The sequence below is a fragment of the Pasteurella oralis genome, from assembly GCF_002850605.1.
Classification (GTDB): domain Bacteria; phylum Pseudomonadota; class Gammaproteobacteria; order Enterobacterales; family Pasteurellaceae; genus Pasteurella; species Pasteurella oralis.
This window is the reverse complement of record NZ_NXGB01000002.1, coordinates 1-57,671: the sequence shown is the minus strand read 5'-3', so window position 1 is coordinate 57,671 and position 57,671 is coordinate 1. Positions and strand designations below refer to the sequence as shown.

The window sequence follows — 57,671 nt, the reverse complement described above, 5'->3', positions numbered from 1 at the left end:
TTGATTAATAGCCCAACAAATACGCTGGAAACAGATAAACCAATAAAAAAGAAATAGCTCACTGCCCAAGGTAACCAAGCAATTGCTTGTGGTTCAACGAGGATTTCACGAATGATCATAAATTTGCCTCCTTACCTTGCCATAACATGGGTTGCCCTTGTACTTGATGAACAAAAGCGTCGTCTAGACCTAAATAAAATACATGCGGAATCGTGCCTGAATCAGGTTTTAATACTTTCAACTCGCTTTTATGCTCTACGACCATTTTACTGATCATGCTATTGGGATCGTTTAAATCACCAATCACACGCGCTCCTCCTACACAACTTTCCACACAAGCAGGGAGCAGTCCAACTTCAAGACGATGAGTGCAGAATGTACATTTGTCCGCAGTTTTTGTTTCTTCATTAATAAAACGTGCATCATAAGGGCACGCCTGAACACAATAGGCACACCCAATACAACGTTCATTATTAATCACTACAATACCGTCTTTACGCTGATAAGTGGCTTGCACTGGGCAAACTGGCACACAAGGCGGGTTATCACAGTGATTACATAATCGAGGTAATAACACATTATTAACTACCTGATTTTCATCAACCACCTCATATTGACGTACTGTTGTTCTAAACTCACCTATCGGTGTTGCATTCTCTATCCCACAACTGACAGTACAGGATTGACAACCGATACAACGACGTAAATCCACCAACATTGCATAACGATGCGCGTCATTTCCTTCACGTCTAGCAGGTTGAAACTGACTTTCTGCCTGACTAAAAGGAATAAACGCCTGCCCCACACTTAACACAGATAAATTTTTTAGAAAAACTCGCTTACTCATTTCCATAGTGGCGTTCCTTTTAGTTATTATCATTCACTCAATTGAGTTATGATTTTTTTTAGCGTATTGTTAAGGAAGGTCAATGAAAAAACTATTGTGGTTTTCCACATAAAAAGTGAGTGAATTTGATTTCAATCAAGAAAAAGGAAGAAATGTGAAAAAGTGCGGTCAGTTTTTAAAAATTTTCATCTTACTCATCGGACTCTTCCCCTGTCTCGCGTTTTCGCAGCAATGGAAAATTGGTATTTTGGCACAACGTGGCGTCGCTCATACCCATGCGAAATGGCAACCTTGGATTGATTGGCTAAACCAACAATTTGAATCGCAACACCAATTCTCGTTAGTCACCTTAGATTTAAACGATTTAATTGAAGAACAAGCACAGGGGGTTGATTTCGTTTTAACTAACCAAGCACAATTTTTCTACCTCAATAATAATCAAGTCAGTTGGTTAGTTACCTTAAGATCTCCACGTCAAATTGAGCATGCCACAATGGGGCGTATTGGCAGTGCTATCTTAGTACGCCAAGATAGTCCATTTTATCAATTGGCCGATCTAAAAAATAAAACATTAAGCGCAGTTGGCAGCAATGCGTTTGGTGGATTCTTACTCGGATATAATGTCTTATACCAACATGGCTTAATTGAGAATAAAGATTTCCAATTAAAATATACTGGTTTTCCTGTAGACAATACGTTGCTTTTATTACAAGAGAAAAAAGTCGATGGTGCTATTGTACCAGCCTGTATTTTAGAAGATCTCGATCGTGAAGGTGTGATTAAACAAGAAGACTTTCGCTTACTCGCAGGCAAAGAAAATGCGTTGGGTTGCTTAGTCAGCACTGAATTATTACCTAATTGGTCACTAGCCGCATTACCACAAGTCCCCGTAGATTTAACTTCTAAATTAGTCAGGCTTTTACTTAGCGAAATCCCAGCACACTTGCCGCAATGGACACCGCCTTATTCCACATCACAAGCAGATACTCTCTTACGTAGCTTATACAAACATCCAAAACAAAACTTATGGCAAAATACCAAACATTGGTTTCAACAATATCGTGGTTGGATCATTTTTGGTAGTTTACTGCTGTTACTTAACTACCTTTGGATCAGCTTTCAAATTCACCGCAAAAGTAAAGCATTGCAAAAAGCCTATCAAGAAATGCGCCAATATGAACAACAATTAGCCCAAGCTGACCGATTAAGTATTTTAGGCGAAATGAGTACCGGCATTGCCCATGAAATTAATCAGCCCCTTTCCGCCATTCGTATGTATGTTGAAGGTGTTAAATATCAACTTAATCAACATCAAACACAACAAAATACGATTGAAATTCTCGATAAGGTCCTATTACAAGTCGATCGTAGCGCAGAAATCATTCGTAATTTAATGAACTGGGCAAAAGGCAAAACAGACGACAAAACAGAATGTGTACAACTGCAAAAATTGTTGCAACGTATTATGAGTTTTATGACATTACAACATCATAAACAACCTCACATTTATTTAACTTGCCCTTCTTCGCTACACATTGAAGTCAAAGCCACTATCCTAGAACAAGTGATTTGTAATTGCTTGCTTAATGCCTCACAAGCCAATGCCAGCGAAATTCAAATTGTAGTCAAACAGGAAGAGGCCTTTATTTACATTCATATTCTAGATAATGGCTCAGGCTTTACACCTACTGAATTGAAATTTCCTTTTGTCCCATTTAGAACCAGTAAAATAAATGGCTTGGGTTTGGGCTTAGTTTTATGTCAACGTTTAATTCGCTCAATTGAGGGCGAAATTTCTTTACACAACCGCACGACACAATCTGGTGCAGAAGTGATTTTAAAATTACCAAATAAAAAGGGGGAAATATGTTAATTCATCTGGTTGATGATGATTTAACAGTACTAGATGCGGCTTGTTTTTTATTAGAACAGGCTGGTTATCAAGTACAAAGCTGGTCAAATAGCCAAGAATTTGTCGATAACGTGCCATTATTTGAACAAGGCATTGTGCTATTAGATATGAAAATGCCACAGTTAGATGGTCATCAAGTCCATCAATTTTTGCAACAAAAATGCAGTACACTTGCGGTTGTAATTATGACAGCGCATGGTGATGTGCCAATGGCAGTGCAAGAATTAAAACAAGGTGCGGTGGATTTTTTACAAAAACCCGTGCAATTCAGTCAATTACAATCTGTATTAAAAATAGCTGCAGAAAAAACACAAGCAAGTTATGAACGCTATAAAATTCAAAGCTGCTATACCCTACTCAGTAGAAAAGAACTCGATATACTTGAATTATTAATTCAAGGTTGTATTAACCGGCAAATTGCAGAAACGTTAAATATTTCAGTACGTACAGTCGAAGTTCATCGTTCACACATTATGGAAAAAATGCAGGCGCAAACCATTGCAGAACTTATCTATAAAACGACACAACTTGAAAGTAAAAAATAAGGCAGCATTTACGCTGCCTTATCTCTCTATTTGATAAATTATAGATTATTTAAATCTAACACATCTGTCATATCAAATAATCCACTTTCTTTATTGGCAAGCCATGTAGCGGCGCGTACTGCGCCTTTTGCAAACGTCATGCGGCTAGTGGCTTTATGCGCAATTTCAACCCGTTCACCAATATCAGCAAACCAAACACTATGTTCACCAACAACATCACTCGCGCGAATAGTAGCAAAACCAATTTCATCACGTTTACGCTCACCTGTAATCCCTTCACGCGCAAACACGCCATGCGTTTTTAAATCACGTCCTAAGGTTTTTGCAATATGTTCTCCCATCGATAATGCCGTACCTGATGGTGCATCTACTTTGTGACGATGGTGTGCTTCGATAATTTCAATATCGCAATAATCGCCCATCACTTTGGCTGCTTTTTCTAAGAGTTTAAAGACTAAATTTACGCCTACACTAAAATTTGAAGCAAAAACAACTGCTGTTTTTTGTGCGGCTTGCCTAATCTGCGCCTTACCAGCCTCATCAAATCCTGTGGTTCCAATCACAATCTTCTTATGCTGTTCAACACAAAATTGCAGATGGTTTAATGTGCCTTCTGGACGTGTAAAATCAATTAATAAATCAAACTGATCTTTTTGACTGATAAGATCATCAGAAACCATAATGCCAAGCTGACCAATCCCCGCTAACTCGCCTGCATCTGTACCAATTAAAGACGAACCTCGACGTTCAAATGCCGCCCCTAAAGTTACGCTTTCCGCTTCTGACACTGCTTGAATTAGCTGACGTCCCATTCTGCCACCCGCACCTACTACGGCTATCTTTAATGTCATATTCTTTCCTTCCTATCCAAGTTTAGCTGTTATCAATCTCACTCGATTTTCACATAAAACTTTTCTTTTTTCCACCGCACTTTTTCTTCTTTTCTCAAGCAAGAACGTAGTAATAAAAGCGTCTAACAATTGATCATGATCAATTCATCATTTTTTATCTTATTTAAATGTTTAATAGATTCATTTCAATTAAACCGTTATAAACTAAATAAGCGCCAAAGAGTAGAAAAATGATTCCAGCCAGATTATCAATATAACGGCTATATGTGCTATAAAATTGCTTTGCTAAATTGCGTGAAAACAGAATTGAAACCATATAAAAATAAAGGAAAGTTTCAATCACAATGATAAAAAGTGCGGTCAAAATTTGCCAAATTTCAGTTAAATTAACCAACACTAACGACATGACGCTGGCAAAATAAATAATTGCTTTTGCATTAGACAGATTTATCAACAACCCTTTGATAATTTCTTTTGTAATCGTCGTATTTTTATTTAACTGTTGATCAGAAGGCTGCTCAAATACGACATTAGTCCGACTATTCACCATTAACCAACCTAAATAAGCTAAATAACCACCACCTAAGCACATGATTACCCCATGCAAAAGAGGGATAGTAGTAAATAAAAGCGCTAAACCGAGTATTGAAGCCAATGCCCAAAACAATACGCCTAACGTAATACCAATCACACCACAAACAACATTACGCCGTGAGTTACTAGCGGCTAATCGGCTCACATAAAAGAAATCAGGACCTGGGGTGATCAAACCAAAAAAATGTACGATCATTAAGTTAAGCATGGTATTTCCTAACAGAAAAGGCGTAAAAGAAAAATGACTAAAATTGCATATATTGCAGCAAGCACATCATCTAACATAATACCAAAGCCACTTTCTAATTTATGATCAAAATAACGGATAGGATAAGGTTTCAAAATATCAAAAAAACGGAAAAGACCAAATGCCACCAAACACCAAAAAGGCGATAATACTGGTATTGCCAGTAAAACGAAAAAGATACCAACAATTTCATCCCACACGATTGCACCATGATCATGCACCCCCATGTCATCTGCCGTCTTTTGACACAGATAACAGCCAAGCCAAAAGCAAAGTACACTCAAAATAAAGAAAAAACTGTGGTTTAAATACTGTAATAAAAACCAACCTAATAAAAGTCCAACCACACTGCCCCATGTACCAGGTGCTGGACGGATTAAGCCAGAACCGAAGCCAACAGCTAAAAAATGGATAGGATTACGGAGATTAATGTGCTGCAGAGGTGATGTCATTTTTATTCATCCGAGTCAAAATGATCGAAGCCAGATTTAATATCCAATTCAATGGGTACGCCATTACGTTCAAATTTAATCCGTTTTTTATTTTGTGGACTAATTGCACGCACTTGTCCAACGCAAGTATATTCCACGCCAATATAGGCTAAAGCGCGTTCTAATTTTGCTTTATTACTGTCAGGCACCGTAAAACATAACTCATAATCTTCACCACCTGTTAACGCAAATTCTTCTGCTTGTTGTAAGCCAACTATACTGACCAGGTGTGAGGAAAGTGGCAATTTATCCACATCAACTACCGCGCCACATTGGCTACGTTCAAGAATATGTCCCAAATCAGCAACAAAACCATCAGAAATATCAATTGCCGCATTAGCCAATGAAGAAACTGCTAATTCAAGCCCCAATAAAACGCGAGGTGTTGGACGAAGATGACGTCGGATTAAAAATTCTTGAGCAGAATTGACCGCACTTTTGCCCGATAATAACAATGACAAACCAGCAGCACTATCACCTAAAGTCCCTGATACATAAATCCAATCACCGACTTTTGCACTATGACGGCAAAGTGCTTTACCTTTCGCAATAATACCGTGGGCTGTTATGGCGATCGACAAAGGTCCTTTCGTTGTATCGCCGCCAATCAAATCGACATTGTAATGATCAAGCACATCAAAAAAACTCTGGCTAAATTCACTTAACCATTGTTCATTGACCTCAGGTAAGGTGAGTGCAAGCGAGAGCCAAGCTGGTTCTGCTCCCATAGCAGCAAGATCACTTAAATTAGTCGCCACAGCTTTATAGGCTAAATCTGCTGGACTGATTGTTGGCAAAAAGTGAGTGTTTTCTACCATTGTATCTGTTGTAATCACCAAACGCTGATTTTGTCGCAATTCAGTAATTGCACAATCATCGCCAATAGACACAATGACATCTTTACGGGCAGTTCGTTTTGATGAGGCAGTGAAATAACGTTGAATTAAATCAAATTCGCCATTACTCATAAATCACCTTAATAATACTTATTTACGAGATAATGCAGGCGCAACTTTATCCAAAACACCATTGACATACTTATGGCTATCTTCCGCACCAAACACTTTCGCCACTTCAATTGCTTCATTGATTACAACTTTATATGGCACATCTAATTCAAATTTCAATTCATATACCGCAAGACGCAAAATTGCTTTTTCAATGGGATCAAGCTCATTGACATCACGATCTAAATAAGGATTCATCGTTTCATCAATGATCTCTACATTTTTGACCGTTTGGCGGAATAACTGACGAAAATAAGGGACATCGACACCTTTTAAATCTTGATCTGCGACAAAAGCCAACTCAATTTCAGCAGGCGAATTTTGTGATATATACCAAGAATATAAAGCTTGTACAGCACATTCTCTCGCACGACGACGCGGAGATACTTTTTTTTCTACTTTTGGTTCTGTCATCTGAATTACGCCGCGTCAATTTGAGCTAGTAAATTTACCATTTCTAAAGCGACTAACGCTGCTTCAGCGCCTTTATTACCCGCTTTAGTACCTGCACGCTCAATAGCTTGTTCAATGTTTTCGGTGGTTAATACACCAAACGCAACAGGAATTTCCGCGCTCATCGCGACTTGTCCTAATCCGCTACTTGCTTCACCAGCCACATATTCAAAATGTGCTGTTCCACCACGAATAACCGTACCTAAAGCGACAATCGCATCATACTTTTTTGTTTCAGCTAAGCGACGAGCCACTAAAGGCAACTCATATGCACCCGGCGCACGAACTAAAGTAATATTCTCTTCTTTAACTTGACCAATGCGTTTTAATGCATCTAATGCACCTTCTAATAAGCTCTCATTAATAAAGCTATTAAAACGCGCAATCACGACTGCAATTTTCGCATTTGGTGCAGCTACTGTACCTTCTAACACTTTCATATTATTTCCTAATCTACAATTAATGGATAAAATCGGTTGCGAATTTTAACACAAAATTTTTATTCAATCAGTAGTTATATTTAGGCATTCATTAGCGAGTAATCAGCCTCTATCTGAACTAATCACTATTAATGTAAAAAAAATAGTGACATGACATTTTTTACGTTAGAATGATCGTTTCTTATTTATTCAAACATTGAGAGTTATTATGCAAAATAAAACCTTTGGAAGTGCGTTGTTAGTTGCGGGTACCACAATCGGTGCCGGTATGTTAGCTATGCCGCTGACATCAGCAGAAATGGGCTTTACCTATACATTAATTCTTTTATTTACCTTGTGGGGACTCCTTTCTTATAGTGCATTACTATTCGTTGAAGTCTATCAAAAAGCAGAAACCAAAAATGCTGGCATTGCCACATTAGCAGAACAATATTTCGGTTTACCGGGGCGCATTGTGGCAACTTTTGCACTTATTGTTTTTATGTACGCAATTTTATCTGCTTATGTCACAGGCGGAGGCTCATTACTAGCAGGAGTTCTACCTTTCTTAGGCGAACATGCGCAACCTATTTCAATTGTGTTATTTACGGTTGTACTAGGTGTATTTATTGTGATTAGTACTGGCGCAGTTGATATGCTAACTCGTTTATTATTTTCAGTAAAACTACTTGCTTTTGTCTTAGTCCTCATTATGATGCTGCCACTCGTTAGCAGTGATAATTTATTAGCGATGCCGCTTAAAGATTTCCTAATTATCTCGGCTAGTCCTGTTTTCTTTACCTCATTTGGCTTTCATGTGATTATTCCAAGTATTAATAGTTATCTAAATGGTGATATCCGACGCTTACGTATTGCTATTATTATGGGTACGGCAATTCCATTAGTGGCCTATATTATTTGGCAAATGGCAACACATGGTGTTTTCCCACAAGCACAATTTGTGGAGATTTTAAATACTGATCCAACCCTAAATGGTCTAATCACAGCAACTTATCAAGCGACTGAAAGTTCTTTAATTAGCTCTGCAATGCGTTTATTTTTTACCCTTGCATTAATTACTTCTTTCTTAGGTGTCGCACTTTCACTTTTTGATTGCTTATATGATTTACTCAAACGCGTAAACATCAAGACAAATCGTTTTTCATTGGGTCTGCTGACATTTTTACCACCACTTATCTTTGCGCTGTTCTATCCTGAAGGTTTCGTTATGGCATTAGGATATGCAGGTCAAATGTTTACATTTTATGGTTTAGTTTTGCCTGTTGGGATGGCGTGGCGGGCAAGAAAACGTTACCCTGAATTACCATATCGAGTCATAGGTGGTAATATCACGTTATTAGGTGCATTAATACTTGGTATTCTCATTATGAATGTCCCTTTCTTAATCAAAGCTGGTTATTTACCGGCGGTTATTGGTTAAACTATTTTTTATAAATTGATCCAGATTTTATTGGGTAAGCTTGTTTGGTTTGCCTCTTTTTTATTTGTTTATGCTAAGGAACTATTTTTAATGATATCACTAATAAACAAACGAGTTTTTTACTTGCAAAAACACATATTACGATCGCAGTAAATCCAACAGTTGACGGGCATAAAGAAAAGTGCGGTCAGTTTTTGTTGAGTTTTGTACAACTACCTAAGCAACTGACCGTGCGCTTTATTAAAATGTATGATTAATAATCAACGAATGGCAAGGTAATCAACAACACTGGTAATAATATGATATCCGTCGCCAAAGCCACTGGCGTTGCGGCAATTTTAGTTAATAATAATGAACCATCAATATTTGTTTCGGACTCCAATGTATTGATAGAAACAGGAAGTGTTGTTTCAAATTGATATTCGAGTTTAATATTTTCCGCTTTTTTATATATTTCACCCTCAAAATAGTACTCTTTTGCATAAATTTCAGGCTTACTTGTTTTTCTAAAACCTAACTCTCTGACAATTTTAATCTCTCGTTCCGTTTTAGGCTGGTAATGAAGCCACAAAGAATCTGTAGAAAATCCCTTAGCGCTCTTAGTTAAATTGATGCAAATAGGCTTATTTGCTTTGGTATTAAAGGCTTTTGGTAATTTGGTATTAAGTAACGTTTGCAGCTGCTCAGTTTGTTTTGGGGAAATAAAATACCAATAGCTGTCGCCTATCATGACAATCTGTTGCTTGTCTTTCGTTCTACCAAAGGCGCGAATAGTATCTTTAGCAATTTCTTTCGCTTTAATGTCAGTAGAGATAATATCGCTTGAACCAGGAATAAAACTGCTGTTTTGCCCCCCAGCCCATAGCCCTGCTGTACAACCTGAGAGCGTAAAAAAAAGAGAAAAGGCGAAAATACGTAAAATGTGTTTGAATTTCATAAATTTCTCCTTAGTGAATAAAAGTAGCTATATAAAAATGGTCAGTTGAGTTTAAATGATGGAACATATTAAACCATATCTGACCGTCTCCCTAAAATTTTTGCTATTCAATTGACTTCTGAACGCTATATGACTTACTAAGCCTATAACCAATAAAGTATGTTAAATCGTTCACTTTGGCACGCAACAATCAAATAAAAAACAAATTATTTAATAGCTATCATGTCATTCATTTTATCTTGTTCAAACAAGCCCTTTGTAGAAAATCAATAGAATAAACCTCTGGTTAAATTTGCAACGATGATAGCAAAATAGTTCTTAAAAAACTATGGGTTATTACATTATGATTCAACAGATAAATGAACAGACTATATACGTTAATTCACAAGCCGTTAGAAAACCACCCACAATAGGGCTTTACTTGAAGATGAATATTTGTTCAACGCTTGAAAGTATTTTATCTACAAATGAAAGATGTTACTCCAAGTTACTCTAGTAAAATTGATGAAACTTTGTGAAAAATGAAAAATTTATTACAAACTCGAACATTTTTTTATTTTCTTTGTCTTATGACTTACTTAAACTGCTCTGTGCAATTTTAGTGTGTTTTAACTTTATTGGAGAAAATGAACAATGAAAAAAAGAAATTTTCTATTAACCAGCATTGCTCTCGGATTAAGCATTTTATCAACCTCAACGATCAGCCAAGCATCATTACCTGCCTATGTTGAAGGTCAACAAGTCCCTAGCCTAGCACCAATGTTAGAAAAAGTACTGCCTGCGGTGGTTTCAATTTCAGTCGAAGGCAAAGCAAAATCAAATGCCCCATCACAATTTCATGGTATTCCAGAAGAATTTAGATTTTTCTTTGGACCTGACATTTTCAACGATCGCGCGCCCCGTAACTTTCGTGGTATTGGATCTGGTGTAATTATTAACGCTGAAAAAGGTTATGTATTAACCAATAATCACGTTATTGATAGTGCAGATAAAATTACGGTTCAATTACAAGATGGACGCGAACTGAGTGCCAAAGTAATCGGTGCTGATGAATTATCGGATGTCGCACTTATTCAAATTGAAAAACCAAAAAATTTAATCGCACTAAAAATTGCAGATTCAGATAAATTACGTGTAGGTGATTTTACTGTTGCTATTGGTAACCCATTTGGTTTAGGTCAGACTGTCACTTCTGGTATTGTTTCTGCATTAGGGCGTTCAACAGGATCTGATAGCGGTACCTATGAAAACTATATTCAAACAGATGCGGCAGTCAATCGCGGTAACTCTGGTGGTCCATTAGTCAATTTACAGGGTGAATTAATTGGTATTAATACTGCAATTATTTCGCCAAGCGGGGGCAACGCTGGTATTGCTTTCGCAATTCCAAGTAACATGGCAAATAACCTCGTCCAACAAATTCTTGAATTTGGTGAAGTCCGTCGTGGAATGCTAGGCATCAAAGGTGGTGAATTAAATGCTGATTTAGCGAAAGCATTTGATATTGAAGCCCAACAAGGTGCTTTTATAAGTGAAGTTTTACCAAATTCTGCGGCTGAAAAAGCAGGCTTAAAAGCTGGCGATGTGATTATTGCCATGAATGGGCAAAAAATTTCAAGCTTCGCCGAAATGCGCGCTAAAATTGCGACTTCTGGTGCGGGCAAAGAAATTGAGCTCACTTATTTACGTGACGGTAAAAAACAAACTAGTAAAGTGACTTTGCAATCGGATGATCAAACACAAGCAGATGCAAGTAGCTTACTCCCTGCACTAACAGGGGCTGAAATGAGTAACTATGATGAAAAAGGTCTGAAAGGTGTTGCGATTACGCGCGTTGCGCCAAAATCTATCGCTGAACAGCGTGGTCTGAAAAAGGATGACATCATTGTTGGCGTAAATCGTCAAAAAGTAGAGAATTTAGGTCAATTACGCAAAATTTTGGATACAAAACCATCTGCAATTGCATTAAATATTGTCCGTGGTGAAAATAATTTCTACTTACTGATTCAATAACAATTAACAAAATGGGGATATGATGATATCCCCATTTTTTATGTGCTTGTATTTTACTTAAAATTGACCGCACTTTTACCTTTAATAGCTCATACCTAGGAAAAACAATACTACTGTCATTAAAATTTGTTCTTCTGGAATTGGCTGTCCATTTAATTTTAACGCTTTGTTCTCAAGCAACAAGCCTAACTTCACTGAGCTTTCTGAATCAACCAATACACCTTGTTGGATTGCTTCTTCAAACATCGCATTAACAGCTTGTTCTGCTGCGACTATTGCATCTTCTTTTGTTACACCATTCGCTTCTTCAACCATTGCAAAAAGCTTAGTTAATGCATTTTTATTCAAATCAACATTCACCGCTAACTGCTTAAACAGATCTAAGATTTTCCCTTGTTCAAGCATATCAAAATTACCACTTGCCATTTCAATAACAAGATCTGCTTTAAGATCACCCTCATCTGTGGTTAATTTTAATGGATCAAGTTGTAACAATGGCTGGTTTTGCAAAATTGTTTTCGCTAACGCTTGAATTTGTTCTTCTGGTAGCGGCTCATAATCAGCATTGTTATCAACAAGCATTAACAATTCATTGGTTGCTTTACCATCTAGGTGTTCAAGTTTGACTTTGGCATCAAGATCGCCCACTGTTTTACCATTCACTAGCATTTCTGGCGCTTTAGCAACTAATTCATAGTTCACAAAAGTATTCTCTTTTTTAGTGCTCGCATCAAAAGACATATTTCTGTATTCTAAATTAAAATCTCGCATATCTCGTTCAGTAAGCGAAACACGGAAGCTATCAATCAATGCACTTTGTTTACCAACCGGAATTTGTTCCCATTCAGTACGTTGTAAATCGCTATCAATTTTAATCTTGTTTACTTCAATGATTGCTTTAGATGCATCTTCTGTATCATCAATCGCAAGTTTTAAGCCATCAATAATAGCTTGTGATTTACCAATCCCGTTCGCTGTTACTTTATCGAAATTTAATTCAATGCCTTTCCATACAATATCAGCATCACTCAGATCTAGTTTGATTGGTGCAATTCTTGCTTGTCCTGAGAAAGTAGAGTCATAACCAATTTTAATATGGCTTTCAAATGGATTTTTACCTTGTGCATAGTCAAACCATGCTTGTGTTTCTTCATTTTGAACAATACGATCATTACTTGACAATAAGGTTGGCAATAAATCGAATTTACTTACCCGATCTAAAGGGAATGGTCCATGATAAAGTGTGCCCTCAAATGGGATTGTAACTTGAGTATCAGGAAATGTTGCAACGAAATCATAAGTTACATTAGAACTAAAAATACCACGTTCAATTGCCAAATTAGTAAATTTGACCTCAGAACCAGCAGAAGCAAGCCCCGCAAATCCAGCATTAATTAAATCTAAACGCTCTTGCGCCTTTTCTTCAACAGCTTTACCTGTATACCATGCACTACCTGTCCAAACAGCGCCAAGCGCAACAATAACACCTAAAGCAACTAATGATTTTTTCATAAATAAATTTCCTAAATTAAAGGTGAGTCGAAAGTGGTTAATCTATCACAAATCATTATTGTATAGAATATATTCTTTATAGATTGTTCATTGATAAACTCTTTCGCATTTTTTTAGGCAAATAAAATAAATTTTACATCCTCCTCTTGAACTTTCACTTTTTAGCCTCATTTACTACAGTGCGAACAAACTCAACAAAATATGACCGCACTTTAAGTGAAACAATTAACATGAAAAATTTTTCTTTCCATCACTTGAAATGCAAAATTTCATCCTTATTTTGGAAGAGCAAATCGAATTAACGAATTTATTAGGAGAAACAAAATGGGAAAAATCATTGGTATTGACTTAGGTACAACAAACTCTTGTGTGGCGGTAATGGATGGTGGTACACCACGCGTTATTGAAAATGCAGAAGGTGATCGTACCACTCCGTCAATCATTGCATATACTCAAGATAATGAAACATTAGTAGGTCAACCAGCAAAACGTCAGGCTGTCACTAACCCGAAAAATACCGTATTTGCAATTAAACGTTTAATTGGTCGTCGCTTCCAAGATGAAGAAGTTCAACGCGATGTTAACATCATGCCATTTGAAATCGTAGCAGCTGATAACGGCGATGCTTGGGTTGGTGTAAAAGGCGAAAAAATGGCACCACCACAAATCTCTGCTGAAGTATTGAAAAAAATGAAGAAAACAGCAGAAGATTTCCTAGGTGAAACGGTCACTGAAGCTGTTATCACTGTACCTGCGTATTTTAATGATGCACAACGTCAAGCGACTAAAGATGCAGGTCGTATCGCTGGTTTAGAAGTAAAACGTATTATTAATGAACCAACGGCTGCGGCACTTGCCTATGGTTTAGATAAAGGTCAAGGTAATAAAACTATCGCCGTTTATGATTTAGGTGGTGGTACATTCGATTTATCTATCATCGAAATTGATGAAGTCGGTGGTGAGAAAACATTTGAAGTATTAGCAACTAACGGTGATACACACTTAGGTGGCGAAGATTTCGATAACCGCGTCATTAATTACTTAGTTGAAGAATTCAAAAAAGAACAAGGTGTTGACTTACGCAACGATCGATTAGCGATGCAACGTTTGAAAGAAGCAGGTGAAAAAGCCAAAATTGAACTTTCTTCTGCACAACAAACAGATGTTAATCTTCCATACATCACTGCAGATGCGACAGGTCCAAAACATTTAAACATTAAATTAACGCGTGCAAAATTAGAATCATTGGTTGAAGATTTAGTTGCTCGTTCATTAGAACCAGTCAAAGTTGCACTAGCAGACGCAGGTTTAAGCGTGTCACAAATTGATGATGTGATCCTTGTTGGTGGTCAAACTCGTATGCCACTAGTACAACAAAAAGTTGAAGCTTTCTTCGGTAAAGCACCACGTAAAGATGTGAACCCAGATGAGGCTGTTGCTATCGGTGCTGCAGTACAAGGTGGTGTATTAGCAGGTGATGTAAAAGACGTATTGTTATTAGATGTTACTCCACTTTCATTAGGTATCGAAACTATGGGCGGTGTGATGACCACTTTAATTGAGAAAAACACTACGATTCCAACTAAGAAATCGCAAGTATTCTCAACCGCAGAAGATAACCAAAGTGCGGTAACAATCCACGTCCTTCAAGGTGAACGTAAACGTGCGGCAGATAACAAATCTTTAGGTCAATTTAACCTAGAAGGTATCAATCCTGCACCACGTGGTATGCCACAAATTGAAGTCACTTTCGACATCGATGCAGATGGTATTATCCATGTATCAGCGAAAGATAAAGGGACCAACAAAGAGCAAAAAATCACAATCAAAGCTTCTTCTGGTTTAACAGATGAAGAAATTCAACAAATGGTTCGTGATGCAGAAGCAAACGCTGAAGCTGACCGTAAATTTGAAGAGTTAGTGCAAGCACGTAACCAAGCAGATCATTTAGTTCATAGCACTCGTAAGCAATTAAGCGAAGTGGGCGATAAATTATCTGCTGAGGATAAAGCACCAATCGAAAAAGCGGTAGCAGACTTAGAAGCTGCAGCGAAAGGTGAAGATAAAACGGAAATTGAAGCGAAAGTTCAAGTATTAATTCAAGTTTCTGAAAAGCTCATGCAAGCGGCTCAGCCACAGCCTGATGCGCAGCCGCAACAAGCACAAAGCGAAAAACCAAATGATGATGTGGTTGATGCTGAATTTGAAGAAGTGAAAGATAACAAATAATTTCACACTGATTAAAATCGAAGGGCGTAGCGATACGCCCTTTCGGTATATTAATTAATACGCTATTTTTCCTCACTTTATATTCGTAAAAGTAATGTGAGGAAAAATAAATGTGGAGAATGAATGTCCCTGATACTCTACCCTATCGCACAACAACGCCTTAATAACGAAATTGCGAATGATATTATTCCAATATCATGGCAAAACAATCTTGAATTATTACCACAAGATCAATACTGTTACGGTGTTTATTTTAATTATGCTGCGGATTATCAAGCTGACTATGATTTTGCGATTGCGACTGAAAAGGCAATAAAGACAAATTTCCCTGTTATTGAAATTGAAGATCTGAGTTTCTATGAAATATTTCGTTGCAAAGCAGATGAAGTTCATCAAACTTGGCAGCTCATTTGGAAAAAAGAACAGCAAGGTTTGCTTAAACGTGCTTATCATGTGGATTTTGAAAGGTATGCACCTAATGGTGCAGTAGAGATTCATATTTCCGTTGTACCACATTGTTAAGCAAATACAGTGTGATCAAAATTTTGTCAAAACTGACCGCACTTTACGCCTCGAAACAATAACATCACCCAAAAGGAACACACAATGGAATTTGCAACGAAATGTCTTCATGCTGGTTATACTCCTAAAAATGGCGAACCACGTGTGCATCCAATAGTACAAAGCACAACGTTTACTTATGATTCAGCAGAAGAAATTGGCAAGCTATTTGATTTAAAAGCATCGGGCTATTTCTATTCTCGTCTTTCCAATCCTACCACCAATGCAGCGGAAGAAAAATTAGCCGCATTAGAAGGTGGTGTTGCAGCGATGTGTACTGCTTCGGGGCAAGCAGCAATTTTTTATGCCATGTTAAATATTCTTGAAGCAGGCGATCATTTCATTTCCTCTACTTATGTGTATGGTGGTACTTATAATCTATTTGCTCATACGTTGAAAAAAATGGGGATTGAAGTCACTTTTGTCGATCAAGATCTACCGCTGGAAGACTTAAAAAAAGCTATTCGTCCCAATACGAAAGCAGTATTTGCAGAAACTATTGCAAATCCGGCATTGCGCGTATTGGATATTGACAAATTTGCAGCTTTAGCAAAAGCAGCAGAGGTGCCATTATTAGTAGACAATACTTTTGCCACACCTTATTTCTGTCGCCCAATTGAATTTGGCGCTAATGTGATTATTCATAGTACATCTAAATACCTAGATGGGCATGCTGTTGCACTCGGTGGTGCAATTATCGATTGTGGTAATTTTGATTGGGCTAATGGTAAGTTTCCACAATTAAGCACACCAGATCAAACTTATCATGGGTTAGTCTATACCGAAACTTTTGGTTCCACTGCTTATATAGTGAAAGCACGTGTACAATTAATGCGTGATTTAGGTGCCACACCAGCTCCACAAAATAGTTTTCTACTCAATATAGGGATGGAAACCTTAGCTGTGCGTATGCAACGTCATTATGAAAATGCACAAGCGGTGGCTGAGTTCTTAGAAAAACATCCACAAGTAGCTAAAGTAAGTTTCCCTGGTTTAATAAGTTCACAAGATTACACATTAAAACAAAAATATTTACCAAATGGTTTATGTGGTGTAATTTCTTTTGAAATTAAAGGTGGTAGAGAAACAGCAGCAAAATGGTTAAATGCATTGCAATTAGTTTCTCGTGAAGTCCATGTAGCAGATATTCGTACTTGTGCGTTACACCCAGCGACCTCAACACATCGCCAATTAGCAGAAACTGAATTAGAAAAAGTGGGTATTTCTGGCGGATTAATTCGTCTTTCATGTGGTATAGAAAGTATTAAAGATATTTTAGCCGATTTAGAACAAGCATTTGCGGTAACTAACTAATTAATATTAGGGCAGATTTTTTCTGCCCTCAATTAAAAGCAATAAGTTCATATTTTTTATCAAGAAATATTAGCTTATCTCTTTAAAAATCAGAAATAGCACATAAATTATTCCTGACAGATAACAAAATCCATTCGATTTAAAGTAGTAAAATAAACGGAAACAGTAAACATTATGGCAAAAAAAGATTATTACGAGGTTCTCGGTGTTGAACGTGGTGCAGATGAAAAAGAAATCAAGCGTGCCTATAAAAAATTGGCGATGAAGTACCATCCTGACCGTACGCAAGGCAACAAAGAACTCGAAGAAAAATTTAAAGAAATCCAAGAAGCTTATGAAGTATTAAGCGATAAGCAAAAACGCGCTAATTATGATCAATTCGGTCACGCTGCTTTTGAGCAAGGTGGCTTCGGTGGTGGTGGTTTTAGTGGTGCTGACTTCGGCGATATTTTCGGTGATATGTTTGGCGATATTTTTGGTGGTGGTCGTGGTCGCCAACGTGTCGTACGTGGTGATGATCTGCGCTATGATCTTGACATTAGCCTAGAAGAAGCCGTACGCGGTACCACTAAAGATATCCAAATTAATACACTTGCACATTGTGATAGTTGTGATGGTTCTGGTGCAGAAAAAGGCTCTAAAGTAGAAACTTGCCCAACTTGTCATGGTGCAGGTCGTATCCGTCGTCAACAAGGTTTCTTTGTTACAGAGCAATCTTGTCCGACTTGTCATGGCTCAGGGAAAAAAATCGAGAAGCCATGTAAATCTTGCCATGGCGATGGACGTGTTCATAAAAAGAAAAATCTTTCAGTCAAAATTCCAGCTGGGGTAGATACAGGTAACCAATTGCGTTTATCAGGTGAAGGCGCTGCAGGTGAAAATGGTGCACCAAATGGCGATTTATATGTGGTTATTCATGTACGCAATCACCATATTTTTGAACGCGATGGCAATAATTTATACTGTGAAGTACCCGTGAGTTTTACGATGGCAGCATTAGGTGGAGAAATTGAAGTACCAACCTTAAATGGTCGTGTAAAACTTAAAATTCCAGCAGAAACGCAAACAGGGAAATTATTCCGTATGCGTGGTAAAGGTGTGACTTCAACACGTAGCAACTATGCAGGCGATTTAATCTGCAAAATCATTGTGGAAACACCTGTTAAACTAAACGAAGAACAAAAAGAATTATTGCGTAAATTAGAAGAAAGCCTAGAAGGTTCCAATCACAAGCCTAAATCATCAAGCTTCTTTGATGGTGTAAAAAACTTCTTTGATAATTTAGGTAAGTAAATGTCTCTAAAACAGACCGCACTTTACTTTTTTAGCAATAAAGTGCGGTCTGTTTTTTATGAGTTTTTATTCTAAAGTAGCCGTAATACTCATATTATGTTAGCGAAAAGACCTCGAAATACCCTAAAGTAGAATCCCCTATTTACTTGTCTGGCTTTATGTTTTTGTTCAAACTACCGAAATCGCTTTTACTTGCGCAAATACGGTTTGTTCAAGCTGCAAGTCAAGTTCTTTAAATGCCCATTTACTAATCGTTGCCCAGATAATTTTATCGTCTAGTGCAATTTGCACATCCACTCGATTTTCACTTTGTACAATTTTACGCACTTTACCTTGCAAAATATTACGAATACTGGTTTTTTCTGGCATTAATAAACTGATCGAAACATCAGATCCTTTAATACAAATACGCATTTTTTCACTAATCGGACAGTCTTGGGCTTTAATCCAAATTTGCTGTTGTGCCAAAGCGAGTGCGGTCATTTGATAATCTGCATTATGCTGTGAAACGGGTAAAGAAAGTACCGCACTTTGCTCATCTTCTAATTTCCATGGTAAAAATAAAGGATTTTCCCAAATATTTTCTAATAAGTCATAAGCTCGAACTTTTCCTTCATCAAGTAACACTACTCGCTGCGCTAATCGTAATAATTCTTCTAGACTGTGTGTTACATATAAAATAGGGATTTGAATTTGTTTTGATAGCTTCTCAAGATAAGTCATTAATTCACGTTTACGAGGCAGATCTAACGCTGACAAAGGTTCATCCATCAACAAAATTTCAGGTTTGGTCAATAATGCACGTCCAATAGCAACACGCTGTTTTTCGCCACCAGATAAAGTGATCGGGTATCGTTTTAATAAATGCGCAATACCTAATAACTCAACAATATAATCAAACTCTTGCTGATCAAATTTTGCTACGCCATAAAGCAAATTACCCTTCACACTATAATGTGGAAATAAACGCGCATCTTGAAATACATAACCAATATGACGCTGATAAGCAGGTAAGCAAATATTGTTGACAGTATCCACTAATACACGCTGATTTAAAGAAATTTTTCCTTGATCAAGCTTAACTAAGCCGCTGACTAAATTAATTAAAGAAGATTTACCTGAACCAGATAAACCAAAGATAGCAGTAACGCCTTGCGCAGGAATAGCTAAATCAGCTTCAAGGACAAAATTACCCAATTGTTTTTTTACATTAATGTGTAACATTGCCTTGCCCCAATTTTTTCTGCATATTTTTCGCTAACCATTCAGATAAAAGTAGCGAAATTAACGATAAAACTATCGCGAAAATACATAATCTTGCTGCCTGTTCTTCGGCCCCTGGTGTTTGAATGAAAGTATACATCGCCAGTGGAATTGTCTGCGTCTCTCCTGCAATATTTGATACAAAAGCAATTGTTGCCCCAAACTCACCTAATGAACGTGCGAAACCAAGTACAACACCCGCTAATACACCGGGTAACGAAAGCGGTAACGTAATTGTAAAAAAAACACGCCACGCTGATGCGCCTAAAGTTTGTGCTGCTTGCTCTAGTTTCACATCAATACTTTCAAGCGATAAGCGGATTGCACGTACCACTAAAGGAAATGCCACAACCGCAGCAGCTAATACAGCGCCATTCCAACTAAATGCAAAAGAAAAGCCAAACCAACTATATAGATACTTACCAATGAAACCATTTCGCCCCATTGCTACTAGCAATAAGTAGCCAATCACAACTGGTGGTAAAACTAAAGGTAAATGAACCACCCCACTGATCATAGATTTACCATAGAAGTTTTTACGTGCAAGCAGCCAAGCGATTAAAATTGCAAGAGGTAAACTCCATAAAATCGCATTCACAGAAACACTCAAGCTCAATTTAACTGCTTGAATTTCCATCGTACTTAGACCAAGAGCCATGAGAAGTTGAGTAAACAAGACCAATCCTTTAACGTTATTATTATTGAAATTTGCTCAAAATAGACCGCACTTTATACAGGTAAAAGAAGAGGGACGCGTAATTAGCGTCCCTATTTATTGTATATGAAAAATTACTTCACGGCGAAACCATAATCTGCAAACACTTTTTTTGCTTCAGCAGATTCTAAGTATGTTAAGAAAGCACGACTGTCTGTATTATCATGGTCTTTCAACAAAGCAACTGGGTATTCAATCACTTTATAAGAATCAGCTGGAAATACACCTACAATTTTTACACCTTTACTCACTTTACCATCAGTACTATACACAATACCTAAAGGCGCCTCCGTACGCTCAACTAAAGCTAATGCCGCACGCACATCTTTACCCCGTGCTAATTTTGTTTCAACTTTGTCCCAGAGCTTTAAATGAGTTAATGCTTCTTTTGCATACTGTCCAGCAGGAACATGATCAGGATCTCCAACAGATAAGAAATTATCTTTTAATTCAGCAACCCACTCTCCTTTCGCTACATCAACATCATTTAGCTTACTTGATTGTGGTGCAATCAAGACTAACTCATTACCAACTAATACTTTTTCTGTTTCTTTGATTGTCAATTCTTTCTCTGACAAATGTTTCATCCATTTTGTATTTGCAGAAATAAAAATATCTGCTGGCGCCCCTTGTTCAATTTGTTTTGCCAATGTTGATGAAGATGCAAATGAAAAAACCAGCTCTTGTTCTGGCTTAATTTTTTTATAGTCTTCCGCAATTTGATTTAACGCATTTGTCATCGATGCAGCAGCAAAAACAGTCACTTTAGCTTGTGCAGAAACAGAAAATACGAAACATGCTAGCGCAAGTGAACTCGAGATTGTTTTTAATTTGAACATAGAAATCGCTCCATTTATTGATAAGAAAACATTATGTAAAAAATTATACAATGTTTTAACAAAGAAATACTATATAAAAAATAGACTTTCCTTTAAAATGTGAGAGATATCAAAGTTTGGCGCAGATACTGGAGAAAATGATGTTAAATACTGAAATTTTACTCACCATCAAATTACAACAACAACTTTTTGTTGATCCTAAACGAGTACGTTTATTAAAAGAGATTCAAAAATGCGGTTCAATTAATCAAGCCGCAAAAAATGCTAAAGTAAGTTATAAAAGTGCATGGGATCATTTAGCGGCAATGAACGATATTAGCCCTAAACCACTACTTGAGCGCAATGTTGGTGGTAAAAATGGTGGAGGAACAGAATTAACCGTCTACGCTCAACGTTTATTGCAACTTTATGATTTATTAGAAAAAACACAAGAAAAGGCTTTTCATATTTTACAAGATGAAAGTTTACCGTTAGACAGCGTATTACATGCAACAGCAAGATTTTCATTACAAAGTAGTGCGCGTAATCAGTTCTTTGGCAAAATAGCGAATTTACGTCATGAAAATATTCATTGTTTTGTGGATATTGAAATCCAAGGTCTTCCACAGCATTTAACTGTTTCTATCACTGAAAAAAGCGCGGTGCGTTTGAAACTCGTTTTGGGTAAAGAAGTCATGATGATGATTAAAGCGCCATGGGTTAAAATCCAACGTCATGCACCAGCTGAAAATATGCTCAATATATTTCCTGCACAGGTCAAAGAGATTACTGACAAAGGAGAAATGGAAGAAATTATTTTAACTGTAGGCAAAGAGGATATTGAATTTTGTGCAACTTCAACTCAAACAGATCAGGTAAAAGTTAATGAACAAGTTTGGCTTTACATCGATCCCGAACAAATTATCTTAGCGACACTTTACTAAAAAATATTCAGGGCAGATGAAATAATCTGCCCTTTCTTTATAAAGCAATTTCATCAATAGACTTCCCAAAACTTGGAATAAATACTTGCATAAAATAATCCATTTCCTGGCTATACCATTGATTCATTAATTTTTCTAACCGCACTTTTGCGGCTTTAAACTCTTGATTGCCATTTTCAAGTTCAAATTGTGCTTTTATATAGGCGCAAATCAAGTCAGCTTGTTTTACAATATGTTTTTCTTCTGCTGAAATTGCTTGCGAATTGAGATAAAGAGCAAATTCTGACTGTAATGCTTCTGGTAATAAAGAAAGCAGATGGAATTCAGCCGCATTTTCAATTTGTTTATAAGCTTGTGTGATTTCCGCATTAAAATATTTAATTGGTGTCGGCAAATCACCCGTAAAAATTTCCGAAGTATCATGATACATCGCAATGACAGCAATTTTTTCAGGATTGACATTGCCTTGGTAAAACTTATTTTTGACCAGTGCCAAAGTATGCGCCACAAAAGCCACCTGTAAGCTATGCTCGGCTAAATTTTCTTTTTCAAGATTACGCATTAAAGACCAACGTTGAATTAATCTCAATCGATCTAAACATGCAAAAAAGTGGCTAGTTTGAATTTTGATTTCTGACATAGTTAATTAATTGGATACTCTTCTATCACTACAGGTAGCTCAATTTGTTTACCTAAGCGTAAAATGACAACATTCAATTTTGTATTTGGACGGGTATTGCTAATAACGTGCATCATTTGTGCTGGTGAAATTGCTTCCACATCACCTACTTTCAAAATAATATCTCCTGCTTTCACACCTGCTTTGCCTGCTGGGCTATCTGGACTGACATTGGTAATCAATATCCCTTTTTCAATATTCACACCCTGCCCATTGCTAAAGAAAATATCACTTTGTACTCCAAAATAACCTCGAATAACCCGTCCATCACGAATAATTTTTTTCATCACATCATTAGCCAGCTCAATTGGAATCGCAAAGTTTAACCCTTCTGCAATCTCATTAGAAGTTTTACTAATACTCAAGGTATTAATCCCAATTAACTCACCTAATGAATTAATTAGTGCACCACCTGAATTACCGCGATTGACTGAAGCATCGGTTTGAATAAAGTTTTGACGCCCAACAGAATCACCCACAGCATTACGTCCAACCGCACTAATGATCCCCTGTGAAACACTTTGCCCTAAGTTATAAGGATTACCAATGGCTAAAGCAATATCACCAACATGTACTTGACGTTTGGGATTCTGCGGAATTGTGGATAAATTATCTGCCCGAATTTTTAATACAGCTAAATCAGTTAAACTATCTGAACCAATCAAACTTGCATCAAAAAGCTGCCCATTTTGCAGTGCTACAACAATTTGATCCGCATTTTGAATCACATGTTTATTTGTCAGGATATAACCATCTTTTGACATAATGACACCTGAACCTAAATTACCTACTTCAAGTTGATCCCGACTATTTGAGGAAAATGCACGATTATATACATTCACTACAGCTGGCGAAGCAATACGAACCGCCTCTTTAAAAGACATAGGTTCAGGTTGGAAAAAATTCAAATGATTCAAATTCGGCAGTGCAACTAAAATAAATAACGCACAGGCTAAACCAATTACTGCCGAACGAATAAGTTTTCTTAACATTTTGGCTCCATAACTATTGGATGATAAATGGATTTGATGTCATCACCAAGTCGCTCAATGGAATGTAATTTCCATAACGTCGCATCAGCAAGTTGAGTTAAATGTGGAAGTTTACACAACCCTCTTGCCTCATCACCAAGCAATTTGGGGGCAGTATAAATAATTAACTCATCCACTAAATTCTGTTCAATTAATGCCCCTGCCAAAGTCGCACCCGCTTCAATCCATACTGTATTTATTTGACGCTGACCTAATTCAAACATGAGATCTTGTAAATAATGTGATGTATCTGCTAGCAGAATCTGTTTACAGAAAACCGGATAATCTGCAAGATCTCGTGCTGTTTTGCTCACTAACCAAACTGGTGCATCAATCTTAAATAAACGTTTTGTCGATGTAACTTGGTGTTGTGAATCTAAAATCACACGTACTGGCTGACGTAAATTTTCTACTGAATAAGCTTGCTGAACTGGTTCAGGTAACTGTTCCCAGCGCACATTAAGCAAAGGATCGTCTGCAATCACTGTTTGGCTGGCAGATAAAATTGCCGATGCTTTAGCTCGCTCTACTTGTACATCAGCACGAGATAACGCGTTAGTAATCCACTTACTTTCGCCATTAGCTAGTGCCGTACGCCCGTCCAAGCTCATTGCCATTTTTAATTGCACAAAAGGTTTTCCTGTACGCATTCGCTTTAAAAAACCACGATTAAGCCATTCTGCTTTTTCTGCTAACAAACCGACCGCACTTTCAATGCCATTCTCAGCTAACATTTGCAAACCTTTGCCTGCAACCTGTGGATTTGGATCATACATAGCACTAATTACTTTAACAACACCCGCTTCAATTAGCCCTTTCGCACAAGGTGGAGTACGTCCAAAATGAGAACAAGGCTCTAAAGTCACATAAGCAGTCGCACCACGTGCATTTTCACCCGCTTCTCGCAACGCCATCACTTCCGCATGTGGCTCTCCAGCCCTAAAATGAAAACCCTTTCCAACAATGCGTCCAGCTTTGACAAGAACACACCCCACAGAAGGATTAGGTGTGGTCGTAAATTGTCCTTGCTGCGCAAGATCTAATGCCATTTGCATAAACGCAACATCTTGTACGCTGAATTCGCTCATCTTTAATCTCTTAAATTCTCAATTTCTTTACTAAATTGTTTAATATCATCAAAACTTAAATAGACTGACGCAAAACGAATATAAGCGACTTTATCTAGTTTTTTTAATTCTTCCATCGCTAAAGTACCTACTAATTTACTTGGCACTTCACGCTCACCCGTTGCTCTTAAACAGTGCATAATATGACTAATCGCTTGTTCAACATCATCTGCACTGACTGGTCGTTTTTCTAAAGCATGTTGGATACCACGCCGTAATTTATCTTCATTAAAAGGTTCGCGAGTACCATCATTTTTAATAATTTTTGGTACGATTAATTCTGCGGTTTCAAAAGTAGTGAAACGTTCATGGCAATTTCCACACTCACGACGACGACGGACTTGATAACCATCAGACACTAAACGACTGTCAATCACTTTAGTTTCTTCTGTAGAACAAAAAGGGCAATGCATAGTGTCTCCTTGCAAAATAATCAGTAAAAATGAAGTTTATCTTAACAAAGTTTAGATTTATTGACGATGAATTCTTTTTACTCTTTAGCTAAGATCCCAGTTAATTCAAAGAAATCGCGGTAGGCTTTTGTTTTATTTAGCAAACTCATTGGATAGGCTCTTGAGGTTGAAGGTAAACGGTACAAGTTTAGTTCACGTCCTGCATAATAAAAAGTAATAAATTGATTGGTTTTAGGTGGTATTATTTTTTCTGGTAACAAACTTAAAAGTGTTTCTGTTGCTTTACCACCAGTCGTAAATAGCCAGCGACAATTTGGGACTTGCGTTAAAGCCTGAGCCAGATCAACAGGCTCTACTACAGTTAAAAATTTATCAGACGCATTATCTTTTTCACGAATCGCAGTATGAATTGTGGAGCATAACCCAATCCCCCATTCGCGTAAAAAAGCTTCAATACGTATAGGATCAAATCGTTTTTCACCTTTCACTTGAAAGTGGGCAGCATCATTAAAGAATACTAAACCATAAATCCGCCACATATCATTTTGAAAATTAGGATAATGAAAATGCATACACCGCTTGTCTTCTTTCGGCGGAAACGTCCCCATCATCATTATTTTGGCATGCGGTGGAAAAATAGGCGGAAATGGGTGGATTTCAATAGTTTTCATCATATTTCACTTTCAATATTTTTATTCGATCGTTCTTATCATTTATTTTGCCATAAATAGATTTATACTCGACATTTAATGTGATGCCATTCGCTAAAATAGCTAGTACTTGTCTTTGGCAAATTTCTCTTTTCATATACAACGCGTGATAAACATTATCCTCAAAATTCAGCTCTTCCTCAGGTTTTAACTTTAACAGCATTCTGTTGTATGTCATTAGTATATCTTGATTATCCCATTCAGGATAAATAATCAATGGAATACTTTCTCCTGCGATAATTCCTTGATTCACAGAAATCATACCTTGTGGAAAAAATCGACAACCCTCATCAAAATTGAACCCATTATCACGAAAAATATTCCGTAATGTCATATATTCTTGTTGTGGAGAAAGATTATTTAACTCATATTCTTGTTTATGAGTAGAAATAGAAACTGACGTAATCAATGCGGGACCTAAACCTATATTTTTGACTAAGGCACCAAAATATAACTTGCCATCTGCATTAGGGAAAGCATATCTATCTGCAATGAATTTCAAATAAGGCTTTGCATTGGTTTCTTGTTGTTTCTGTAATGAATGACAAGAATATAGAGATATAATCATGGATAAAATAGCTATCCATGACGTTAAAGACAATGTTTTTAATTTTTTTATCATAACTTTCTCATAGATAAAAAAACCGCACTTCAAAAGTGCGGTCAATTTTCAGCAAATTTTTATAATGCTTTCAAAATATCGTCTACGCGATCTTTCGCATCACCAAACAACATTTGTGTATTGTCTTTAAAGAACAATGGATTTTGTACACCAGCATAACCCGTATTCATTGAGCGTTTAAATACAATCACATTTTGTGCTTTCCATACTTCAAGTACCGGCATACCTGCGATTGGGCTGTTTGGATCATCCATCGCAGCAGGATTTACAGTATCATTTGCACCGATCACTAATACGGTATCAGTATCAGCAAAATCGTCATTGATTTCATCCATTTCTAACACAATATCGTAAGGGACTTTCGCTTCTGCAAGTAACACATTCATATGACCCGGTAAGCGACCTGCTACAGGATGAATACCAAACCGCACATTCACACCACGCTCACGCAGTTTTTGCGTAATTTCTGCCACAGGATACTGTGCTTGTGCAACTGCCATACCATATCCCGGTGTAATAATCACAGAACTTGAGTTTTTGAGTAATTCAGCCACTTCTTCTGCGGTAGTTTCACGGTGTTCACCTTGTTCTTCATCACTACTTACCACAGGATCGTTACCAAAACCACCCGCAATTACACTAATGAAAGAACGGTTCATGGCTTTACACATGATGTAAGACAAAATCGCACCAGATGACCCAACTAAGGCGCCAGTTACAATTAATAAATCATTACTTAACATAAAACCTGCCGCTGCTGCTGCCCAGCCTGAATAGGAGTTAAGCATAGACACCACGACTGGCATATCTGCCCCACCTATTGAAGCAACTAAATGCCAACCAAAAGCAAGCGCAATTGCGGTCATCAATAACACAGGGAAAATATTTTCTGGGCTATTTAAGAATGATGCCATCAATAATGCTGAAATAACTAACGCAGCTAAATTTAATTTATGGCGATGTGGTAAAGCCAATGCTTTAGAATCAATAATGCCACGTAATTTACCAAATGCGACCACAGAACCTGTAAAAGTGACAGCGCCAATAAAAATCCCAAGAAATACTTCTACATTATGGATATTACTTAACACTTTTTGCTCTGCTAAAAATGCCGCTTGTGCTGCAGCATCTAAATTTGCTGGCATTGCTGCTTCATAGTGTAAGCCATAACTGTTAAAACCAACTAACACTGCGGCTAAGCCGACAAAGCTGTGTAAAATTGCGACAAGCTCTGGCATTTCAGTCATTTCTACTTTTAGCGCTCGCTTAATACCAATCACGGCACCAATTACCATCGCGATTAAAATCCAGATAGTCCCTTTTGATTCTGGACCAAAAATTGTTGCGACTAAAGCAATTGCCATACCGACAATACCATACCAACAACCTGCTTTTGCAGTTTCATGTTTAGAAAGACCTGCTAAGCTCATAATGAAAAGTAATGCTGCAACGATATAAGCAGCTTGTACTAAACCTTCAGACATTGCTTACTCCTTAATCTTTTCTAAACATCGCAAGCATACGTTGTGTGACTTTAAAGCCACCGAAAATATTGATACTTGCTACTAAAATCGCGATAAATGCCAAAATGCTAATAAAGAAATTGCCCTGTGCAATCTGCAATAATGCTCCTACAATAATAATGCCTGAAATTGCATTAGTGACTGCCATTAATGGTGTATGTAGCGCATGGCTAACATTCCATACAACATAGTAGCCAACAACACAAGCAAGTACAAATACAGTGAAGTGCGATAAAAATGCAGCTGGTGCAACTGAAGCTAATGCCATAAACAAGAATGCTGCCACAGCCATTGCACCATATTTGATACGAGGATCAGCAGGCTTCACTTCTTTTTTCTCAACAGGTGTCGCTTTCATTTGTTGTGCTTGTGCAGAAACTTGAATTGGCGGTGCAGGCCAAGTCACTTCACCATCACGAATAACTGTGACACCGCGTAACACAACATCTTCAAAATCAATATCAATGTTGCCATCTTTTTCTTTGCACAATAACTTCAATAAATTAACTAAGTTTGTCCCATAAAGCTGAGAAGACTGCGTTGGTAAGCGACTTGGTAAATCCGTGTAACCAATGATTTTCACTTGGTTCTCTGTCACCACCACTTCCCCCGCTTTCGACAGCTCACAGTTACCACCTGTAGCAGCTGCTAAATCCACAATCACTGATCCCGGCTTCATGGATGCTACCATTTCTTTGGTAATCAAACGAGGAGCTGGCTTACCTGGAATTAATGCCGTAGTAATAATAATATCAACTTCTTTGGCTTGTTCTGCATAAAGCGCCAGAGCACGACGATTAAATTCTTCTGACATGACTTTCGCATAGCCATCACCGCTACCACCTTCTTCTTGGAAATCAATTTCAAGGAAACTGGCGCCCATACTTTCCACTTGCTCTTTCACTTCAGGACGAGAGTCAAACGCACGCACAATTGCACCTAAACTATTTGCTGCACCGATAGCCGCTAAGCCCGCTACACCTGCACCAATCACAAGTACTTTTGCAGGGGGTACTTTACCTGCCGCTGTAATCTGACCAGTAAAGAAACTACCAAATTCATGCGCAGCTTCCACCACAGCACGATAACCTGCAATATTTGCCATTGAACTTAATGCATCTAAAGATTGTGCGCGAGAAATACGTGGCACCGCATCCATTGCTAATACATTAATTTTCTTGGCAGACAATTTTTCCATCAGTTCTGGATTTTGCGCAGGCCAAATAAAGCTGACTAATGTCGCACCTTCTTTAAGTAACGCAATTTCTGCATCCGTTGGCGCATTCACTTTAAAAACAATATCTGACTGCCAAACTTCTTCTACTGAACCAATTTTTGCGCCAGCTTCTGCAAATGCTTGATCTTCAAAACTCGCTTTAAAACCGGCATTATGCTCAACAATCACTTCAAAGCCGAGCTTTAAAATTTGCTGCACAGTTTTCGGCGTTGCCGCCACACGACTTTCATTATCAAGCAGTTCTCTAGGTACACCAATTAACATAATGTTTCCTTCAAATTGATTGATGATAAGTTCGAGTAAACACGTTACTCCCCTAAAAGATGACAAAAAGTCAAAACTGCTTCAATGTACCATTTATTGTTTTAAAGTTACAAAAGTTTTTATCAATTTCATATATGATTTAAAGTTATTTATTTAATCCCTCATAAAAATAGAAATTTTCTAAAATTATTTACTGACAATTTACTCATTTATACGGCAATTTTAAAATACTTAATTTATTCACAAAACGTTTATAAAACCCAGCGTACGTTTATTTGCTGATGATAAAAGCCTTCTTCGTTTTAAACCCATTTTTGCTTGCCAGAAAGTATAAAATTCCGCAATATAACAACACATTTTTCAATTAACATACAAGGATTTCTATGCAACTCCCTCCACTCCAATCAGCAATACTCATTCGTCGTTACAAACGTTTTCTTGCCGATGTACAACTGGATAATGGCGAGATACTCACGATCCATTGTGCAAATACTGGGGCGATGACTGGTTGCGGTGAAGCTGGTGATATTGTGTGGTACTCTCATTCTGATAGCCAAACCCGCAAATATCCACATTCATGGGAAATTACTCAGCTTAAAAATGGTAAAATGGTATGCATTAATACACATCGCTCTAATCAACTTACCTTTGAAGCATTACAAAATAAACAAATTAAAGAATTAGCTATGTATAACCAAATTTTGTCTGAAGTGAAATATGGTGAAGAAAATAGTCGCATTGATTTTTTATTAAAAGGTGACAATTTGCCTGATTGTTATGTTGAAGTGAAATCAGTCACATTAGTAAAAAATACAATAGGTATGTTTCCTGATGCCGTGACAACTCGTGGGCAAAAACATCTACGTGAATTAATGGCAATGAAAAAACAAGGACACCGTGCTGTTGTCTTTTTTGCCGGGCTGCATAATGGCTTTGATTGCTTTAAAGTGGCAGAACATATCGATCCTGAATATGACAAATTATTACATGAAGCTATTCATGAAGGTGTTGAAGTCTATGCTTATGCGGGGGAATTTAGTTTTGCAAAAGCACAACCAATAACACTTTCTCTTATAAATTCAGTGAGTTACATTGGCGACAAAAAATAATTTCAAATTTGAGAATAATTTTCATTAAAATCTATTGACTTTATTTTTGATAACAATTATCATTTACACCATTCAAACAACAATAGATAATCACTCCAACATTTGAACGCCTCCTCCCCCACAAAGAGGCGTTTTTTTTATCTTCAAATTTCAAAAAACAGACCGCACTTTTCAAAGTAAATCGCTTTTCATTTGTTGAATAATCACTATAATGTAGTGTTTTAGCTCAAATAAAACAGGATACAGCAATGACGGATATCAATACAGCTCTCGCAGAACTGAAACGCGGTGTAGATGAAATTCTTTCAGAAACAGATTTAATTGAAAAATTAAAAGAGAATCGCCCTTTGCGCATCAAGTTAGGTGCAGATCCAACAGCACCAGATATTCATCTTGGTCACACTGTAGTACTAAACAAATTACGTCAATTCCAGCAATTTGGGCATGAAGTTATCTTCTTAATCGGTGATTTTACTGGCATGGTTGGCGATCCTTCAGGTAAAAATAGTACTCGCCCACCATTAAGCCGTGAAGATGTGTTACGTAACGCAGAAACCTACAAGCAACAAATTTATAAAATTCTTGATCCTCAAAAAACGCGTATCGTATTTAATTCGAGTTGGTTAGGTGAACTTGGCACAGAAGGCATGATCCGTTTAGCTTCTAATTATACCGTCGCTCGCATGCTAGAACGTGATGATTTCAAAAAACGTTTTAGTCATAATCAACCTATCGCAATTCATGAATTCATTTATCCATTACTACAAGGTTATGACTCTGTCGCCTTAGAAGCTGATGTGGAATTAGGTGGAACAGATCAGAAATTCAATTTACTTGTAGGACGCGAGCTACAAAAATCTGCAGGTCAAAAACCTCAAGTGGCAATCACTCTACCATTATTAGTGGGTTTAGATGGTGAGAAAAAAATGTCTAAATCACTTGGTAACTATATCGGTGTCACAGAAGCACCAAACGAAATGTTTGGTAAAGTGATGTCAATTTCGGATGATTTAATGTGGGATTGGTACGACTTACTCTCTTTCCGCCCACTAACTGAAATTGTACAATTAAAAACAGAAGTCAAAAATGGTCGTAATCCTCGTGATGTCAAAGTGTTACTTGCTAAAGAAATCATTGCTCGTTTCCATTCAGAAGCTGACGCGCAAGCCGCAGAGCAAGAATTTATTAACCGTTTCCAAAAAGGTGTAATGCCAGACAAAATGCCAGAGTTTACTTTCGAAGGTGAAATTGGTCTAGCGAATTTATTGAAAGAAGCAGGCTTAGTTGCCTCAACCTCAGAAGCAAATCGTATGGTTCAACAAGGTGGCGTTAAAATTGATGGTGAAAAAGTAGAAGATGCAAAATTAGTGATCACATCAAGTAGCGCAGTATATCAGGTGGGTAAACGCAAATTTGCACGAGTTACGGTTAAATAGCGTCTACGAAACTTTCAGAAAAGTGACCGCACTTTTCAAATCCGTTAAAACCAATAAAGACAGCCTTTCGCTGTCTTTATTATTTTGTGAGATGAAAGAAATGAGTGCACTATTAAATCCTATCAAGAAGAAAAGCAGAATCTGCTTACTGTGTAATGCTTTTAAATTTTAAAGCTGAGATTTAACTTTGACTAATTAACCGCTGGGGATGAATTACATTATTTTCATCTACAACAGCAACACCTAAGAATTGCTTTTGCTCTGACAATAAGCGCACTTGTCCGTAAATTTGCTCTACATTATCAAATTTTACTCGTTGCCCGAAACGAATTGATTGAGTTTGTTCTTTATTCAGCGCTAATGCAACTAGTTTTGAAACAGCACTATCTACTGGTAATAAATATTGGTCAAGTAACGCAAGATCTTGCTTTTCAGCTAATTCTTGTAAAGTCGCCCAATCCACCATCGCCGCAATAGGATAATCAGCAACAGCAGTACGACGTAATACCGTAACGTGCGCACCACAACCCAAATACTCGCCTAGATCATCGACTAAAGTACGAATGTAAGTCCCTTTAGAGCAATGCACTTCTAAAGTTAAATAAGGTGCATGATACTCAATAAAAGTCAATGCGAAGATAGTAATTGGACGCGCATCTCGTTCAACGGTAATCCCCGCTCGTGCATATTCATATAGCGGTTTTCCTTGATACTTTAATGCAGAAAACATTGTGGGTACTTGCATTAAATTGCCTCGAAAATGTGGTAAAGCTGCAAGAATATCTTGCTCTGTGACATTCACAGAACGCGTTTGAACTACTTGTCCTTCCGCATCAGAAGTATCTGTACGCTCACCTAACTTTGCAGTTACTTGATAGCGTTTATCTGCATCAAGTAAAAATTGAGAAAACTTTGTTGCCTCCCCCAAACAAATTGGCAACATACCTGTTGCCAATGGATCTAATGCTCCTGTATGTCCAGCTTTATTCGCTTGGAATAGACGCTTCACTTTTTGCATAATGTCATTTGAGCTCATTCCTTGCGGCTTATCAAGCAAAAATACACCATCAATATCACGCCCACGTTTACGAGGTCTCGACATTATTTTTCCTCTGATATTACATCATCATCAATATGACGTTCTTGATCTTGGCGCACTACATTTGTCACTAAATTTGACATACGCATACCTTCAATTAAAGAGCGGTCATAAATAAAACGAATTTCAGGCACAATACGTAAGCGCATAGCTTTACCAAGCAAGCTACGAATATAAGGCGAGGCTTTTTCTAGCACTTTCATACCTGATTCAATTGCCGACTCATCATGATCAAATAAAAATGTCACAAACACTTTCGCATATGCAAGGTCACTTGATACTTCAACATCAGAAACAGTTACCATACCAATACGAGGATCTTTCACCTCACGTTGTAAAATAATTGCAATTTCTTTTTGAATTTCTTGTGCAACCCGATCACTACGCTTAAATTCTCTTGCCATTTCTTTTCCTTATTCTTTTTCTTTAAGGGCTGTATTTTGGCACAAATCATGTATTTTTAATACATATAACTGACTGTTCAAGGCAACTTTATTCGATTTTTTTATCAACTTTTTATCTCTTCATATAAGGATTGTTTATTTTCTTTAAAATGTTTATGGTGTTAGTGATTTGATCAATTAGGAGGTGTTATGCATTTTTTCAAAAATTATTTTCTACTTTTATTATCTGGTTTGTTGTTGGCTGGGTGTAAAGGAGGCTTCACGGAAGCATTATATGACAGTGATGAGAAATCTGAGACAGTACACATTGATGTAGAAAAAGATAATATTTACTTTTTTGGTTTAACACCAAATAAAAAAATTGCGGTATTTGGTGAAAAATATCATTATCTTTTAGAAGAACATAAGTCGAAAGATCACCAGTTGATCGCCAAAATAGTGAAGCTACCTTTCAGACAGCATATTTACTCACAAATGGGCATAGTAAATAGTACAAAAGAAAAGCCTGACGAAATCACTACCGAACTTTATTTAGCATTAGATACCAGTAAGCTGAGTAAAAAACATCTGAAAACTGCTGCTGATCTAGGCTTTAAAAACCTTTCCTATAAAACGGCATTCTATAACATGACGAAACAATATAAATACAAAATTGATTTAGAAAAATTAAATCGAGAAAAGAAAATTTGGTATCGTAAAATTGATCTGGTTGGTCATCGTTATTTACCCAAAGCAGGGGCTCATTACGTAGCGAAAAATCACTATCCATTCTCTGAAACCATAGAAATATATACTAACATTGAACATTTACCAGCCGAAAAAGGAGCAAATGTAAGCACAATATTGCTCACGCCATTTGCTGCAGTAGCTGATGTAGCTGTTGGTATTTTAGCCGTTCCAGCTTATATAGGCATAAAAGCGGCTTGTATTGGTCAAAACGATGGACTCATTTGTCAATAAAGCGAAAAAGCAGGTTAGTACTTAGTACACCTGCTTTTTTCATCAGTTAGGTAAAAAAGTGCGGTGATTTTTAGAAAAGTTTTGGCTCCATCCTCTCAATTACCGTACTAGCATAAACAAAAAGCGGACAGCTTCATGCTCTCCGCTTCTTCTTTAGTTATCAGTGAGAAGTTAGATCGTACGTTTGATCTCAACAACTTCAAAGACTTCGATTTGATCGCCGACTTTCACGTCATTGTAGTTTTTCACGCCAATACCACATTCCATTCCGTTACGTACTTCTGCCACGTCATCTTTAAAGCGGCGTAGTGATTCAAGTTCACCTTCAAAGATCACTACATTATCACGTAATACACGGATTGGATTGTTGCGTTTCACAATACCTTCAGTGACCATACAACCTGCGATTGCACCAAATTTTGGATGACGGAACACATCACGTACTTCCGCAAGACCAATGATTTCTTGTTTAAATTCAGGTTGTAACATACCGCTCATTGCTGCTTTGATTTCATTCAATAGCTCATAAATAATTGAGTAATAACGTAAATCAATGCTTTCCGATTCAATAATACGACGCGCTGAAGCATCGGCACGTACGTTGAAACCAACAACGATTGCGTTTGAGGCTGCGGCTAAAGTCGCATCTGTTTCTGTAATACCACCAACACCAGAACCAACAACTTTCACTTTTACTTCGTCAGTTGAAAGCTCGTGTAAGGATTGAACAATAGCCTCCACCGAACCCTGTACGTCAGCTTTCACAATCACATTCAATTCTGCTACATCGCCTTCTGCCATATTGGTAAACATGTTTTCCAATTTCGCTTTTTGCTGACGCGCTAATTTTACTTCACGGAATTTGCCTTGACGATATAATGCCACTTCACGTGCTTTTTTCTCATCACGAACCACTGTTGCTTCATCACCCGCCGCAGGTACCCCTGAAAGCCCTAACACTTCCACTGGAATTGATGGACCTGCACTAGCAACTTCTTTACCGTTTTCATTACGCATCGCACGAACACGACCATATTCGAAGCCACAAAGTACAATATCACCACGATGTAAAGTGCCTGATTGAACAAGAATAGTAGCTACTGGACCACGACCTTTATCAAGATAAGATTCGATCACAACGCCTGTTGCCATTCCTTCTTTCACGGCTGTTAATTCAAGTACTTCTGATTGTAATAAGATCGCTTCAAGTAGCTCATCAACACCTGTCCCTTTTTTCGCTGAGACATAAACAAATTGTGTATCACCACCAAATTTCTCTGCCACAACCTCATGTTGTAATAATTCTGTTTCAACACGATCTGGATTAGCTTCTGGCTTATCAATCTTATTCACCGCAACAACAATTGGTACGCCAGCTGCTTTTGCATGTTGAATTGCTTCGATAGTTTGTGGCATCACACCATCATCTGCTGCAACAACAAGGACTACAATATCCGTTGCCTTTGCACCACGTGCACGCATAGAAGTAAATGCAGCGTGTCCCGGTGTATCTAAGAAGGTAATCATTTTACCGTCAGTTTCTACATGGTATGCGCCGATATGCTGTGTAATACCGCCCGCTTCACCTGAAGCCACTTTGGCTTTACGAATATAATCAAGTAACGAGGTTTTACCATGGTCAACGTGCCCCATAATAGTGACCACTGGTGCACGAGTAACTAATTCTGCATCCAAATCACGATCACTCATTACTGATTCTTCAAGTTCATTTTCCTTACGAATAATAACCTTATGTCCCATTTCCTCTGCAACAAGTTGTGCAGTTTCTTGGTCAATCACTTGGTTAATCGTTGCCATCGCCCCCATTTTCATCATTGTTTTAATGACTTCTGTTGCTTTTACAGCCATTTTATTCGCAAGTTCTGCAACAGTGATAGTTTCACCAATCACAACATCGCGGTTAACAGCTTGAGCTGGCTTAGTAAATGCTTGTTGTAATGCACTACCTTTTTTCGCATTTTTACCTTTACCGCCTTTACCCTCTTTTTGATTACGACGATTTGACTCACGTTCAGTTTTTGAGTTTTCTTCTTCACGACCGCCTTTTTTCGCTTTTGCAACTTTGTTTTTACCACCGCGATTACGGCTTTCTTTGCGACGTTCCTCTTCGTCTTCCGCTTCACGTGCATAACTAGACGTTAAGTTATAATCCGCATAATCTTCCGAACTCGTTGATTCAAACTCATCGTCACTTAACTCAGCATAACGTTTTGCTTCTTCTGCTGCTTTACGTGCCTGTTCTTCTGCTTTTTGACGCGCTAATTCATCTGCCTTACGACGTAATTCTGCTTCTTCAGCGCGACGCTTTTCTTTTTCCGTATCAACAGGTTTAGTTATAGTTTGCTGGGCTTTTTTAGTTTCTTCAGCTTTAACTTGTTTCGCTTTTTCAGCCTCTAAACGCGCTTTTTCTTCAGCTTCTTTCTTCGCTTTTTCTGCTGCAAGTCTTTCTGCCTCTTGAATCGCCTTTAACTTAGCTTCTTCTGCTTTTTTCGCTGCATCTGTTGGCACAGTGCGTTTTTTACGAACTTCAACCTGCACTTCTTTTGCCTTACCACCTGCGGTAGTACTCACCGTGGTTTTCGTTCTGCGCTGTAAGCTCAATTTCTTTGGGGCTGTCCCATCAGCTTTTTTAACATCTTCTGTCATATCTTCACTCCTCCCATTACTCACTGAACCAACAGATATTACGTGCAGCCATAATGAAATCTGCTGCCTGTTCCGCTGTTAAATCTTCAATATCAGCTAAATCATCAACACCTTGTTCTGCAAGTTCTTCTAGAGTAGTAATATTTTTCTCTGCTAATTTTAATGCGATATGACGACTCATCCCTTCTAAGTTAAGTAGACGCTCTTCAATATGAGCTTGCTTCAATGCTTCTTCTTCCGCTAATGCAGCAGCAGTAATTGCATCTTTTGCACGCGTTTGTAACTCTTCTACGAGATCTTCATCTTCTAAACCATCAATCGCGGTTAACTCACTTACGGAAATGTAAGCTAATTCTTCTAAAGTTGAGAAGCCTTCTTCAATCAAAATATGTGCAAATTCTTCATCAATTTCTAAGGCATTCATGAACAGTTTCAATACTTTATTATCTTCTGCTTGATGCTTCTCATCTAATTCATCTGTTGTCATCACGTTTAACGTCCAGCCAGTTAATTGAGTAGCTAAACGGACATTTTGACCATTACGCCCAATTGCTTGAGCAAGATTTGCTGATTCAACGGCAATATCCATTGAGTGTGAATCTTCATCAACAACAATTGAACTGACATCAGCTGGTGCCATTGCGTTAATCACAAATTGTGCAGGATTATCATCCCAAAGCACGATATCTACACGCTCCCCCCCTAATTCATTCGTAATTGCTTGTACGCGTGCACCACGCATACCAACACAAGCACCGACTGGATCAATACGTTTGTCATTACTCTTCACTGCAATCTTAGCGCGAGAACCAGGATCACGTGCGGCATTTTTAATTTCAATTAATTCCTCACCAATTTCTGGTACTTCAATGCGAAATAATTCAATCAACATTTCAGGTTTGGCACGAGTCACAAATAATTGTGCCCCTTTACTTTCTGGGCTTACTTTATAAAGCACACCACGGACACGGTCACCTGGGCGGAAGTTTTCACGTGGTAGCATGTCTTCACGTAAAATTACAGCTTCAGCTTGTTGACCTAAATCCAACACAATATTGTCACGGTTCACTTTCTTTACAGTTCCAGTCACAATTTCGCCTTCCTGTGAACGGAACTGCTCAACAATTTTATTACGTTCCGCTTCACGAATCTTAGTACTAATCACTTGGCGAGCAGTTTGCATGGTAATACGATCAAATGCCACAGATTCAATTTGATCTTCAATGTAATCACCTAACTGGATTGTTGGATCTTCAAACTGTGCAGCTTCTAACGTAATTTCTTTCGTTGGATTGGCGACTTCTTCTACCACTAACCAACGACGAAAAGTATCAAATTCACCCGTTTTAGGATTGATCACGACACGAACATCAATTTCTTGTTCATATTTTTTCTTGGTTGAAAGGGCTAATGCGCTTTCTAATGCTTCAAAAATTTTCTCACGTGGTAATAATTTTTCATTTGACACGGCTTCAGCAGCCAATAAAAGTTCTTTACTCATTGCTCTGTTCGCTCCCTTTAAAATTTAGGAATAATATTGGCTTTTTGAATATTGCCAAACACTAAAACTTGTTCCTGACCATCTACGATCATAGTTAACATATCGTTCTCAATTTTTGCTAATTTACCTTGCCATTTACGGCGATCTAACACTGGAATACGTAAATGTACAACAATATCTTGACCAATATAACGCTGATATTGTGCTAAGGTAAACAATACGCGATCTAATCCTGGTGACGATACTTCCAAGTTATACTTATCGCTGATTGGATCTTCTACATCAAGAATCGCACTCACTTGACGGCTGACGTTTGCACAATCTTCAACGGTTACGCCGCCTTCTTTATCAATATATAAACGCACTGTTAAATATTTACCAGAACGTTGGCATTCAATGCCCCAAAGTTCACAGCCTAAATCTTCAACCGACTCTTGTAATAATTCTTGTAACTTTTGTTCTAAACTTGCCAAAACAAAACCCTCATTAACTGTTAATGAAATTAAAACAATAGAATATTGTCTTTTTCCTGTTGTTAATCTCAAATTTTAGACGTAAAAAAAGGACTCGTTTGTCCAGTCCTTACATCAAAAAATCCTCATTCAGATACGAAAAAACCCCATCATTTTGGGGCTTCTTTACTGAACTGTCTGTAAAGTGGTTGCGGGGGCCGGATTTGAACCGACGACCTTCGGGTTATGAGCCCGACGAGCTACCAAGCTGCTCCACCCCGCGTCCGAAATATGGGCGTATTATAGAGATTTCAGCCAAAATAGCAAGTTTTAATTGTTAATTTTTTTGTATTTTTTCAAAAAATAGCACAAAATCGACCGCTCTTTTCGCTAAAAACGGGCACCTGTACCAATACCGACACCAATACCTACCCCGCTATTTCCGCCACCGGCACTCACACTGCCACCAACAGCACAACCAGACATAACAAGACTGATTACGATCATCATAATACATTTTTTCATACTACTTTCCTTCTTTAAGTTGAGTGGACATATTTTCAAATAAGCGATAAATAGCAATTAAATCCGTTTTTGCAATTGGTTTAAATAGTAGCAAAAGATAATAAATAAAGCGATATTTTCGTAATGTTTCACACACTAAATGCCATACACTCACATTACCTAATTCAATGTAAAGTTGAATAATTTGCTGTACTTCTTGATTTGAAATCGTTTTCGAACGGCATACTCCATGTAAAAAAATTAATATATCACGTGCTTTATCCCAAGTAAGCTTCTGTTTACGATATACATGTGCTTCAAAATCGAGAAACTTCACTTTACCATCTCGCCATGTCATATCTCTCAATGCAGGGCGCCCATGAATTAAATCCTTTTGGTGTAAGGCGATCAATGCTTTTATGCAATCAGATAAAATTGTATGTTTTAAACTATCTAATACAGTAAGATCCTCTATCCAAGCAATTGCACTTCGACCTGCATCGTTTAGGACTAAAAAGTCCTTATCGTATAATATTAATTTAGGGACTGGCGCATTAACAGAAGCAAAATACTGTAAAGTTTGAATCTCTTTCTGAAAAGACATTTTCGGATGAGGCTTTAATAATTTCCAAATTCCATGAAGCTGTTCTGGCTGCTTTAACCAAAAATACTGCCCTTGATACTCAAACCGATAAATTCTTGTTCCTTTATGGTTTATGAGTAACTGTTTAACATGTTCTTCAAAAGCAGTATCTGCCGCTGCCATTTTAATATTTTCCTTCTCTCAAACAAGAAAGTGCGGTCCTAATGAACCGCACTTTACATTGTAATAAACTACTTATTTTTTCATTAAACTCAATTTACTAATTTTATCGCCAGATAACTGACAATCCATCGTATAGTATTGCGTACCATTTAAACGTACTGTTGCTTTAATATTAGTTGCTGTGACAACTGCATTTTCAGGACTACGAAAAACACGATTAGTTTGTGCAACTTGTTGAATCTTGGCGATACATAAGTAATTTACTTTCGCATCAATTCCAGTGTTAATACGCCCTGCACTAACGTCAGCTTTATTATTCCCTAAAATTTTGAATAATTTTTTACTTTGCGTTAAGAGTGCACTTTGTTTCTCTGGACTTACATCAATTTTTTGACCTTTTACATTAACCGCTTTAATTAACTTCCCTGTATTATCAAATTGATAAACACCTGTTGTGTCTTGCGCAACCATTAACTTACCCGCTTGATAGAAAAATTTACTCACATTGCCATCTTTCTGGACGCGAATAAATTCTGGTTGGGAGCTTAAATAAGCGACATAACGTTCGTTATTATGTACATATTCAAATGTGCGCAATGTCGTTGCTTTTTGTTCCAAACTGACTAAATCAATGCCTAATGTTTGTATTGCTGCTTGTGCAGAAACAATACTTACATCGTGCGTACCTGTTTCTGATAAATGACTACAAGCAGATAACACTAATACAGAAGAGAATAAAACAGCTTTAGTAACATATTGACGCATAAAGTTTCCTTAACATATTCAGAAGAATGTTCTATTCTAACGAACTTTAATCAGTTTTTGAATAAAATTTCTACTTTTGCAAAATAAGATAAGTTTAAATAGAAGGAATATAAAAAATAACGAGGTATCATACCTCGTTATTTTTCTGCTATCACTCAGTTAAGATTTAGTTAAGAATAAAGCAGCAGCACCTCGCACACCACCAGAATCACCATATTTGGCCTTTTTAATTAATGGCACTTTGGCACTACGCAATAAATGAGCAGGTAATGCTTTTGGTAATGCTTCATAAAGGTAATCAAAATTAGACAATCCACCTCCAAATACAATCACATCAGGATCTAACATTGTAATAATGTTCGCAATAGATACTGCACAAAGCTCAACAAAAAGTGCTACAAATTTGACCGCACTTTCATCACCAGCATAGAAACGTTGAATGATCTCTTTTGCACTCAGCGCTTGACCTTGTAAATCACGATAAAGCATTTCAAAACCGCGCCCAGATAAATAAGTATCTAAACAAGCACGATTACCACAACCACAATCATAAATAGGCGCGTTATCCCAGTCTAACAGCTGTAATGCATGATAGTTTAATTGTGTATGCCCTACCTCACCCGCCATGCCAGTTTGTCCTGAATGGACTTTGCCATTAAAAATTAAACCACCACCAAAGCCAGTACCTAAAATCAAACCGAGCACACAAGGATATTGGGTATTCTCGTCATCCCATGCCTCAGAAAGCGCAAAACAATTCGCATCATTTTCAGCACGTACCTCACGACCAAGTCGCATAGACAGATCTTGTACGATTGGTTTATGATCTGCTGCACGAATATTGACAATTTCGGCGATACCCGTCGTTGGGTTAACAAACCCCGGAATACCTAATCCGACTGTACCTTTACAATTAAACATTTCATCTGCTTTCTGTACCAGAGAAACGATTGTATTTAACCACGCGTCATAACTTTCTTTTGGAGTTTCTACCCGTTCACTATGAAGTTTTTCTAGCTTTTCATTAAATACAGCAAGCTCTATTTTTGTACCGCCAATATCAAATCCGTATAACATTTTCACCTCACTATAAGAAATAATTTTAATTTTAACTATTCTTTATACTTTTATTTATTGATAAAAATCGCCTTTCTATGTAAAAACGTAAAAATTCCCCAGTGAACTAAAAAAGCAATTAATGTACTGACTAGTAAGTCTATTGGGTAGTGCATGCCAAAACGTAATCGACTAAATAGCATAAAAACAGCCCAAGTTGCTGTGGTTGCAATCAGTAATTTCGCACTCAAAGAGCGAACGCCTAATAACTGTACAAATCCAACAGCAAGCATTAACCAAGTAGCAGCAAAAATAGTATGACCAGAAGGAAATGCATAACCTACTTCTTTTTCATAGTGCCCTTTCAGCCAAATAGGAATATCTGATTTAGATTGATAGAATTGATCGACAAATTGAGCACGCATTTCACGGTCTTGAGCATAAAAATGCTCAACTGTAATGCCTGTTTCTTCTGCCACATAAACGACATAAGGACGCGGTTCTGAAAATAATGTTTTCAATCCACTTTTTATCCCCTGAGTTGAAATAACGGCAAATGCCATTACAACCACACCAAGTATCCATTGTTTTTTATTGTGAAATAAAGGAACAAATAATAATGCAAATACAGCACAAGTCATAATCGCGTAAGGCACGCTGCCTGTTTCGGTCAAAAAATAAAGCGGATAATCATATTCAGTCATTAAATCATTGTTATTCCATTGCCATGCAAAAATCCAAGCAAAAAAAGGGACAATACAAAGCAATAAGGTATATAATGACAATCTTTTTAACATATTAACGACCATAAAATTGAGAATCTGGAAGAACAATATTCTATCAGATAAAGTGTGAAAGAATAAGGATTGATTATGGCAAAAATTCAACGAGTTACCGAAGCCAATTTGCCAACAGAATTTGGCATATTTAAAATCGTCGGTTTTGAATTTCCAGACACCAAAAAGGAGCATGTTGCCCTCGTATTAGGTGATGTAGAGAACAGCAATGAGCCTGTCCTTGCACGTATTCATTCAGAATGTTTAACTGGTGATGCATTGCATAGTTTGAAATGTGATTGTGGCTTTCAATTAGCAGCGGCATTACGTCAAATCAGCCAAGAAGGACGCGGTGTTTTAATCTATCATCGTGAAGAAGGTCGTGGTATCGGGTTAATTAATAAAATCCGTGCTTATTCATTACAAGACAAAGGAATGGATACTATCGAAGCAAATCTCGCCCTTGGCTTTGCTGCGGATGAACGCAACTTTGACGTTTGTGCAGATATGTTTGATTTACTGGGTGTAAAAAAAGTACGTTTGTTAACTAATAACCCTAATAAAATCGAAACAATGAAAAAAGCGGGGATCAATATTGTTGAACGAGTAGCCTTGAATGTAGGAGAAAACCGCTATAATACGGAATATCTTGATACTAAAGCGAAAAAAATGGGGCATTTTATTGTCCATAACCAACAGAAACATTTACTAGAATGTCCGTATTGTTCGGAAGAAATTCCTACTAAACAAGATTAGAATGCTTTCGCCCACCTCAATAAGGTGGGCGAAACTTTCACAAAACTGACCGCACTTTCACTGGCTAATTACTACTCACTTTTCGATACAAATCTTTGCTATAAATCACACCGGTTGGGTTGTCTGCATGATAACCGACTATCGTCGAATGCATAAACATTGGTCGTGTATATTGAAAGATAGGTAATACCACATAATCCTGCTGTAACTGCTGGGCAATTTGCCCATACAACATTTGTCTTTCTGCTGTAGTTTGCGGTAGTAATGTTGCTTCTAATAACTTATCTACATCTGCATTACGATAAGCAATCTTATTGTCAGGAGAATGGGAATAGAACTGATGTAAAAATGCAGAAGGCTCATTATAATCAGCACACCAACCAGAACGAATTAACTGAAAATCCCCTTTCGCTCGTTTTTCTAAAAGTTGCTGCCAAGATACTGGTTCAGAACTCACCCGAATCATATCCGATTGTGACCACATTCTAACCAAACGTTGTGCAATATTGCTGTGTAAGCTTTCTTGATCATAGGTTAATTTTAACTGTAACGGGGATTTCTCTGTGATCCCATTTTGCTCAAGTAATTGTTCAACTACGACTGGCTCCCATGCTAAAGTGGATTCTAATTGCATAGAATGAGGTAAAAAATGTGTTGCTACCTGCATTTGCGGTAAAACATCTTGCACAATACGTCTGCTGGAAATCATTGAAACTAACGCTTTACGTACCGCACTTTTTTGTAAAAGTGGGTCATTTAAGTTGAATTCATAATAATAAGTACAAAGCTGAGGAAAATACTGTGTTCCCACTGGTACTTGTTTAGGTTCAAACACAATATCCAAAGCAGAAACTGATTCAGAATACTCTAATTTTTGATAATCAACGAATTTAAATGATACTTTCTCGCTCGCCCAATAATAGGGATTTTTTTCTAAGTGAATCAAATTATCCTGCTGACTCACTAAACGATAAGCGCCATTACTAATAAATTGCGTTGCTTCATTTTGATAGCTTGGCAGTAATGCCACATGAGCCAGCATGGCAGGAAGATGTGGCGTTGCCTTATCAAGTTGAATACGTAGGATATTTTCGGCAATCGCCTCAACCCCCAGTTGTTGTACTGGCATGTTACCTGCAATAACCGCTTGGCTATTTGCTAAATTCAAAAAATTTAAATAGGATTTTAGCTGACTATGAGATTGCGCTAATGCTTGCCAACTTACCACAAAATCTTGCGCACTTAATACTTCTCCATTTGACCAACGAATATTATCACGCAACAGGAAAAACCAAGTTTTGTAATCCTCTGTTTGCCAACTTTGTGCCACAGCAGGTATAACATTCCCCATCACATCATAAGCCGTTAAGCCTTCCAATAAATCCTGTACAAATAAGCTTTGTTCCGCGTTACTGATCAAATGAGGATTGAGTAGTAAATCACTATACACACCGCGCGTTAATAATTCTCGCGTTGGCACTTTTTCAATAGATGTCAGCGAAGTTGTTGTTTTATGTTCAGATAAACCTGAAGGCGCAGGATCACAAGCGGATAGGCAAAAAATAAGTGAAAATAAGACCGCACTTTTTAAGCAGAAAGTGCGGCTTATATGTGAAACAAAAGATAAACAAGAATCGCTAAACATTAACTCAATTCCAATAAAATAATGTGCATTATACAAACAATGCTTAGCGAATACCAATTATTGCTTAGCTGTTTTGATCCAAAAGAAAAAGAACCAATATTTAGTCAGTAAAACGAATACAATAATCGTGCGTCCAATTGTACTTGGTGTAAAATAAAAACCAATTGATAACATCACAGTTGCAAATAATAAAATCCAAAATTTGGATTTTTGGCTTAATGAACGATCTTCTTTAAATGATTTAAGATGATTATTATACAGTTTAGTTTGTACAAACCAGTTATGTAAGCGATCTGAACCTTTTGCGAAAAAGAATAATGTCAGTAACAAAAATGGGGTCGCAGGTAGCAATGGTAAAATAATCCCTAACACACCTAAACCGAGAAAAATAAAGCCTAATAAAATGTAAATTGGTTTCATAACTATCCTTTTGAATAAAAACGATTCTCAATTATCTACAATTTTTTCGCTTTTTCAAGCTAGATATTATAAAATTTTGCCCCATATAATAAAAATCACTTTTATTTGAAAGGAATATCATGACAAATCCATTACTCACTTTTGACGGCTTACCGCCATTTTCACAAATCAAACCAGAACATATCCAACCCGCAGTTGAAAAGCTTATCCAAAACTGTCGCGAAAGTATTGAACAATTAGTCCAGCAACAACATTTCACTTGGGATAATTTTATTTTGCCATTAACTGAAATAAGTGATCTCTTTAGCAAAGCATGGTCACCTATTTCTCATCTCAACTCAGTAAAAAATAGTCCTGAATTACGTGAAGCTTATCAAGCTTGCTTACCATTATTATCAGAATATAGTACTTGGGTAGGACAACATAAAGGCTTATACCAAGCTTATCAGCAATTAAAAAACAGCCCTGAATTTGTGAATTATGAATTGGCACAAAAAAAAGCAATTGACAATGCATTACGTGATTTCAAACTTTCCGGTATTTCGTTACCCGCAGAAAAACAAAAACGTTATGGTGAAATATCTGCTCGCTTATCTGAATTAAGCTCGCAGTTTAGTAACAATGTACTTGATGCCACAATGGGTTGGGATAAAGTCATTGAAGATGTTGAACAATTAAAAGGCTTACCAGAATCTGCATTACAAGCCGCTCAACAATCGGCAGAAAATAAAGGCTTAACTGGCTACCGCTTTACATTAGAAATACCAAGTTATTTACCTGTCATGACGTATTGTGAGAATCGCGAATTACGTGAAGAAATGTACCATGCATTTGTTACTCGCGCTTCTGAACAAGGTCCAAATGCAGGAAAATGGGATAACAGCGCGATCATGGAAGAAATCTTAAACCTACGTGTCGAGCTAGCGAAGTTACTAGATTTCAATACCTATACAGAATTGTCTTTAGCGACAAAAATGGCTGAAAACCCACAGCAAGTTCTCAATTTTCTAGACAGTTTAGCGACTCGTTCTAAAGCACAAGGTGAGAAAGAATTAGCGGAGCTAGAAGCATTTTGTCGTACAGCATTTCATGTTGATACACTTGAAGCTTGGGATATTGCTTTTTACAGTGAAAAGCAAAAACAACATTTGTATTCAATTAATGATGAAGAACTCCGTCCTTATTTTCCTGAAAATCGAGTGATTAGTGGGTTATTTGAATTAATTAAACGTATTTTCAATATTCGCGCAGTTGAACGTTTTGATGTTGATACTTGGCATGAAGATGTACGCTTCTTTGATTTAATTGATGAAAAAGATCAACTGAGAGGCAGCTTCTACTTAGATTTATATGCACGTGAACATAAACGTGGTGGCGCATGGATGGATGACTGTATTGGTCGTCGTAAAAAAGCAGATGGGACAATTCAAACACCAGTTGCATATTTAACATGCAACTTTAATGCACCAGTTGGTGATAAACCTGCTTTATTCACTCACGACGAAGTCACCACACTGTTCCATGAATTTGGACATGGCATTCACCATATGCTCACACAAATTGATGTCGCAGATGTTGCAGGTATTAATGGTGTGCCTTGGGATGCAGTAGAGTTACCAAGTCAATTCTTAGAAAATTGGTGTTGGGAACCTGAAGCGCTTGATTTTATTTCTGGTCATTATGAAAGTGGTGAACCTTTACCAAAAGAAAAATTAGCTCAGTTATTAAAAGCGAAAAACTTCCAAGCTGCGATGTTTGTATTACGTCAATTAGAGTTTGGTTTATTTGATTTCCGCTTACATCATCATTTCGAACCGACTAAGCAAAATCAAATATTAGAAACATTAAAAGCAGTAAAAGAGAAAGTTGCTGTGATTAAAGGAGTTGATTGGGCACGTGCACCACATAGTTTCAGCCATATTTTTGCTGGCGGTTATGCTGCGGGCTATTATAGCTATTTATGGGCTGAAGTACTGTCAGCAGATGCATTTTCTCGTTTTGAAGAAGAAGGGATTTTTAATGCTGAAACAGGTCGCTCCTTCTTAAACGAAATTCTCAGTCGTGGGGGGACGGAAGAACCAATGATCTTATTTAAACGTTTCCGTGGACGTGAACCACAATTAGATGCATTATTAAGACACAAAGGCATTGCTAACTAGCTTTGTTGAAAATAAACAAAAAAGTAACCGCACTTCAATCACTCAAAGTGCGGTTACTCTTATAAAATCTTATATTAGCTAATTTAACCAACCAGCTTGCTGAGCAATAAATAACAACGTAAATGAAGTGAGATACATTAACCCGATCAAAGATAACCAGAATAACCCACCTTTGACTTTATGCTCACCTTTTAATACAAGAGATAAATTTAAATAAGCAAACACTGGCGTTGAAACAAAAGAAGCAATCATCGCAAACTTCAACATCGGTCCAACTGCATTATTAAAATAGAAAATGATGGCTAAACCTGAAACGGCTGCTAATGTAATTGCAATATTCAAAAAGCTCGGACGGCTTTCTTGTTTACCTAAGATTAAACGTAAACTTTCAACATTAGTACGGGAATAACCATCGATTACTGTAATTGTCGTACCAAACATACACATAAAGGCAATAAATGCGATTAAGCCTCTCGCCCATTCACCAATAGTTAACGCATACATATTGATTAACTGAGCAATATATTTACCGCCAACCATTTGTACTGTTTCGCTTGAACCATGTTGCACTAACGCTCCTAAAGCTAAAAAGACTAATGCTAACAATGCGGTACCAATATAACCTACATTAAAATCCCAAATACCATCTTGATAAGAGACTTTAGACATACGACGTTTTGCAATCACCCACATCGAGTTAATCGCCGAAATTTCAATTGGTGCAGGCATCCAACCCATTAAAGCAACAATAAAACCTAATGCAGCTAAATTCCATGGACTTGCGCTTACATAGTCTTCTGGTGCAATACCTTGAATGCCATTACGACTTAGTGCAATAACAACAGCTACCACCGTTGTAATCGTTAAGGCAATCATAATTAACTTAGATAAGCCATCTAATAAGCGATATTTACCCAATAATAAAATCAAAGTGCTCACACTAATCACAATTAAGCTTAATTTTGGCAGTGCTATCATTCCAGCAGGCAAAACAAACGTTAAAATAGCAGCACATAAAAGACCTACAGCGGCAGTATTAATGACTGTAGCAAACACATTCATTAAAAAGAAGATCCATAAATAAACTTTTCCTTTTTTCAAATAGCCTTGTAATAAAGTTTCACCCGTATCTAAAGTATATTGCACGCCAAAGCGGAAAAAAGGGTATTTAAAAAGATTAGCTAAAATAATAATAATCGCAAGTTGCCAACCATAAATAGCACCAGATTGAGTTGAGGCAATAAGATGAGAACCACCTACTGCAGCAGAAGCCATTAAAATACCGGGACCTAAAGCGGCTAATTTAGAATGCCAAGTTGATCTTTCTAATTGTTGAGTTGTTTCTGTCATAATAAGTTCCAAAAATAATCTTTCTTATTGATATAAACATTGTATATAACAATGTTTTAACAATATCTTATATTTATAATCAAGAGTCAACTGCACACAAATCAACCGCATATAGAATTTAAATCTAAATTCAATCAGCCTAGCAGAATAAAAAACCAATTTCAAAACTAGTAAGCCAGAAAGATATCATTGGATAAAATATCAGCTGATATAAAATAAATTTGAAAAAGTAACAAAATAATTTAAAAAATTAAATAAAAATGCATTTTTAATAGAAAAAATAGTGGACAGTGATGATGGCTGGGGTACTAGGATTCGAACCTAGGGATGCCGAGATCAAAACCCGGTGCCTTACCGCTTGGCGATACCCCAATTGAAATATCTTTGATTTGAATATTTAGAAGATTACCTTGATAGTATGGCTGGGGTACTAGGATTCGAACCTAGGAATGCCGAGATCAAAACCCGGTGCCTTACCGCTTGGCGATACCCCAACAACTATATTTGACTTGCAAGCTAATGAATGGTGCGGGACGAGGGACTTGAACCCACACACCTCGCGGCGCCAGAACCTAAATCTGGTGCGTCTACCAATTTCGCCAGTCCCGCAAATATGGTGGCTATGACGGGATTCGAACCTGTGACCCCAACATTATGAGTGTTGTGCTCTAACCAACTGAGCTACATAGCCATTTTCCTATTTGCATTCACCTCATCGGCTTTGCGGGGCTAATTATGCTGATATCGCCCTCACTCGTCAACTCTTTTTTTTATAAAAATGAAAATTTTAACTTATTCGCATAGAGTTTGAACAAATCGTTCTAAAAACCGACCGCACTTTATTCAGATAACAATCGACGCAATAAGCTACCATCTAACAAAGCACGCTTAATTAAGGCAAATGCGCCTATCACATCTTCATGTTTTAGCTCAGAAGCAACCAATGGTGTATTTTTCACAAATGCAGGTAAAGCATGACTATCCAACGAACGTTGAATTGCTGCAAACAAAATATTTTTCGCTTGTGTAATTTCTCCTGAAATCACTATTTTTTCAGGATTAAACATGTTAACACTCATAGCAAGTACACGCCCAATTTGTACACCAACATGTTCAATTAACTCGATAGCAGCAGCATCTTGTTTATTACTGGCTTTACAGATGGCTTCAATATCATGAGTATCTAAAGAAAGCCATTTACTTTGATAACCATCCTGTAATAGCTCATGCATTTTTTTCTCAATCGCTGTATTACTCACCACTGTTTCTAAACAACCAACGTTACCGCATAAGCAACGTTTACCTAACGGATCAACTTGAATATGACCTATTTCACCCACGTTATTTTTATAGCCTAGAAAAACTTCATGATTAATCACAATACCTGCACCGACTCCACGATGAATGCGCAATAAAAGCGAATCATAACAATCCTGAGTCACACCAAAATAGTGCTCCGCTAAAGCTAAACTACGCACATCATGCCCAATAAACGTAGGTAAATTGAAATGTTGAGTCATTTTATTTGCTAAATCCCACGGCGCATTTAACTGTAAATGTGGCATGTATTCAATCATATTCGTTTTCACATCAACAAAACCAGGAACAGTAATCCCAATGGCGATAAATTCACTACCACGCTTTTGATTTTCTTCGATAAATGCTGTTAATTGTTGCAAAAGAAAAGCTTCTATACTTTCCACACTTTGATTCTCTGGCAAATCAAAAATATCTTTTTTCAAAAGTTTAGTGGAAAGATCCATAATAGCGAAGGTAGTATGCTTGCGTCCTAAACGAATTAAAATTGAACGAAATGCTTTATATTCAGCTACTATAGATGTTGCTCTACGTCCCCCTGTTGACTCTTGTTGTTCAACTTCTTTAATCAGGCCTCGAGCTAAAAGATGACGAGTAATTTTGGTTACACTTGCTGGCGCAAGTTGACTTAATTCAGAAATTTGAATACGAGAAATCGGTCCTTGTTGATCAATCAGTTTATAAACTACTGCACTATTCATTTGTTTCACTAAATCAACATTTGCTATTTGGTGATTTTCTCGCATGTTTTACCCCAATAAAAAAATAATCGACTTATTTTAGTGTGGATTAAGATAATTAGAAATAATTTTTGCAATACAATTTATTTTTGCTCAATTTTTAAAGTAGAAGAAAATAATGCTAATCCATTTGCGTTGCCAGTTTTGACCATAGAACTCATCACCTGAGTAGGTGAATGTAACAATTTATTTGTTAGCTTATGGCTAAGTTCTTGTAATACAGCTTCTGCATCTTCACCTTGTGCTAAAGCAGTTAACGACTTTTCTAATAACTGTTGGCGAATATCTTCAGCATTATCACGATATGAACGAATCAGATTCGAAAATTGATGCACTTTTAACCACTCAAAAAAATCTTCGCATTCTTGTTGAATAATTGACTTAGCCTGTTCTGCTGCTTTTTGTCTTTCAGTAAGATTACGCTGAATGATATGCTGTAAATCATCAACAGTATAATGATAAATACTTTCAAGTTGACCTACACTTTCTTCAATATCTCGTGGCACAGCAATATCTACTAATAACATCGGCAAATAACAACGCGCTTTTTGTGCTAATTTAACCATTTCTTGATTAATCAAAATATTAGGACTACCTGTTGAACTAATCACAATATCAGCTTGATTCAAACCATCTTGTAACTCAGAAAGTGAGAGAATCTGAATATTGTCAGTTGAGTCTAATTTTTCAACTAATTGCTGCGCGCGCGCCAAAGTGCGGTTCGCAATCATAATATTTTTCACACCATGACGTAGCAAATGACGACAAGCTAATTCTATCGTTTCTCCTGCACCGACTAAAAGCACATTCAATTGTCTTAATGACTCAAAAATTTGACGTGCTAAATTACAAGCGGCATAAGCAACAGAAACCGCACTCCCGCCAATATTAGTTTCCGTTCTAACTCGTTTAGCTGTTGAAAAAGTTTTCTGAAACAAGCGAGAAAGCTCGCTTGAAAGAGGCTGTGCTAGCTGTTGATAATATTGCTCACTTATTTGATAGGCTTGCTTCACTTGCCCTAAAATTTGTGGTTCACCTAAAATCAAAGAATCTAAACCACAAGCCACATGCATTAAATGTAAGGCGGCTTGTTGGTTCTGTTGTGAATAAATACAATTTGCTAACTCATTTAGTGGTAATTGATGTATATCAGCAAACCATTGTATACAATTATGAGTCCAATTTTGCGCTTGTTGTGGTGCAATGTGTTTATTATGTAAATAAACTTCAGTGCGGTTACAAGTTGATAAAATCACTGCACTATTCGCCAATTTATGTCGCTGAATCAGCTGTAATGCGTCAACACGCTTTTCATCAGAAAAAGCGACTTTTTCGCGCACAGCGACTGAAGCCGTTTTATGATTAACACCAAGAACGAGAATTGTCATAAATTACTTAAAAATGAACCGCACTAATAAAATGTGACGATAGGATGAACCCACAGAACAAATAAAATAAAACATTCATTTTAATCAATTGTTATCTGATGAGCAAACTTAACTACAACAATTTTGTTTGAATACTATATTTAAGTTAACTAAAACACATCTTTTGCTTGCCGCAAAGCAATAAATGAAGCTAAATCAGTAGTAATTAAAAATGGATTTATTTGTTTCTCTAATGCCAATGTTGTCGGCACACTTGGCAGGTTATCTCTTCTAAGCTGTTCAACTTTTTTAAGGTGATTGTGTAACATGAGCTTATCTTCTAGCACCGTTTCCGCAAAATACAAATTAGATAACGTATATTCATGCGCAGGGCAAACAATAGTCTGATCTGGTAGGCATTTTAAACGTTGTAACCCTTCAAACATCTGTTGATAATTACCTGTAAATACTCGACCACACCCTGCTGAAAATAAACTGTCCCCACAGAACAAATGTCCATCCACAAGATAACTCACATGCTGCTCAGTATGTCCTCCTGTATCAAACACTTGAATTTGATAATGTTTTGTTTCAATCAGATTATTAACAATAATTCGCGTGGCACCTTTTGAACCTGTTTCTTCAGGTCCCCAAATTTCAATATCAGGGTAGTGTTGTTTAAATTCCGCGGCTCCCGCAGTATGATCAGCATGGTGATGAGTTAATAAAACGGCTTCAACTTGTAATTGGTTACTTGTTAAAAATGATAATAAATTTTTTGTTTCTGGAATATCGATCACAATTACAGGTAAATCTTCTCGTCCATAAAGCCAAATATAGTTATCATTCAATGCAGGAATTGGCACTAACATAAATTATCCTCAAAGGTTTGATAATGCTGTGGAACGCAAAACATCCCAAAGCGATGACATTGCCATATAGCTGGCAACAACTTAATAATGGTGAACAATATTGTAATGTACTTACACAATATTTCTCTGCATGGTTTCCTAAAATTTTAGGCTATCAGTTGCTAAAATTAGGTGGCTTAAGCGCGGAAATCACATGTGATCTTTTTTTACCGCACCAAATTATTGTATCCCCACAAATGACAAATACACTAAAAAAACTTTCACAACAACAAAAGACCTCGTTAATTCAAGCAGAATTAACTGCGCTCCCATTTATAGAAAACTCAATTGATGCTTGTCTTTTAGCTAACATACTAAACTTTAGCCAAGATCCTCACCAAATTTTACGTGAAGTTAATCGTGTACTAGCTGATGATGGCTATCTTTTTTTATCCCTCTTTAATCCAATAAGCCCATTATTATTCAAACATTACTTGAATAAAAAAGCACATGACAAGCTTCTTGCTCGTCATTACTTACCTTGGCGTATCATAGATTGGTTAGCATTATTAAATTTTGATATTTTAGAATATCAATCTCTTATTCATAATGAAAAAACAAGTTGTTTCTCACACCTCATTACAATTATTGCACGCAAACGGGTTTATCCTCTCACTCTAAATCCTCAAAGAATGCGTTTTAATAAGCAACAGCTTTTTGAACCAGTAAATGTGTTTAAAGAAACAGCATTGCGTAAATAAATGCAATTTGGCTTGCAGCACCAAACAAACTCCCCTATCATGCCGAACTTTTGAAATAATAAAAAATATTGAGATAACGATGTCCGAACAAACTTTTATTCTTGGCAAAGATGCCGCACTTGAAGACAGTATTAATAAATTTCAACAAAAATTGACCGCACTTGGCTTTAATATTGAAGCAGTTTCTTGGTTAAATCCAGTACCAAATGTTTGGTCAGTACACATCCGAGATAAAGACTGCCCACAATGCTTCACAAATGGTAAAGGTGCAAGCAAAAAAGCAGCACTTGCCTCTGCATTAGGCGAATATTTTGAACGTCTTTCAACCAACTATTTCTTTGCCGATTTTTACTTAGGTCAGGAAATCGCCAATGGTGATTTTGTGCATTATCCAAATGAAAAATGGTTTCCTATTGAAGATGAAGCATTATTACCAGCAGGTATTCTGAACAAAGATCTATTAGATTACTATGATCCCAATCAAGAATTAACACCAGAATTATTAGTTGATTTACAATCAAGTAATTACCAACGAGGTATTGTCACAATGCCTTATGTACGCCAATCAGATCAATCAACTGTCTATATCCCACAGAGTATTATTGCTAACTTATACGTATCTAATGGTATGTCTGCCGGCAACAGCAAGTTTGAAGCTCGAGTACAAGGTTTATCAGAAGTTTTTGAACGCTATATTAAAAATAAAATTATTGCTGAAGCAATTAGCCTACCGTTAATTCCCTCAGAAATCATAGCTAGTTTCCCATCAATCCAAGCTTCTATTCAAAAATTAGAACAAGAAGGCTTTCCAATTCTAGTTTATGATGCTTCGTTAGGCGGTAAATATCCTGTCATTTGCGTCATTTTATTAAATCCTAATAATGGTACTTGCTTCGCTTCATTTGGCGCACACCCTAACTTCCAAGTTGCTTTAGAACGTACAGTGACTGAGCTATTACAAGGGCGTAGCTTAAAAGATCTTGATGTATTTACTCCGCCTTCGTTTAACAATGAGGATGTTGCCGAACATGCCAACTTAGAAACACACTTCATCGATTCAAGTGGCTTAATTTCTTGGGATTTATTTAAACAAGACGCAGATTATTCATTTGTACATTGGGATTTCTCTGGTACGACAGAACAAGAATATAATAATTTGATGTCAATTTTCCAAGTTGAACAAAAAGAAGTTTATATTATGGACTACAATCACTTGGATATTTACGCTTGCCGTATTATTGTGCCTGGCATCTCTGACATTTATCCAGTTGATGACTTAATTTATGCTAACAATAATATGGGTATGAATTGGCGTGAGATCTTATTAGATCTACCTCATTTCCATCATCAACAAGATACTTATCAAGAGCTTTTAGCACAACTTGATGAACAAGGTATCGATGATGCAATCCGTGTACGTGAATTTATTGGTATCGTTGCACCAGTAAAATCAGGCTGGACAACATTACGTATTGGTGAGCTTAAATCAATGCTTCATTTAGCTACTGGTAATTTAGACGCTGCTCTCGACTGGGCAAATTGGACACTGAATATGAACAGTTCTGTCTTTACCATTGAACGCGCAAATTATTATCGTTGTTTAATTCATAGTATTGAATTGTTCCTTGATAATAACCGTGCACCAGAGCAATATCGCATGGTCTTTGAAAAAATGTACGGTCAAAATGCTGTTAATTTCGCTTGGATAGCAATCCAAGGAGGTAATCCTTTCTATGATTTACTTACCGACGATGAAAATCTAAAACAATTTCAAGCACATCAAAAACTATTACAAGCATACGAAAAACTACAAAAAGCAAAACGTGAAAACTGGCAATAATTTCCTCTTTAAAGGGCATCATTTGATGTCCTTTCTCATTGTTGTGATCCAGTGCAAAGAAATATTTTCTATTTAGTGATAATATACTAGCGTTATTTCATTCAACTATAAGGAGTAATCTTATGCAAAACTGGACACCAGAAATGTGGCAAACTGCTGGTATTGGTTTAATCATTGGTTTAGTAATTGGTTACTTATTTCTCCGTTTCACGAAAGACTCAGTGAAAAAGCAAGTAAAAACAGAAGCAGAATTACAAAAAGTCAAAAATCAGCTAGATAGCCAAAAGCAACAACTTGAAAAACATTTTGCAGAAAGTGCTGAACTACTAAAAAATATTGCACAAGATTACCAAAAATTATATAAACATCTAGCAACATCTTCAACGCAATTATTACCAGAACTCACAAACAAGCAGCTTTTCTCACAAGAACTTATTACGAACACAACGACTGAAAAAGTTGATAATACAGATACAGATGAGCCACCTAGAGATTATTCTGAAGGCTCATCTGGCTTGTTAAAAAATGAAAAAGATAATAATTAATCTATATAAAATAATATGTAGTTTCCTAAAAATTAGAGCAAAGATTGACTGATTTGATCTGCCGCCAAAAAAATTAGACTGTTATATTTTAAGGACTGTTTCCGATATTTTCTCGGACCCAGTCCTTTTAATTGTACTCTCTCCTCATTGTAATAGCGAATATAATCGTGCTGATTCGCCAATCATCCCAAAGATTCGTGTGTAATAACTCTAACCTTTAACCGTCTGAAAAAACTTTCTATTGCACTATTATCTAAGCAATTTCCTTTTCTCGACATATTTTGCCGTATTCTATTTTCTGCCCAAATACGTCGATAACCCAGTATTTGCTGCTCCCAATTTTACATCTTTAGACAGTTTTTTAACCTCCTGTCGGAGCATTTCTTAAACTTGTTACAGTTCGGGGTTCTCTA

55 protein-coding genes and 5 tRNA genes (1 of these 60 running past the window's edge) are annotated in these 57,671 nt (G+C 37.1%); 17 read left to right on the top strand and 43 right to left on the bottom strand.

The genetic code is table 11. From position 1 onward, the window contains the following. Both nrfD and ttrB read right to left on the bottom strand, forming a co-directional pair. Positions 1-119, bottom strand: partial view of an NrfD/PsrC family molybdoenzyme membrane anchor subunit gene (nrfD, locus tag C0975_RS02715; protein WP_101774869.1) — the start only. Its footprint begins 931 nt before the window's first position; the window shows 119 of its 1,050 coding nt (coding positions 1-119); it begins with the start codon at positions 117-119; its stop codon lies off the left edge, out of view. Beyond that, positions 116-853 (bottom strand): tetrathionate reductase subunit TtrB, encoded by a 738-nt coding sequence (gene ttrB / locus C0975_RS02710; RefSeq protein ID WP_101774868.1) that lies wholly within the window; start codon positions 851-853, stop codon positions 116-118. Before ttrB ends, nrfD begins: the two co-directional genes overlap by 4 nt. A 148-nt stretch (positions 854-1,001) precedes the next feature. On the opposite strand from ttrB, the gene C0975_RS02705 reads away from it, so the two are divergent. Together C0975_RS02705 and C0975_RS02700 are read left to right on the top strand one after the other, a co-directional pair. Continuing rightward, entirely contained in the window at positions 1,002-2,720 is a 1,719-nt protein-coding gene (locus C0975_RS02705; RefSeq protein WP_101774867.1) for a sensor histidine kinase, read from the top strand. Further along, a complete protein-coding gene (locus C0975_RS02700) occupies positions 2,714-3,304 on the top strand; it encodes a response regulator (protein ID WP_101774866.1) in 591 nt (196 codons plus the stop codon). Before C0975_RS02705 ends, C0975_RS02700 begins: the two co-directional genes overlap by 7 nt. A 38-nt stretch (positions 3,305-3,342) precedes the next feature. Here the strand turns inward: C0975_RS02700 and dapB are convergent, their stop codons facing one another. The 6 genes from dapB to ribH all read right to left on the bottom strand — a co-directional run bounded on the left by dapB (position 3,343) and on the right by ribH (position 7,387). Continuing rightward, the gene (gene dapB / locus C0975_RS02695; RefSeq protein WP_101774865.1) at positions 3,343-4,155 is read right to left on the bottom strand and encodes a 4-hydroxy-tetrahydrodipicolinate reductase; all 813 of its coding nucleotides are present in this window, start codon (positions 4,153-4,155) and stop codon (positions 3,343-3,345) included. A 163-nt stretch (positions 4,156-4,318) separates the two neighbouring features. Next, the gene (locus C0975_RS02690) at positions 4,319-4,957 is read right to left on the bottom strand and encodes a homoserine/threonine efflux transporter (protein WP_101774864.1); all 639 of its coding nucleotides are present in this window, start codon (positions 4,955-4,957) and stop codon (positions 4,319-4,321) included. An 8-nt stretch (positions 4,958-4,965) separates the two neighbouring features. Then, positions 4,966-5,448 (bottom strand): phosphatidylglycerophosphatase A family protein, encoded by a 483-nt coding sequence (locus C0975_RS02685; protein WP_101774863.1) that lies wholly within the window; start codon positions 5,446-5,448, stop codon positions 4,966-4,968. 2 nt (positions 5,449-5,450) lie between these two features. Next, positions 5,451-6,455, bottom strand: coding sequence for a thiamine-phosphate kinase (thiL, locus tag C0975_RS02680; protein ID WP_101774862.1), 1,005 nt, complete (start codon positions 6,453-6,455; stop codon positions 5,451-5,453). An 18-nt stretch (positions 6,456-6,473) separates the two neighbouring features. Next, entirely contained in the window at positions 6,474-6,908 is a 435-nt protein-coding gene (gene nusB, locus C0975_RS02675) for a transcription antitermination factor NusB (protein WP_101774861.1), read from the bottom strand. Between the two features lie 5 nt (positions 6,909-6,913). Next, the gene (gene ribH / locus C0975_RS02670; protein ID WP_101774860.1) at positions 6,914-7,387 is read right to left on the bottom strand and encodes a 6,7-dimethyl-8-ribityllumazine synthase; all 474 of its coding nucleotides are present in this window, start codon (positions 7,385-7,387) and stop codon (positions 6,914-6,916) included. A 208-nt stretch (positions 7,388-7,595) separates the two neighbouring features. Here ribH and C0975_RS02665 point away from each other — a divergent pair, with 208 nt between their 5' ends. Next, complete coding sequence (locus C0975_RS02665; protein WP_101774859.1) at positions 7,596-8,807, top strand: aromatic amino acid transport family protein; 1,212 nt, start codon at positions 7,596-7,598, stop codon at positions 8,805-8,807. A gap of 253 nt (positions 8,808-9,060) precedes the next feature. Here the strand turns inward: C0975_RS02665 and C0975_RS02660 are convergent, their stop codons facing one another. Next, positions 9,061-9,744, bottom strand: coding sequence for a YidX family protein (locus tag C0975_RS02660; protein WP_101774858.1), 684 nt, complete (start codon positions 9,742-9,744; stop codon positions 9,061-9,063). A gap of 633 nt (positions 9,745-10,377) precedes the next feature. Between C0975_RS02660 and C0975_RS02655 the strand changes: the two genes are divergently transcribed. Continuing rightward, on the top strand, positions 10,378-11,757 hold the full coding sequence (locus tag C0975_RS02655; RefSeq protein WP_101774857.1) for a Do family serine endopeptidase: 1,380 nt from the start codon (positions 10,378-10,380) through the stop codon (positions 11,755-11,757). A gap of 81 nt (positions 11,758-11,838) precedes the next feature. Here C0975_RS02655 and C0975_RS02650 read toward each other — a convergent pair whose 3' ends face one another. Beyond that, complete coding sequence (locus C0975_RS02650) at positions 11,839-13,269, bottom strand: YdgA family protein (RefSeq protein WP_101774856.1); 1,431 nt, start codon at positions 13,267-13,269, stop codon at positions 11,839-11,841. 324 nt (positions 13,270-13,593) lie between these two features. Here C0975_RS02650 and dnaK point away from each other — a divergent pair, with 324 nt between their 5' ends. From dnaK to dnaJ, 4 genes are all read left to right on the top strand, one after another. Then, positions 13,594-15,498 carry a molecular chaperone DnaK gene (gene dnaK, locus C0975_RS02645; RefSeq protein WP_101774855.1) on the top strand — a complete coding sequence of 635 codons (1,905 nt, stop codon included), beginning with the start codon at positions 13,594-13,596 and terminating at the stop codon, positions 15,496-15,498. A 123-nt stretch (positions 15,499-15,621) separates the two neighbouring features. After that, the gene (locus C0975_RS02640) at positions 15,622-16,020 is read left to right on the top strand and encodes a GyrI-like domain-containing protein (protein ID WP_101774854.1); all 399 of its coding nucleotides are present in this window, start codon (positions 15,622-15,624) and stop codon (positions 16,018-16,020) included. 84 nt (positions 16,021-16,104) lie between these two features. Next, on the top strand, positions 16,105-17,373 hold the full coding sequence (locus C0975_RS02635; protein WP_101774853.1) for an O-acetylhomoserine aminocarboxypropyltransferase/cysteine synthase family protein: 1,269 nt from the start codon (positions 16,105-16,107) through the stop codon (positions 17,371-17,373). A 174-nt stretch (positions 17,374-17,547) separates the two neighbouring features. Beyond that, positions 17,548-18,666, top strand: coding sequence for a molecular chaperone DnaJ (gene dnaJ / locus C0975_RS02630; RefSeq protein WP_101774852.1), 1,119 nt, complete (start codon positions 17,548-17,550; stop codon positions 18,664-18,666). A gap of 168 nt (positions 18,667-18,834) precedes the next feature. On the opposite strand, the gene modC is transcribed toward dnaJ, so the two are convergent. The 3 genes from modC to modA form a co-directional block, all read right to left on the bottom strand. Continuing rightward, positions 18,835-19,890: a molybdenum ABC transporter ATP-binding protein ModC gene (gene modC / locus C0975_RS02625; RefSeq protein WP_101774851.1), complete on the bottom strand. Its 1,056-nt coding sequence runs from the start codon at positions 19,888-19,890 to the stop codon at positions 18,835-18,837. Next, positions 19,877-20,566, bottom strand: a complete 690-nt coding sequence (gene modB, locus C0975_RS02620) for a molybdate ABC transporter permease subunit (RefSeq protein WP_101775161.1) — start codon at positions 20,564-20,566, stop codon at positions 19,877-19,879. Before modB ends, modC begins: the two co-directional genes overlap by 14 nt. A 152-nt stretch (positions 20,567-20,718) precedes the next feature. Further along, on the bottom strand, positions 20,719-21,483 hold the full coding sequence (gene modA / locus C0975_RS02615) for a molybdate ABC transporter substrate-binding protein (protein WP_101774850.1): 765 nt from the start codon (positions 21,481-21,483) through the stop codon (positions 20,719-20,721). Between the two features lie 140 nt (positions 21,484-21,623). Between modA and C0975_RS02610 the strand changes: the two genes are divergently transcribed. Further along, positions 21,624-22,406 (top strand): TOBE domain-containing protein, encoded by a 783-nt coding sequence (locus C0975_RS02610; RefSeq protein ID WP_174674038.1) that lies wholly within the window; start codon positions 21,624-21,626, stop codon positions 22,404-22,406. 37 nt (positions 22,407-22,443) lie between these two features. Here the strand turns inward: C0975_RS02610 and yfbR are convergent, their stop codons facing one another. From yfbR to pntA, 8 genes are all read right to left on the bottom strand, one after another. Further along, on the bottom strand, positions 22,444-23,046 hold the full coding sequence (yfbR, locus tag C0975_RS02605) for a 5'-deoxynucleotidase (RefSeq protein WP_101774848.1): 603 nt from the start codon (positions 23,044-23,046) through the stop codon (positions 22,444-22,446). Between the two features lie 2 nt (positions 23,047-23,048). After that, positions 23,049-24,077 (bottom strand): outer membrane-stress sensor serine endopeptidase DegS, encoded by a 1,029-nt coding sequence (degS, locus tag C0975_RS02600; protein WP_101774847.1) that lies wholly within the window; start codon positions 24,075-24,077, stop codon positions 23,049-23,051. Further along, the gene (ribD, locus tag C0975_RS02595) at positions 24,071-25,204 is read right to left on the bottom strand and encodes a bifunctional diaminohydroxyphosphoribosylaminopyrimidine deaminase/5-amino-6-(5-phosphoribosylamino)uracil reductase RibD (RefSeq protein ID WP_101774846.1); all 1,134 of its coding nucleotides are present in this window, start codon (positions 25,202-25,204) and stop codon (positions 24,071-24,073) included. The genes degS and ribD overlap by 7 nt, the downstream gene beginning before the upstream one ends. Positions 25,205-25,206: 2 nt before the next feature. Next, positions 25,207-25,656 (bottom strand): transcriptional regulator NrdR, encoded by a 450-nt coding sequence (gene nrdR, locus C0975_RS02590; protein ID WP_101774845.1) that lies wholly within the window; start codon positions 25,654-25,656, stop codon positions 25,207-25,209. Between the two features lie 77 nt (positions 25,657-25,733). Beyond that, complete coding sequence (locus C0975_RS02585) at positions 25,734-26,330, bottom strand: DNA glycosylase (protein ID WP_101774844.1); 597 nt, start codon at positions 26,328-26,330, stop codon at positions 25,734-25,736. After that, positions 26,314-26,934 carry a hypothetical protein gene (locus tag C0975_RS02580; RefSeq protein WP_143485120.1) on the bottom strand — a complete coding sequence of 207 codons (621 nt, stop codon included), beginning with the start codon at positions 26,932-26,934 and terminating at the stop codon, positions 26,314-26,316. The genes C0975_RS02585 and C0975_RS02580 overlap by 17 nt, the downstream gene beginning before the upstream one ends. A 113-nt stretch (positions 26,935-27,047) precedes the next feature. Further along, complete coding sequence (pntB, locus tag C0975_RS02575; RefSeq protein ID WP_101774842.1) at positions 27,048-28,472, bottom strand: Re/Si-specific NAD(P)(+) transhydrogenase subunit beta; 1,425 nt, start codon at positions 28,470-28,472, stop codon at positions 27,048-27,050. Between the two features lie 10 nt (positions 28,473-28,482). After that, the gene (pntA, locus tag C0975_RS02570) at positions 28,483-30,012 is read right to left on the bottom strand and encodes a Re/Si-specific NAD(P)(+) transhydrogenase subunit alpha (RefSeq protein WP_101774841.1); all 1,530 of its coding nucleotides are present in this window, start codon (positions 30,010-30,012) and stop codon (positions 28,483-28,485) included. Between the two features lie 383 nt (positions 30,013-30,395). On the opposite strand from pntA, the gene sfsA reads away from it, so the two are divergent. Together sfsA and tyrS are read left to right on the top strand one after the other, a co-directional pair. Beyond that, positions 30,396-31,121, top strand: coding sequence for a DNA/RNA nuclease SfsA (gene sfsA / locus C0975_RS02565; protein ID WP_101774840.1), 726 nt, complete (start codon positions 30,396-30,398; stop codon positions 31,119-31,121). Positions 31,122-31,369: 248 nt separating this feature from the next. Continuing rightward, positions 31,370-32,557 (top strand): tyrosine--tRNA ligase, encoded by a 1,188-nt coding sequence (tyrS, locus tag C0975_RS02560; protein WP_101774839.1) that lies wholly within the window; start codon positions 31,370-31,372, stop codon positions 32,555-32,557. Positions 32,558-32,738: 181 nt separating this feature from the next. Here the strand turns inward: tyrS and truB are convergent, their stop codons facing one another. Together truB and rbfA are read right to left on the bottom strand one after the other, a co-directional pair. Then, entirely contained in the window at positions 32,739-33,659 is a 921-nt protein-coding gene (gene truB / locus C0975_RS02555; RefSeq protein WP_101774838.1) for a tRNA pseudouridine(55) synthase TruB, read from the bottom strand. Beyond that, on the bottom strand, positions 33,659-34,060 hold the full coding sequence (rbfA, locus tag C0975_RS02550) for a 30S ribosome-binding factor RbfA (RefSeq protein ID WP_101774837.1): 402 nt from the start codon (positions 34,058-34,060) through the stop codon (positions 33,659-33,661). The genes truB and rbfA overlap by 1 nt, the downstream gene beginning before the upstream one ends. A gap of 189 nt (positions 34,061-34,249) precedes the next feature. Between rbfA and C0975_RS02545 the strand changes: the two genes are divergently transcribed. Next, positions 34,250-35,020 (top strand): hypothetical protein, encoded by a 771-nt coding sequence (locus C0975_RS02545; RefSeq protein ID WP_101774836.1) that lies wholly within the window; start codon positions 34,250-34,252, stop codon positions 35,018-35,020. Positions 35,021-35,191: 171 nt separating this feature from the next. On the opposite strand, the gene infB is transcribed toward C0975_RS02545, so the two are convergent. From infB to C0975_RS02505, 9 genes are all read right to left on the bottom strand, one after another. Then, on the bottom strand, positions 35,192-37,687 hold the full coding sequence (gene infB, locus C0975_RS02540; protein ID WP_101774835.1) for a translation initiation factor IF-2: 2,496 nt from the start codon (positions 37,685-37,687) through the stop codon (positions 35,192-35,194). Positions 37,688-37,703: 16 nt separating this feature from the next. Beyond that, a complete protein-coding gene (gene nusA / locus C0975_RS02535; protein ID WP_101774834.1) occupies positions 37,704-39,188 on the bottom strand; it encodes a transcription termination factor NusA in 1,485 nt (494 codons plus the stop codon). Positions 39,189-39,205: 17 nt separating this feature from the next. Then, entirely contained in the window at positions 39,206-39,661 is a 456-nt protein-coding gene (rimP, locus tag C0975_RS02530) for a ribosome maturation factor RimP (protein ID WP_101775160.1), read from the bottom strand. A 185-nt stretch (positions 39,662-39,846) separates the two neighbouring features. Further along, positions 39,847-39,923, bottom strand: a tRNA-Met gene (locus C0975_RS02525). A gap of 107 nt (positions 39,924-40,030) precedes the next feature. Beyond that, positions 40,031-40,165 carry a hypothetical protein gene (locus C0975_RS11665; RefSeq protein ID WP_281255518.1) on the bottom strand — a complete coding sequence of 45 codons (135 nt, stop codon included), beginning with the start codon at positions 40,163-40,165 and terminating at the stop codon, positions 40,031-40,033. 1 nt (position 40,166) lies between these two features. After that, the gene (locus C0975_RS02520; protein ID WP_101774833.1) at positions 40,167-40,910 is read right to left on the bottom strand and encodes a BUD32 family EKC/KEOPS complex subunit; all 744 of its coding nucleotides are present in this window, start codon (positions 40,908-40,910) and stop codon (positions 40,167-40,169) included. Positions 40,911-40,982: 72 nt separating this feature from the next. Continuing rightward, positions 40,983-41,675 (bottom strand): hypothetical protein, encoded by a 693-nt coding sequence (locus tag C0975_RS02515; protein WP_101774832.1) that lies wholly within the window; start codon positions 41,673-41,675, stop codon positions 40,983-40,985. A 159-nt stretch (positions 41,676-41,834) separates the two neighbouring features. Then, positions 41,835-42,752 (bottom strand): N-acetylglucosamine kinase, encoded by a 918-nt coding sequence (gene nagK / locus C0975_RS02510; protein WP_101774831.1) that lies wholly within the window; start codon positions 42,750-42,752, stop codon positions 41,835-41,837. Positions 42,753-42,802: 50 nt separating this feature from the next. After that, positions 42,803-43,540 carry a phosphatase PAP2 family protein gene (locus C0975_RS02505; RefSeq protein WP_101774830.1) on the bottom strand — a complete coding sequence of 246 codons (738 nt, stop codon included), beginning with the start codon at positions 43,538-43,540 and terminating at the stop codon, positions 42,803-42,805. Positions 43,541-43,603: 63 nt separating this feature from the next. Between C0975_RS02505 and ribA the strand changes: the two genes are divergently transcribed. After that, positions 43,604-44,263: a GTP cyclohydrolase II gene (gene ribA, locus C0975_RS02500; RefSeq protein ID WP_101774829.1), complete on the top strand. Its 660-nt coding sequence runs from the start codon at positions 43,604-43,606 to the stop codon at positions 44,261-44,263. 64 nt (positions 44,264-44,327) lie between these two features. Here the strand turns inward: ribA and C0975_RS02495 are convergent, their stop codons facing one another. Both C0975_RS02495 and C0975_RS02490 read right to left on the bottom strand, forming a co-directional pair. Then, complete coding sequence (locus C0975_RS02495) at positions 44,328-45,908, bottom strand: peptide ABC transporter substrate-binding protein (protein WP_101774828.1); 1,581 nt, start codon at positions 45,906-45,908, stop codon at positions 44,328-44,330. Positions 45,909-45,965: 57 nt separating this feature from the next. Then, the gene (locus C0975_RS02490; protein ID WP_101774827.1) at positions 45,966-46,328 is read right to left on the bottom strand and encodes a YbaN family protein; all 363 of its coding nucleotides are present in this window, start codon (positions 46,326-46,328) and stop codon (positions 45,966-45,968) included. Positions 46,329-46,447: 119 nt separating this feature from the next. On the opposite strand from C0975_RS02490, the gene prlC reads away from it, so the two are divergent. Next, positions 46,448-48,487, top strand: coding sequence for an oligopeptidase A (gene prlC, locus C0975_RS02485; RefSeq protein ID WP_101774826.1), 2,040 nt, complete (start codon positions 46,448-46,450; stop codon positions 48,485-48,487). Between the two features lie 78 nt (positions 48,488-48,565). Here prlC and C0975_RS02480 read toward each other — a convergent pair whose 3' ends face one another. From C0975_RS02480 to gloB, 8 genes are all read right to left on the bottom strand, one after another. Then, positions 48,566-49,837 (bottom strand): NRAMP family divalent metal transporter, encoded by a 1,272-nt coding sequence (locus C0975_RS02480; RefSeq protein WP_101774825.1) that lies wholly within the window; start codon positions 49,835-49,837, stop codon positions 48,566-48,568. Positions 49,838-50,134: 297 nt separating this feature from the next. Further along, positions 50,135-50,209: transfer RNA gene (locus tag C0975_RS02475), tRNA-Gln, on the bottom strand. A 47-nt stretch (positions 50,210-50,256) separates the two neighbouring features. Beyond that, positions 50,257-50,331 (bottom strand) — tRNA-Gln (locus C0975_RS02470). A gap of 30 nt (positions 50,332-50,361) precedes the next feature. Then, positions 50,362-50,446: transfer RNA gene (locus C0975_RS02465), tRNA-Leu, on the bottom strand. A 5-nt stretch (positions 50,447-50,451) separates the two neighbouring features. Further along, a tRNA-Met gene (locus C0975_RS02460) sits at positions 50,452-50,528 on the bottom strand. A gap of 148 nt (positions 50,529-50,676) precedes the next feature. Next, positions 50,677-51,900 (bottom strand): ROK family transcriptional regulator, encoded by a 1,224-nt coding sequence (locus tag C0975_RS02455; protein ID WP_101774824.1) that lies wholly within the window; start codon positions 51,898-51,900, stop codon positions 50,677-50,679. A gap of 77 nt (positions 51,901-51,977) precedes the next feature. After that, the gene (gene hemA / locus C0975_RS02450) at positions 51,978-53,282 is read right to left on the bottom strand and encodes a glutamyl-tRNA reductase (RefSeq protein WP_101774823.1); all 1,305 of its coding nucleotides are present in this window, start codon (positions 53,280-53,282) and stop codon (positions 51,978-51,980) included. A gap of 149 nt (positions 53,283-53,431) precedes the next feature. Next, a complete protein-coding gene (gene gloB, locus C0975_RS02445; RefSeq protein ID WP_101774822.1) occupies positions 53,432-54,133 on the bottom strand; it encodes a hydroxyacylglutathione hydrolase in 702 nt (233 codons plus the stop codon). A 23-nt stretch (positions 54,134-54,156) separates the two neighbouring features. Between gloB and C0975_RS02440 the strand changes: the two genes are divergently transcribed. The 3 genes from C0975_RS02440 to C0975_RS02430 all read left to right on the top strand — a co-directional run bounded on the left by C0975_RS02440 (position 54,157) and on the right by C0975_RS02430 (position 57,258). After that, positions 54,157-54,873 carry a class I SAM-dependent methyltransferase gene (locus C0975_RS02440; protein WP_101774821.1) on the top strand — a complete coding sequence of 239 codons (717 nt, stop codon included), beginning with the start codon at positions 54,157-54,159 and terminating at the stop codon, positions 54,871-54,873. Positions 54,874-54,952: 79 nt separating this feature from the next. Next, positions 54,953-56,713, top strand: a complete 1,761-nt coding sequence (gene ycaO / locus C0975_RS02435; protein ID WP_101774820.1) for a 30S ribosomal protein S12 methylthiotransferase accessory factor YcaO — start codon at positions 54,953-54,955, stop codon at positions 56,711-56,713. A gap of 122 nt (positions 56,714-56,835) precedes the next feature. After that, on the top strand, positions 56,836-57,258 hold the full coding sequence (locus C0975_RS02430; protein WP_101774819.1) for a Z-ring associated ZapG family protein: 423 nt from the start codon (positions 56,836-56,838) through the stop codon (positions 57,256-57,258). Positions 57,259-57,290: 32 nt separating this feature from the next. Here the strand turns inward: C0975_RS02430 and C0975_RS11725 are convergent, their stop codons facing one another. Then, positions 57,291-57,440 (bottom strand): IS3 family transposase, encoded by a 150-nt coding sequence (locus C0975_RS11725; RefSeq protein WP_101774818.1) that lies wholly within the window; start codon positions 57,438-57,440, stop codon positions 57,291-57,293. Positions 57,441-57,671 lie beyond the last annotated feature (231 nt).

Bases quoted from the DNA above. Each gene is read 5' to 3' on its own strand.
- ttrB (WP_101774868.1), bottom strand. From the start codon at position 853: ATGGAAATGAGTAAGCGAGTTTTTCTAAAAAATTTATCTGTGTTAAGT.
- C0975_RS02700 (WP_101774866.1), top strand. From the start codon at position 2,714: ATGTTAATTCATCTGGTTGATGATGATTTAACAGTACTAGATGCGGCT.
- dapB (WP_101774865.1), bottom strand. From the start codon at position 4,155: ATGACATTAAAGATAGCCGTAGTAGGTGCGGGTGGCAGAATGGGACGT.
- C0975_RS02690 (WP_101774864.1), bottom strand. From the start codon at position 4,957: ATGCTTAACTTAATGATCGTACATTTTTTTGGTTTGATCACCCCAGGT.
- C0975_RS02685 (WP_101774863.1), bottom strand. From the start codon at position 5,448: ATGACATCACCTCTGCAGCACATTAATCTCCGTAATCCTATCCATTTT.
- thiL (WP_101774862.1), bottom strand. From the start codon at position 6,455: ATGAGTAATGGCGAATTTGATTTAATTCAACGTTATTTCACTGCCTCA.
- nusB (WP_101774861.1), bottom strand. From the start codon at position 6,908: ATGACAGAACCAAAAGTAGAAAAAAAAGTATCTCCGCGTCGTCGTGCG.
- ribH (WP_101774860.1), bottom strand. From the start codon at position 7,387: ATGAAAGTGTTAGAAGGTACAGTAGCTGCACCAAATGCGAAAATTGCA.
- C0975_RS02665 (WP_101774859.1), top strand. From the start codon at position 7,596: ATGCAAAATAAAACCTTTGGAAGTGCGTTGTTAGTTGCGGGTACCACA.
- C0975_RS02660 (WP_101774858.1), bottom strand. From the start codon at position 9,744: ATGAAATTCAAACACATTTTACGTATTTTCGCCTTTTCTCTTTTTTTT.
- C0975_RS02655 (WP_101774857.1), top strand. From the start codon at position 10,378: ATGAAAAAAAGAAATTTTCTATTAACCAGCATTGCTCTCGGATTAAGC.
- C0975_RS02650 (WP_101774856.1), bottom strand. From the start codon at position 13,269: ATGAAAAAATCATTAGTTGCTTTAGGTGTTATTGTTGCGCTTGGCGCT.
- dnaK (WP_101774855.1), top strand. From the start codon at position 13,594: ATGGGAAAAATCATTGGTATTGACTTAGGTACAACAAACTCTTGTGTG.
- C0975_RS02640 (WP_101774854.1), top strand. From the start codon at position 15,622: ATGTCCCTGATACTCTACCCTATCGCACAACAACGCCTTAATAACGAA.
- C0975_RS02635 (WP_101774853.1), top strand. From the start codon at position 16,105: ATGGAATTTGCAACGAAATGTCTTCATGCTGGTTATACTCCTAAAAAT.
- dnaJ (WP_101774852.1), top strand. From the start codon at position 17,548: ATGGCAAAAAAAGATTATTACGAGGTTCTCGGTGTTGAACGTGGTGCA.
- modC (WP_101774851.1), bottom strand. From the start codon at position 19,890: ATGTTACACATTAATGTAAAAAAACAATTGGGTAATTTTGTCCTTGAA.
- modB (WP_101775161.1), bottom strand. From the start codon at position 20,566: ATGGAAATTCAAGCAGTTAAATTGAGCTTGAGTGTTTCTGTGAATGCG.
- modA (WP_101774850.1), bottom strand. From the start codon at position 21,483: ATGTTCAAATTAAAAACAATCTCGAGTTCACTTGCGCTAGCATGTTTC.
- C0975_RS02610 (WP_174674038.1), top strand. From the start codon at position 21,624: ATGTTAAATACTGAAATTTTACTCACCATCAAATTACAACAACAACTT.
- yfbR (WP_101774848.1), bottom strand. From the start codon at position 23,046: ATGTCAGAAATCAAAATTCAAACTAGCCACTTTTTTGCATGTTTAGAT.
- degS (WP_101774847.1), bottom strand. From the start codon at position 24,077: ATGTTAAGAAAACTTATTCGTTCGGCAGTAATTGGTTTAGCCTGTGCG.
- ribD (WP_101774846.1), bottom strand. From the start codon at position 25,204: ATGAGCGAATTCAGCGTACAAGATGTTGCGTTTATGCAAATGGCATTA.
- nrdR (WP_101774845.1), bottom strand. From the start codon at position 25,656: ATGCATTGCCCTTTTTGTTCTACAGAAGAAACTAAAGTGATTGACAGT.
- C0975_RS02585 (WP_101774844.1), bottom strand. From the start codon at position 26,330: ATGATGAAAACTATTGAAATCCACCCATTTCCGCCTATTTTTCCACCG.
- C0975_RS02580 (WP_143485120.1), bottom strand. From the start codon at position 26,934: ATGATTATATCTCTATATTCTTGTCATTCATTACAGAAACAACAAGAA.
- pntB (WP_101774842.1), bottom strand. From the start codon at position 28,472: ATGTCTGAAGGTTTAGTACAAGCTGCTTATATCGTTGCAGCATTACTT.
- pntA (WP_101774841.1), bottom strand. From the start codon at position 30,012: ATGTTAATTGGTGTACCTAGAGAACTGCTTGATAATGAAAGTCGTGTG.
- sfsA (WP_101774840.1), top strand. From the start codon at position 30,396: ATGCAACTCCCTCCACTCCAATCAGCAATACTCATTCGTCGTTACAAA.
- tyrS (WP_101774839.1), top strand. From the start codon at position 31,370: ATGACGGATATCAATACAGCTCTCGCAGAACTGAAACGCGGTGTAGAT.
- truB (WP_101774838.1), bottom strand. From the start codon at position 33,659: ATGTCGAGACCTCGTAAACGTGGGCGTGATATTGATGGTGTATTTTTG.
- rbfA (WP_101774837.1), bottom strand. From the start codon at position 34,060: ATGGCAAGAGAATTTAAGCGTAGTGATCGGGTTGCACAAGAAATTCAA.
- C0975_RS02545 (WP_101774836.1), top strand. From the start codon at position 34,250: ATGCATTTTTTCAAAAATTATTTTCTACTTTTATTATCTGGTTTGTTG.
- infB (WP_101774835.1), bottom strand. From the start codon at position 37,687: ATGACAGAAGATGTTAAAAAAGCTGATGGGACAGCCCCAAAGAAATTG.
- nusA (WP_101774834.1), bottom strand. From the start codon at position 39,188: ATGAGTAAAGAACTTTTATTGGCTGCTGAAGCCGTGTCAAATGAAAAA.
- C0975_RS11665 (WP_281255518.1), bottom strand. From the start codon at position 40,165: ATGAAAAAATGTATTATGATGATCGTAATCAGTCTTGTTATGTCTGGT.
- C0975_RS02520 (WP_101774833.1), bottom strand. From the start codon at position 40,910: ATGGCAGCGGCAGATACTGCTTTTGAAGAACATGTTAAACAGTTACTC.
- C0975_RS02515 (WP_101774832.1), bottom strand. From the start codon at position 41,675: ATGCGTCAATATGTTACTAAAGCTGTTTTATTCTCTTCTGTATTAGTG.
- nagK (WP_101774831.1), bottom strand. From the start codon at position 42,752: ATGTTATACGGATTTGATATTGGCGGTACAAAAATAGAGCTTGCTGTA.
- C0975_RS02505 (WP_101774830.1), bottom strand. From the start codon at position 43,540: ATGGTCGTTAATATGTTAAAAAGATTGTCATTATATACCTTATTGCTT.
- ribA (WP_101774829.1), top strand. From the start codon at position 43,604: ATGGCAAAAATTCAACGAGTTACCGAAGCCAATTTGCCAACAGAATTT.
- C0975_RS02495 (WP_101774828.1), bottom strand. From the start codon at position 45,908: ATGTTTAGCGATTCTTGTTTATCTTTTGTTTCACATATAAGCCGCACT.
- C0975_RS02490 (WP_101774827.1), bottom strand. From the start codon at position 46,328: ATGAAACCAATTTACATTTTATTAGGCTTTATTTTTCTCGGTTTAGGT.
- prlC (WP_101774826.1), top strand. From the start codon at position 46,448: ATGACAAATCCATTACTCACTTTTGACGGCTTACCGCCATTTTCACAA.
- C0975_RS02480 (WP_101774825.1), bottom strand. From the start codon at position 49,837: ATGACAGAAACAACTCAACAATTAGAAAGATCAACTTGGCATTCTAAA.
- C0975_RS02455 (WP_101774824.1), bottom strand. From the start codon at position 51,900: ATGCGAGAAAATCACCAAATAGCAAATGTTGATTTAGTGAAACAAATG.
- hemA (WP_101774823.1), bottom strand. From the start codon at position 53,282: ATGACAATTCTCGTTCTTGGTGTTAATCATAAAACGGCTTCAGTCGCT.
- gloB (WP_101774822.1), bottom strand. From the start codon at position 54,133: ATGTTAGTGCCAATTCCTGCATTGAATGATAACTATATTTGGCTTTAT.
- C0975_RS02440 (WP_101774821.1), top strand. From the start codon at position 54,157: ATGCTGTGGAACGCAAAACATCCCAAAGCGATGACATTGCCATATAGC.
- ycaO (WP_101774820.1), top strand. From the start codon at position 54,953: ATGTCCGAACAAACTTTTATTCTTGGCAAAGATGCCGCACTTGAAGAC.
- C0975_RS02430 (WP_101774819.1), top strand. From the start codon at position 56,836: ATGCAAAACTGGACACCAGAAATGTGGCAAACTGCTGGTATTGGTTTA.